The sequence below is a fragment of the Qipengyuania flava genome, from assembly GCF_011762005.1.
Lineage (GTDB): Bacteria > Pseudomonadota > Alphaproteobacteria > Sphingomonadales > Sphingomonadaceae > Qipengyuania > Qipengyuania flava.
In genome coordinates, this window is sequence record NZ_JAASQU010000004.1 from 1 (window position 1) to 55,820 (window position 55,820).

At 65.1% G+C, this 55,820-nt stretch carries 53 protein-coding genes (1 of these 53 running past the window's edge); 25 read left to right on the forward strand and 28 right to left on the reverse strand.

What is annotated here, in order from left to right; all coding sequences use genetic code 11:
• Nucleotides 1-160: 160 nt before the first annotated feature.
• The 9 genes from FHS69_RS12370 to FHS69_RS12410 form a co-directional block, all read right to left on the reverse strand.
• Nucleotides 161-1,594 carry an aldehyde dehydrogenase family protein gene (locus FHS69_RS12370; RefSeq protein ID WP_166777956.1) on the reverse strand — a complete coding sequence of 478 codons (1,434 nt, stop codon included), beginning with the start codon at nt 1,592-1,594 and terminating at the stop codon, nt 161-163.
• A gap of 24 nt (nt 1,595-1,618) precedes the next feature.
• Entirely contained in the window at nt 1,619-3,286 is a 1,668-nt protein-coding gene (locus FHS69_RS12375) for an acetolactate synthase large subunit (protein WP_166777957.1), read from the reverse strand.
• 105 nt (nt 3,287-3,391) lie between these two features.
• On the reverse strand, nt 3,392-4,330 hold the full coding sequence (locus FHS69_RS12380; RefSeq protein WP_166777958.1) for a D-2-hydroxyacid dehydrogenase: 939 nt from the start codon (nt 4,328-4,330) through the stop codon (nt 3,392-3,394).
• A 37-nt stretch (nt 4,331-4,367) separates the two neighbouring features.
• Nucleotides 4,368-4,673: a DUF559 domain-containing protein gene (locus tag FHS69_RS12385; RefSeq protein WP_067464093.1), complete on the reverse strand. Its 306-nt coding sequence runs from the start codon at nt 4,671-4,673 to the stop codon at nt 4,368-4,370.
• Nucleotides 4,674-4,675: 2 nt separating this feature from the next.
• A complete protein-coding gene (cysS, locus tag FHS69_RS12390) occupies nt 4,676-6,121 on the reverse strand; it encodes a cysteine--tRNA ligase (protein ID WP_166777959.1) in 1,446 nt (481 codons plus the stop codon).
• A gap of 104 nt (nt 6,122-6,225) precedes the next feature.
• Nucleotides 6,226-6,897 (reverse strand): nitroreductase, encoded by a 672-nt coding sequence (locus FHS69_RS12395; protein ID WP_166777960.1) that lies wholly within the window; start codon nt 6,895-6,897, stop codon nt 6,226-6,228.
• 83 nt (nt 6,898-6,980) lie between these two features.
• On the reverse strand, nt 6,981-8,807 hold the full coding sequence (gene cobT, locus FHS69_RS12400) for a cobaltochelatase subunit CobT (protein ID WP_067672357.1): 1,827 nt from the start codon (nt 8,805-8,807) through the stop codon (nt 6,981-6,983).
• A gap of 1 nt (nt 8,808) precedes the next feature.
• Nucleotides 8,809-9,471 carry a fructose-6-phosphate aldolase gene (fsa, locus tag FHS69_RS12405; protein ID WP_166777961.1) on the reverse strand — a complete coding sequence of 221 codons (663 nt, stop codon included), beginning with the start codon at nt 9,469-9,471 and terminating at the stop codon, nt 8,809-8,811.
• A gap of 62 nt (nt 9,472-9,533) precedes the next feature.
• Nucleotides 9,534-10,229 carry a DUF4197 domain-containing protein gene (locus tag FHS69_RS12410; RefSeq protein WP_166777962.1) on the reverse strand — a complete coding sequence of 232 codons (696 nt, stop codon included), beginning with the start codon at nt 10,227-10,229 and terminating at the stop codon, nt 9,534-9,536.
• 65 nt (nt 10,230-10,294) lie between these two features.
• Between FHS69_RS12410 and FHS69_RS12415 the strand changes: the two genes are divergently transcribed.
• From FHS69_RS12415 to FHS69_RS12425, 3 genes are all read left to right on the forward strand, one after another.
• Entirely contained in the window at nt 10,295-12,460 is a 2,166-nt protein-coding gene (locus tag FHS69_RS12415; protein WP_166777963.1) for a primosomal protein N', read from the forward strand.
• 73 nt (nt 12,461-12,533) lie between these two features.
• Nucleotides 12,534-14,144, forward strand: coding sequence for a hypothetical protein (locus FHS69_RS12420; RefSeq protein ID WP_166777964.1), 1,611 nt, complete (start codon nt 12,534-12,536; stop codon nt 14,142-14,144).
• 84 nt (nt 14,145-14,228) lie between these two features.
• Complete coding sequence (locus FHS69_RS12425) at nt 14,229-14,744, forward strand: CinA family protein (protein WP_166777965.1); 516 nt, start codon at nt 14,229-14,231, stop codon at nt 14,742-14,744.
• On the opposite strand, the gene FHS69_RS12430 is transcribed toward FHS69_RS12425, so the two are convergent.
• On the reverse strand, nt 14,741-15,166 hold the full coding sequence (locus tag FHS69_RS12430) for a winged helix-turn-helix transcriptional regulator (RefSeq protein ID WP_166777966.1): 426 nt from the start codon (nt 15,164-15,166) through the stop codon (nt 14,741-14,743). The genes FHS69_RS12425 and FHS69_RS12430 overlap by 4 nt on opposite strands.
• 41 nt (nt 15,167-15,207) lie before the next feature.
• Between FHS69_RS12430 and FHS69_RS12435 the strand changes: the two genes are divergently transcribed.
• From FHS69_RS12435 to FHS69_RS12445, 3 genes are all read left to right on the forward strand, one after another.
• Nucleotides 15,208-15,804 (forward strand): FMN-dependent NADH-azoreductase, encoded by a 597-nt coding sequence (locus tag FHS69_RS12435; protein ID WP_166777967.1) that lies wholly within the window; start codon nt 15,208-15,210, stop codon nt 15,802-15,804.
• A 33-nt stretch (nt 15,805-15,837) separates the two neighbouring features.
• Nucleotides 15,838-17,400 carry a cryptochrome/photolyase family protein gene (locus FHS69_RS12440; protein ID WP_166777968.1) on the forward strand — a complete coding sequence of 521 codons (1,563 nt, stop codon included), beginning with the start codon at nt 15,838-15,840 and terminating at the stop codon, nt 17,398-17,400.
• A gap of 235 nt (nt 17,401-17,635) precedes the next feature.
• Entirely contained in the window at nt 17,636-18,544 is a 909-nt protein-coding gene (locus FHS69_RS12445; protein ID WP_063510815.1) for an OmpA family protein, read from the forward strand.
• A gap of 57 nt (nt 18,545-18,601) precedes the next feature.
• Here the strand turns inward: FHS69_RS12445 and FHS69_RS12450 are convergent, their stop codons facing one another.
• From FHS69_RS12450 to FHS69_RS12460, 3 genes are read right to left on the reverse strand one after another with little or no spacing between them, the layout of a single operon-like run.
• Nucleotides 18,602-19,360 (reverse strand): siderophore-interacting protein, encoded by a 759-nt coding sequence (locus FHS69_RS12450; protein ID WP_166777969.1) that lies wholly within the window; start codon nt 19,358-19,360, stop codon nt 18,602-18,604.
• Nucleotides 19,361-19,409: 49 nt separating this feature from the next.
• On the reverse strand, nt 19,410-20,153 hold the full coding sequence (locus FHS69_RS12455; RefSeq protein ID WP_166777970.1) for an isocitrate lyase/PEP mutase family protein: 744 nt from the start codon (nt 20,151-20,153) through the stop codon (nt 19,410-19,412).
• 2 nt (nt 20,154-20,155) lie between these two features.
• On the reverse strand, nt 20,156-21,175 hold the full coding sequence (locus tag FHS69_RS12460; protein WP_166777971.1) for a bifunctional transcriptional activator/DNA repair enzyme AdaA: 1,020 nt from the start codon (nt 21,173-21,175) through the stop codon (nt 20,156-20,158).
• 104 nt (nt 21,176-21,279) lie between these two features.
• Between FHS69_RS12460 and FHS69_RS12465 the strand changes: the two genes are divergently transcribed.
• Entirely contained in the window at nt 21,280-22,830 is a 1,551-nt protein-coding gene (locus FHS69_RS12465; protein ID WP_166777972.1) for a S1 family peptidase, read from the forward strand.
• Here the strand turns inward: FHS69_RS12465 and FHS69_RS12470 are convergent.
• A complete protein-coding gene (locus tag FHS69_RS12470) occupies nt 22,827-23,657 on the reverse strand; it encodes a TauD/TfdA dioxygenase family protein (RefSeq protein WP_166777973.1) in 831 nt (276 codons plus the stop codon). The genes FHS69_RS12465 and FHS69_RS12470 overlap by 4 nt on opposite strands.
• A gap of 206 nt (nt 23,658-23,863) precedes the next feature.
• Here FHS69_RS12470 and FHS69_RS12475 point away from each other — a divergent pair, with 206 nt between their 5' ends.
• The 8 genes from FHS69_RS12475 to FHS69_RS12510 all read left to right on the forward strand — a co-directional run bounded on the left by FHS69_RS12475 (nt 23,864) and on the right by FHS69_RS12510 (nt 32,792).
• On the forward strand, nt 23,864-24,418 hold the full coding sequence (locus FHS69_RS12475) for a F0F1 ATP synthase subunit delta (protein WP_166777974.1): 555 nt from the start codon (nt 23,864-23,866) through the stop codon (nt 24,416-24,418).
• A gap of 12 nt (nt 24,419-24,430) precedes the next feature.
• Entirely contained in the window at nt 24,431-25,960 is a 1,530-nt protein-coding gene (gene atpA, locus FHS69_RS12480) for a F0F1 ATP synthase subunit alpha (RefSeq protein ID WP_166777975.1), read from the forward strand.
• A 30-nt stretch (nt 25,961-25,990) separates the two neighbouring features.
• Nucleotides 25,991-26,872, forward strand: coding sequence for a F0F1 ATP synthase subunit gamma (locus FHS69_RS12485; RefSeq protein WP_166777976.1), 882 nt, complete (start codon nt 25,991-25,993; stop codon nt 26,870-26,872).
• Between the two features lie 9 nt (nt 26,873-26,881).
• The gene (locus FHS69_RS12490) at nt 26,882-27,217 is read left to right on the forward strand and encodes a hypothetical protein (protein ID WP_067464038.1); all 336 of its coding nucleotides are present in this window, start codon (nt 26,882-26,884) and stop codon (nt 27,215-27,217) included.
• A gap of 32 nt (nt 27,218-27,249) precedes the next feature.
• The gene (gene atpD, locus FHS69_RS12495) at nt 27,250-28,707 is read left to right on the forward strand and encodes a F0F1 ATP synthase subunit beta (protein WP_067464035.1); all 1,458 of its coding nucleotides are present in this window, start codon (nt 27,250-27,252) and stop codon (nt 28,705-28,707) included.
• Nucleotides 28,708-28,711: 4 nt separating this feature from the next.
• Entirely contained in the window at nt 28,712-28,969 is a 258-nt protein-coding gene (locus FHS69_RS12500) for an ATP synthase F1 subunit epsilon (protein ID WP_166777977.1), read from the forward strand.
• 137 nt (nt 28,970-29,106) lie between these two features.
• Entirely contained in the window at nt 29,107-30,606 is a 1,500-nt protein-coding gene (locus FHS69_RS12505) for a glycosyltransferase family 39 protein (RefSeq protein ID WP_166777978.1), read from the forward strand.
• Nucleotides 30,607-30,674: 68 nt separating this feature from the next.
• Nucleotides 30,675-32,792 (forward strand): prolyl oligopeptidase family serine peptidase, encoded by a 2,118-nt coding sequence (locus tag FHS69_RS12510; RefSeq protein WP_341801791.1) that lies wholly within the window; start codon nt 30,675-30,677, stop codon nt 32,790-32,792.
• Here the strand turns inward: FHS69_RS12510 and FHS69_RS12515 are convergent, their stop codons facing one another.
• Genes FHS69_RS12515 through glmU form a run of 3 tightly spaced genes read right to left on the reverse strand, consistent with a single transcriptional unit; the run spans nt 32,793 to nt 35,022 of the window.
• Entirely contained in the window at nt 32,793-33,074 is a 282-nt protein-coding gene (locus FHS69_RS12515; RefSeq protein WP_082837570.1) for an HNH endonuclease, read from the reverse strand.
• The gene (locus FHS69_RS12520; RefSeq protein WP_166777979.1) at nt 33,059-33,661 is read right to left on the reverse strand and encodes a hypothetical protein; all 603 of its coding nucleotides are present in this window, start codon (nt 33,659-33,661) and stop codon (nt 33,059-33,061) included. Before FHS69_RS12520 ends, FHS69_RS12515 begins: the two co-directional genes overlap by 16 nt.
• On the reverse strand, nt 33,658-35,022 hold the full coding sequence (gene glmU / locus FHS69_RS12525) for a bifunctional UDP-N-acetylglucosamine diphosphorylase/glucosamine-1-phosphate N-acetyltransferase GlmU (RefSeq protein WP_166777980.1): 1,365 nt from the start codon (nt 35,020-35,022) through the stop codon (nt 33,658-33,660). Before glmU ends, FHS69_RS12520 begins: the two co-directional genes overlap by 4 nt.
• 61 nt (nt 35,023-35,083) lie before the next feature.
• Here glmU and FHS69_RS12530 point away from each other — a divergent pair, with 61 nt between their 5' ends.
• Nucleotides 35,084-35,755, forward strand: coding sequence for an HAD-IA family hydrolase (locus FHS69_RS12530; RefSeq protein ID WP_166777981.1), 672 nt, complete (start codon nt 35,084-35,086; stop codon nt 35,753-35,755).
• A gap of 117 nt (nt 35,756-35,872) precedes the next feature.
• Nucleotides 35,873-36,802, forward strand: coding sequence for an SDR family NAD(P)-dependent oxidoreductase (locus tag FHS69_RS12535; protein ID WP_067464017.1), 930 nt, complete (start codon nt 35,873-35,875; stop codon nt 36,800-36,802).
• Nucleotides 36,803-36,861: 59 nt separating this feature from the next.
• Here the strand turns inward: FHS69_RS12535 and FHS69_RS12540 are convergent, their stop codons facing one another.
• From FHS69_RS12540 to FHS69_RS12555, 4 genes are read right to left on the reverse strand one after another with little or no spacing between them, the layout of a single operon-like run.
• On the reverse strand, nt 36,862-37,212 hold the full coding sequence (locus FHS69_RS12540) for a DUF2794 domain-containing protein (RefSeq protein WP_166777982.1): 351 nt from the start codon (nt 37,210-37,212) through the stop codon (nt 36,862-36,864).
• Entirely contained in the window at nt 37,212-37,913 is a 702-nt protein-coding gene (gene epsC / locus FHS69_RS12545; RefSeq protein ID WP_067464011.1) for a serine O-acetyltransferase EpsC, read from the reverse strand. The genes FHS69_RS12540 and epsC overlap by 1 nt, the downstream gene beginning before the upstream one ends.
• A 26-nt stretch (nt 37,914-37,939) precedes the next feature.
• Nucleotides 37,940-38,554, reverse strand: a complete 615-nt coding sequence (locus tag FHS69_RS12550; protein ID WP_166777983.1) for an HdaA/DnaA family protein — start codon at nt 38,552-38,554, stop codon at nt 37,940-37,942.
• A gap of 10 nt (nt 38,555-38,564) precedes the next feature.
• Nucleotides 38,565-39,836 (reverse strand): heavy-metal-associated domain-containing protein, encoded by a 1,272-nt coding sequence (locus tag FHS69_RS12555; protein ID WP_166777984.1) that lies wholly within the window; start codon nt 39,834-39,836, stop codon nt 38,565-38,567.
• Between the two features lie 69 nt (nt 39,837-39,905).
• On the opposite strand from FHS69_RS12555, the gene purM reads away from it, so the two are divergent.
• From purM to FHS69_RS12570, 3 genes are read left to right on the forward strand one after another with little or no spacing between them, the layout of a single operon-like run.
• Complete coding sequence (gene purM / locus FHS69_RS12560) at nt 39,906-41,015, forward strand: phosphoribosylformylglycinamidine cyclo-ligase (RefSeq protein ID WP_166777985.1); 1,110 nt, start codon at nt 39,906-39,908, stop codon at nt 41,013-41,015.
• Nucleotides 41,008-41,997, forward strand: a complete 990-nt coding sequence (purN, locus tag FHS69_RS12565; RefSeq protein WP_166777954.1) for a phosphoribosylglycinamide formyltransferase — start codon at nt 41,008-41,010, stop codon at nt 41,995-41,997. Before purM ends, purN begins: the two co-directional genes overlap by 8 nt.
• A 5-nt stretch (nt 41,998-42,002) precedes the next feature.
• Nucleotides 42,003-43,202, forward strand: a complete 1,200-nt coding sequence (locus tag FHS69_RS12570; protein ID WP_166777986.1) for a sulfotransferase family protein — start codon at nt 42,003-42,005, stop codon at nt 43,200-43,202.
• A gap of 6 nt (nt 43,203-43,208) precedes the next feature.
• Here the strand turns inward: FHS69_RS12570 and FHS69_RS12575 are convergent, their stop codons facing one another.
• From FHS69_RS12575 to FHS69_RS12600, 6 genes are all read right to left on the reverse strand, one after another.
• Nucleotides 43,209-43,637 carry a nuclear transport factor 2 family protein gene (locus tag FHS69_RS12575; protein WP_279588323.1) on the reverse strand — a complete coding sequence of 143 codons (429 nt, stop codon included), beginning with the start codon at nt 43,635-43,637 and terminating at the stop codon, nt 43,209-43,211.
• An 81-nt stretch (nt 43,638-43,718) separates the two neighbouring features.
• Nucleotides 43,719-44,141 carry a nucleoside-diphosphate kinase gene (gene ndk, locus FHS69_RS12580; protein WP_067463994.1) on the reverse strand — a complete coding sequence of 141 codons (423 nt, stop codon included), beginning with the start codon at nt 44,139-44,141 and terminating at the stop codon, nt 43,719-43,721.
• Between the two features lie 82 nt (nt 44,142-44,223).
• Nucleotides 44,224-44,748: a hypothetical protein gene (locus FHS69_RS12585; RefSeq protein WP_130586954.1), complete on the reverse strand. Its 525-nt coding sequence runs from the start codon at nt 44,746-44,748 to the stop codon at nt 44,224-44,226.
• Nucleotides 44,749-44,782: 34 nt separating this feature from the next.
• Nucleotides 44,783-45,235 carry a DNA polymerase III subunit chi gene (locus tag FHS69_RS12590; RefSeq protein ID WP_067463987.1) on the reverse strand — a complete coding sequence of 151 codons (453 nt, stop codon included), beginning with the start codon at nt 45,233-45,235 and terminating at the stop codon, nt 44,783-44,785.
• Nucleotides 45,232-45,396: a DUF2256 domain-containing protein gene (locus FHS69_RS12595; RefSeq protein WP_166777988.1), complete on the reverse strand. Its 165-nt coding sequence runs from the start codon at nt 45,394-45,396 to the stop codon at nt 45,232-45,234. The genes FHS69_RS12590 and FHS69_RS12595 overlap by 4 nt, the downstream gene beginning before the upstream one ends.
• A 29-nt stretch (nt 45,397-45,425) precedes the next feature.
• Complete coding sequence (locus tag FHS69_RS12600; protein ID WP_166777989.1) at nt 45,426-46,886, reverse strand: leucyl aminopeptidase; 1,461 nt, start codon at nt 46,884-46,886, stop codon at nt 45,426-45,428.
• A 100-nt stretch (nt 46,887-46,986) separates the two neighbouring features.
• On the opposite strand from FHS69_RS12600, the gene FHS69_RS12605 reads away from it, so the two are divergent.
• The 4 genes from FHS69_RS12605 to rsmA all read left to right on the forward strand — a co-directional run bounded on the left by FHS69_RS12605 (nt 46,987) and on the right by rsmA (nt 52,709).
• Complete coding sequence (locus FHS69_RS12605) at nt 46,987-49,383, forward strand: LPS-assembly protein LptD (RefSeq protein ID WP_166777990.1); 2,397 nt, start codon at nt 46,987-46,989, stop codon at nt 49,381-49,383.
• A 164-nt stretch (nt 49,384-49,547) separates the two neighbouring features.
• Entirely contained in the window at nt 49,548-50,861 is a 1,314-nt protein-coding gene (locus FHS69_RS12610) for a peptidylprolyl isomerase (protein ID WP_166777991.1), read from the forward strand.
• 8 nt (nt 50,862-50,869) lie between these two features.
• The gene (gene pdxA / locus FHS69_RS12615) at nt 50,870-51,871 is read left to right on the forward strand and encodes a 4-hydroxythreonine-4-phosphate dehydrogenase PdxA (RefSeq protein ID WP_208380352.1); all 1,002 of its coding nucleotides are present in this window, start codon (nt 50,870-50,872) and stop codon (nt 51,869-51,871) included.
• Nucleotides 51,864-52,709: a 16S rRNA (adenine(1518)-N(6)/adenine(1519)-N(6))-dimethyltransferase RsmA gene (gene rsmA, locus FHS69_RS12620; protein ID WP_166777993.1), complete on the forward strand. Its 846-nt coding sequence runs from the start codon at nt 51,864-51,866 to the stop codon at nt 52,707-52,709. The genes pdxA and rsmA overlap by 8 nt, the downstream gene beginning before the upstream one ends.
• 61 nt (nt 52,710-52,770) lie before the next feature.
• Here rsmA and FHS69_RS12625 read toward each other — a convergent pair whose 3' ends face one another.
• Complete coding sequence (locus FHS69_RS12625; protein ID WP_166777994.1) at nt 52,771-54,867, reverse strand: malate synthase G; 2,097 nt, start codon at nt 54,865-54,867, stop codon at nt 52,771-52,773.
• A gap of 131 nt (nt 54,868-54,998) precedes the next feature.
• Between FHS69_RS12625 and FHS69_RS12630 the strand changes: the two genes are divergently transcribed.
• Nucleotides 54,999-55,820, forward strand: partial view of a hydrolase gene (locus FHS69_RS12630; RefSeq protein WP_166777995.1) — the 5' portion only. 387 nt of this gene lie beyond the right edge of the window; only the first 822 of its 1,209 coding nucleotides appear in the window; the start codon lies at nt 54,999-55,001; its stop codon lies off the right edge, out of view.

A 55,820-nucleotide genomic window follows, 5' to 3' on the forward strand; every position in this document is an offset into this window, starting at 1 on the left:
TCGGTTCCAAGCGAGTGATTGGAGCGCGGAGAGCTGCCAACCAATAAAATTGCAGCTGGTCCGCAGTGAGCGGAAGTAGATCGAACGTCTTAAATCGGGTCGTTTACAGACCGTCTGCTGCCCGGCGGACAAAGCGCGAACCGGCCCTTCCGCCGCCCGATCACCCGCGCCGGATCACCAGGTTGCGGATCTCGGTCATGTCCTCCATCGCGAACTTGATGCCTTCGCGGCCCAAACCGCTGTCCTTCACCCCGCCGTAGGGCATATTGTCGACGCGGTAGCTGGGGACGTCGTTGATCACCACGCCGCCGACTTCCAGCCGGTCCCAGGCATCGAACATCTTGAACAGGTCGCGGGTGAAGATGCCCGCCTGCAGGCCGAAGGTGGAGCGATTCACTTCGGCCAGTGCCTCGTCGAAATGCTCGAACTTCTGCAGGATGGCGAGCGGGCCGAAGGCTTCCTCGTTAAGCGCCTTGGCATCCTTGGGGACGTCTTCGAGCAGCGTGGCTTCGAGCATATTGCCCTTGCGCCCGCCGCCCGTGAGCAGCGTCGCGCCGCCATCCACCGCTTCGTCGATCCAGCCCTTGAGGCGCTTAGCCTCGCCTTCCGAGATCATCGGACCGATGAAAGTGTCGCGGTCCTTGGGATCGCCCGCCACGAGCGTCTTCGTCTTGGCGACCAGCATGTCCCTGAAACGGTCGTAGACATCTTCGTGGACGATGATGCGCTGTACGCCGATGCAGCTCTGCCCGCTCTGGTAGAAGGCGCCGAAGACGATCCGTTCGAGCGCATCGTCGAGATCGGCGTCGTGGTCGACCACCACCGCGGCATTGCCGCCCAGTTCGAGCACCACCTTCTTCTTGCCGCAGCGCGCCTTGAGATCCCAGCCCACGGCGGGCGAACCGGTAAAGCTGAGTAGCTTGAGCCGTTCGTCGACAGTGAACAGATCGGCCCCGTCGCGGCTGGCGGGCAGGATCGAGAAGGCGCCTTTGGGCAGGTCGGTTTCGGCCAGCACTTCGCCCATGATGATCGCGCCGAGCGGGGTCTTGCTGGCGGGCTTCATCACGAAGGGACACCCCACCGCGATCGCGGGCGCGATCTTGTGCGCGGCGAGATTGAGCGGGAAGTTGAACGGGGAGATGAAACTGCACGGGCCGATCGGATAGCGCTTCCAGATCGACTGGTAGCCCCTGGCGCGCGCGGAGATATCCAGCGGCATGACCTCGCCATACATGCGCACCGATTCTTCCGCTGCGATGCGGAAGGTGTCGATCAGCCTTGTGACCTCGCCCTCGCTGTCCTTGATCGGCTTGCCCGCTTCGACGCACAGCGCATAGGCGAGCTCGTCGAAACGTTCGGTAAACCGCTCGACACAGTGCTGCAGGACTGCCTGCCGCTCGTAGCTGGCGAGCTGTGCCATCGGTTCGGCCGCGCGGACCGCGCCCGCGATCGCCTCGTCGATGATCTCGGGGCTGGCGAGCGCAGTTCGGAAGGCCACTTCGCCGGTGAACTTGTCGGTTACCGCCAGATCCGTGTTGGGCTGCTGCGCCTTGTTGTTGAGATAGAGCGGGTAAGTGTCCTTGAGCGTGGGCATGTCGTCTCCTTCACCCGGTCAATCTCAGAGCTTCGCGCTCAGTTCCTTGATATCCTGATTGAGAATCCGATCATTCTCTGTGTAATCGACCGGGCAATCGATCAGGTGGACGCCCGGCGTGTCGCGGCAATGCGCGAGCAGCTCGCGCAAATGGTCGCTGCTTTCGACGCGGTGGCCCTGCGCGCCGTAGCTTTCGGCATATTTGACGAAATCGGGATTGCCATAGGTCAGGCCGAAATCCTCGAATCCCATGTTCGCCTGCTTCCAGCGGATCATGCCATAGGCATCGTCGCGCAGGATCAGCACGATCAGGTTCAGCCCCAGCCGCACCGCGGTTTCCATCTCCTGGCTGTTCATCATGAACCCGCCATCGCCGCAGATCGCCATGACCTTGCGGGTCGGATAGAGCATCGCGCTCATCATCGCGCTGGGCAGCCCCGCCCCCATCGTCGCAAGCGCATTGTCGAGCAGCACGGTGTTGGGTTGCGAGGCGCAATAGCCGCGCGAGAACCAGATCTTGTAGACGCCGTTGTCGAGACAGATGATCCCGTCATCGGGCATGCAATCGCGCACCTGCTGGACGAGATGCGGCGGGAAGATCGGGAAGCGCGTATCCCCAGCGAGGCTCTCGGTATGGTCGAGTTCGGCCTGGTGATAGCGCTTGAGCGCGGCGCTCTGCCAATGGTCCTGCCGGGTGATGTCTTCCTTGATCTGCCAGATCGCATTGGCGATGTCGCCGATCACCTCGATCTGCGGGAAATAGACCGGATCGACTTCGGCGCTGCGGTTGCTGACATGGATTACCGTGTGGCCGTCGTCGCGCATGAAGAAGGGCGGCTTCTCGATCACGTCGTGGCCGACATTGACGATCACGTCGGCTTCCTCGATCGCGCGATGGCAGAAATCGCCCGCCGACAGCGCCGCGCAGCCGAGGAACAACGGGTGCCGTTCGTCGAGCACGCCCTTGCCCATTTGCGTCGTGACGAAGGGAATGCCCGTCTTCTCGACGAATTCGGCCAGCATCTTCCCGGTCATCTTGCGATTGGCTCCCGCCCCGATGACGAGGATCGGCTTGCTGGCCTGTTCGAGCGCGGCAACCGCCTGGTCGACCGCCTTCGGCTCCGCGCTGGGCCGCCGCGCGACGCTGCGCGGAATCGGCGTGGCATCGGTCGGTTCCTCGGCGATGTCCTCGGGCAGTTCGAGATGCACCGCGCCGGGCTTTTCCTCTTCCGCCAGGCGATAGGCTTCGCGCACGCGGCTGGGAATGTTGTCCCCCGCATGCAGCTGGCGCGTGTATTTGGTAATCGGATCCATCATCGCGACCACGTCGAGGATCTGGAACTGGCCCTGTTTCGATTTCTTGATCGGTTTCTGGCCGGTGATCATCATCATCGGCATGCCGCCCAGTTGCGCATAGGCGGCGGCGGTGACGAAATTGGTCGCGCCGGGGCCGAGCGTGGCGATGCACACGCCGGTCTTGCCCGTGTGGCGGCCATAGGTCGCGGCCATGAAGCCGGCGCCCTGTTCGTGGCGCGTGAGCACCAGCTTGATCTGTCTGGAGCGACTGAGGCTGTCGAGGAAGTCGAGGTTCTCTTCGCCGGGCACACCGAAGATATATTCGCAGCCCTCGGCTTCGAGGCATTCGATGAACAGGTCCGATGCCTTGCGCGTGTCGGCGTGTGAGTCGGTCATTCGCGAGTTCCCCCTATCGCGGCCCGCACGATGCGGACATGGTCAGAATTCGCGACCCGAGTCCTCCCGGTGTGTGGGGTGGCCTAACAGAGCCGTCTCGTCCTGTCAGTAACCCAGCGCGAGATCGAGCTGTGGTTCGACGGCTTCGCCCCGGTGCCAGCGGTCGAGATTGGCGATGAAGCGATCCGCGCTGCGCTGGAACATCTTGGTCTGCGCGCGGCCCGACAGGTGCATGGTGACCTGCGCATTTTCGAGATCCCACAACGGGTGATCCTCGGGCAGCGGTTCGGGGTCGGTGACATCGAGCAGTGCCGCTTCGATGCTGTTCTTTTCCAGTGCTTCGACCAGCGCCGCCTGGTCCACCACCTCGCCGCGTGCGATATTCACCAGCACGCCATTGGGGCGCATTGCAGCGAGCTCCATTGCACCGATCATATGCCGCGTCTCCGGCGTCGACGGCACGGCGAGCACGACCCAGTCGAATTCGCCCAGTCGCCCGCGCCATTCGCCGGGCTTCAATGCCCCATCCGCGCCCGAACGGCGCACCGGCACCACCTTCATGTCGAACGCCTCGAGCCGCGTCTTGATGAGCGATCCGATCGCCCCCATCCCCAGCAGCAGCACGCGTTCACCCGCCAGTTCGCGCTTGCCCGGGCTGTCGAGCAGCCATTCGTTCCGGTCCTGCGCGCGCACCACCTCGCGATAGCCCTTGGCATGCGCGAGCATCAGCATGACGACATATTCGGCAATGGTGATTGCGTTTATGCCAACGCCATTGGTGACCACCACGCCGCGCTCGGCGAGCAGGTCGAGCGGCATGAAATCGAGCCCGGCGTAGATCGAGTTCATCCATTTGAGCCCGGTCGCGGCGCGCGCGATCTCGATCATCGGCTCTTTCTCGTTGAGGTCGAACCAGCCGATCTCCGCCTGCGGCGCGAATTCCAGCGCCTCTTCCTTGCTGGCAAACCACAGCGGCTCGACCCAATCGGGCAGGCGCGGTTCGACCAGCGGACGGATCATGGCGGACAGGACGGCTTTGGTCATCGAAATCTCCCTCGATGCCTCCATTGCCGGTCAGGCGTTATTTCGCAAACCGTTCCTTGCGGCGGCTGGCGATATCGAGGATCGCCTCGGCCACTTCGCTGGCATTGCGCAGCACGTGGGCAGGCGGGACCTGCATGATGTCGACGCGGTGACGTTCCTGCCAGCGTTCGCGCGCGCCATCCTCGCGATGCTTGAACGGGTCGTCATTGACCTCGATCGCGAGATGCGCCTCCGCGCAGTAGAATGGCAGGGTGAAGCCCTCGGCCTCGTGATCGCGCACGAACGAAAGCCCCTGCGGCGCCTGTTCGAGATGTTGCCAGAGAAGGGTGTGCGCGTCGGCCATCGTCAGAGCTTCCAATCCCAACCCAGCGGGTCGCCGTCCATCACCTCGACCCCTTTTTCCCCAAGGCTTTCGCGGATCGCGTCCGAAGTGGTGAAATCCTTCGCCACGCGGGCTTCCTTGCGGCGGATCAGTTCGGCCTCGATTTCCTCTTCGGTGATGGTCGCGTCCCGGGGCCTCAGCCGCAGATCGCCGCGCGAGAGGTCGACCAGGCCGAGCCCGAGCACCGCGTCCATTTCCTCGATCACCGCGCGCTTCACGCCCGCATCGACCTTCTTGACCGCAAGCGCCTCTTCCAATGCGACCAGCGCGATCGGCGTGTTGAGGTCATCGGCCATGGCGGCAGCGAACTTCTCGCGCAGCGGGGCGAATTTGGGATGGTCGGGAGCACCCGAGGCGGCATCCTTCAGCCGCTCGACCGCCATGACGATCCGCTTCAGGCGGGTCAGTGCAGCGCCGAGCCCTTCCCATGAGAACTCCAGCTCGCTGCGGTAATGCGCCTGCAGGCACATCATCCGGTAGGCGAGCGGATGGTAGCCCTTGTCGACCAGCAGTTGCAGCCGCAGGAACTCGCCCGACGACTTGCTCATCTTGCCGCTGCGCTCGACGAGGAAATTGTTGTGCATCCAGATCTTCGCACCCGAATGCGTCGCCTCGTCCAGACCGCCGCAGCCGCAGAAGGCCTGGTTCTGCGCGATTTCATTGGGGTGGTGGATCTCGCGGTGGTCGATCCCGCCGGTATGGATGTCGAAGGGGAAGCCGAGCAGCTTTTCGCCCATGACCGAGCATTCGAGATGCCAGCCGGGTGCACCCTTGCCCCAGGGTGAATCCCATTCCATCTGCCGCGTCTCGCCCGCCGGGGTCTTGCGCCAGATGGCGAAATCGGCGGCATTGCGCTTGCCTTCAACCGTGTCGATCCGACCTTCACCCTCTTCGGTGACCGCGCGCGCGAGGCGGCCGTAGTCCGCCACGGTCGAGACGTCGAAGTAGAGCCCGCTGTCGAGCTCGTAGCAGTGCTTGTCGGCAATGCCCTTCGCGAAATCGATCATCTCGTCGATGTAATCGGTTGCCACAGACCACTTCGCCGGCTCGCGGATGTTGAGCGCCTTCACATCGGCCCAATAGGCCTCGGTGTAGTGCTTCGCGATGTCCCAGATCGACTGCGCCTTCTGCGCCGCCATCTTTTCCATCTTGTCCTCACCCGCATCGCCATCGTCGGTCAGGTGCCCGACATCGGTGATGTTGATGATGTGGGTGAGATCGTAGCCCTTCCAGCTCAGCGTGCGCCCCAATATGTCGGCGAAGACATAAGCGCGCATATTGCCGATATGCGGATAGTTGTAGACCGTCGGCCCGCAGGAATAAACGCGCGCCTCGCCGGGATGGACAGGAATGAATTCCTCCAGCTCGCGGGTCAGCGAGTTGAACAGCTTGAGCGGCGTGTCGGTCATGGGCGGCCTGATACAGTCACGTCATCCCAGCGCAAGCTGGGATCGCGGTCGGGTTGGCACGAGGCCGCAACCGATCCCAGCTTCCGCTGGGATGACGCCAGACCTCACCACCCTTCCCAGCGTACGCTTTCGTCCAATACGGCGCGCTTCACCTCGAAATTGTTCACCGGCGCCTCCTCATCGCGGTAGCCGATGGCGACGCCGCAGAAGAAGATGTGATCCTCGGGGATATCGACCATTTCGCGGATCTGCGGGGCATAGACCGCCCAGGCTTCCTGGAAACAGGTGTCGAGCCCTTCCTCGCGGCACAGCAGGCCGATGGTCTGCAGCCACATGCCGATATCGCTCCACTGCGGCGGGCCCATGTACTTGGGCGTGTGGACCAGCATCAGCACCGGCGCCCCGAAGGCACGGAAATTGTTGGCGAACCACATCAGCCGCTTGCCCTTCTCCTCACGGGAGATCTGGAGCGCGCCATACATGTCCTCGCCCACCCCGCGGCGACGCTGCTCATAGACGCCGTCGAGTTCGGGCGGATAGACGTGATATTCGGGCGCAAACGCCTCGCGCCCCTTCGGCAGATCCTGCGCAATACGGTCGAACAGCGTCTGCATCGGCTCGCCCGTCAGCACGATGCCATGCCACGGCTGCGTATTGCCGCCCGAGGGGCTGCGCTGCGCTTTCTCGAGGATCCGCGTGAGCACTGCGCGTTCGACCTTCTGGTCGGTAAAGGCGCGCACCGAACGACGCGTCCGGACCGCTTCGGCTACATTCATGTTCTTTTGCCTCTCCTCCACGCCCGCGAGCAGGCGCCCCTCTATCGCTTCGTCCTTCAGCCCCCGCGCCCCACGCGAACTGGCTATTTCTCAATCTCGAACAGATCGGCCAACTGCTCGATGATCGTCCCGCCCAGTTGTTCGACATCCATGATCGTCACCGAGCGTTTATAGTACCGGGTGACATCATGGCCGATGCCGATCGCGGCGAGCTGCACCGGCGACTGCTTCTCGATCCAGTCGATCACCTTGCGCAGATGACTTTCGAGGAAACCTGCCTGGTTGACGCTGAGCGTGCTGTCGTCGACCGGCGCGCCGTCGGAGATGACCATCAGGATGCGGCGGTCTTCGGGGCGGCGCAACAGGCGGTCGTGCGCCCACAGCAGCGCCTCGCCATCGATGTTTTCCTTCAGCAGCCCCTCGCGCATCATCAGGCCGAGATTGCGGCGCGCGCGGCGCCAGGGTTCGTCGGCCTTCTTGTAGAGGATGTGGCGCAGATCGTTGAGGCGGCCCGGATTGGCCGGGCGCCCATCGGCAAGCCAAGCCTCGCGGCTCTGCCCGCCCTTCCACGCGCGGGTGGTGAAGCCGAGGATCTCGGTCTTCACACCGCAGCGCTCCAGCGTTCGCGCAAGGATATCGGCGCTGATAGCGGCGATGCTGATCGGGCGGCCGCGCATCGAGCCCGAATTGTCGATCAGCAACGTGACCACCGTGTCCTTGAACTCGGTATCGCGCTCGATCTTGTAGGACAGCGCATGCCCGGGACTGACCACCACGCGGGTCAGCCGCGCGGCATCAAGCATGCCTTCTTCCTGATCGAAATCCCAGCTGCGGTTCTGCTGTGCCATCAGTCGGCGCTGCAACCGGTTGGCCAGCCGCGTGACGACGCCCTGCAGGCCCGCCAACTGACTGTCGAGATAGGTACGCAACCGTTCGAGTTCGTCGAGATCGCACAGCTCGGCGGCCTCGATCTCTTCGTCGAACTTCTCGGTATAGGCCGTGTATTCGAACGTCTCGGGAAAGTCGGTCCACGGGCGGTTCGGGCGAACGGGCTGCATGCCCTCCTCGCCATCGTCCTCGGGCTCGCCGTCGGACATCTGCTGTTCGCCCTCGACCTCCTGGTCGGCATCGCCCTCGGCCTCGCCATCGGTGACGTCGCTGCGCGCATCGGAAGCCTGCGGTTCGGCCGCGCCCTCGTCTTCCTCGTCGGTGTCGTCCTGGTCCTCGGGGCTTTCGCCTTCCTCGTCCTCGCCATCTTCGGCATCGGTCGGTTCGGGCGTATCGGGGAGCGTCAGGTCGAGGTCGCGCAATATGTCGAGCGTCAGGTCCTGGAAGGCGCGCTGGTCGTCGAGCACGTCGACCAGCCCGTCCATATCGGTGCCGATCTTGGCGAGAATGTCCTCGCGCACCAGGTCGACCGCCTTGCGTGCGCGTTCGGGAACGGGTTCGCCGGTCAGCGCCTCGCGCAGCATCAACGACAGTGCGCTGGGGAGCGGCACATCCTTGGCCTCATCGGCGCGCACGATCGGATCGGTTGCGGTGCGCATCGCCACAGCCGAGTTCAGATTGTCGCGAATCCCCGCATAGCGCGTCGCGCCGATCGCCTCGTAGCGGACCTGTTCGATGGCATCGTAACAGGCGCGCGCGATCGGTTCGGGCGGTGCACCCTTGCCATGCAGCCCCTCGTCGTGATGGCGCAGCCGCAGCGCGAAACTGTCGGCGAAGCCCCGCGCTTCGATGGCCTGTTCGCGCGGCAGATTGCGCCCCGGCAGGGGAACGCGGAAGTTCTTGCCCGCCTGTGCCGGGCTGTCCGCACTCCACGCGACTTCGACCTCGGCTTCATGCGCCAGCGCACGGCTGGCGCCGGTCAGCGCCTGCTTGAAGCGATCGAGAGGGGTCTGTTCGGTCAAGTTACGCGGTCGGGATGCTCTGGCCGGTGGTGCCCCAGTCCTTGAGGAAGCCCTCGATGCCCTTCTCGGTCAGGACATGCTTGAACAGGCCCTTGATCACCGCGGGCGGCATGGTGGCAATATCAGCGCCGATCCGCGCGCTTTCGAGCACGTGGACGGGGTTGCGCACGCTGGCGACAAGGATCTCGGTCGTGAAACCGGGGTAATTGTCGTAGATCAGGCGGATGTCGCGGATCAGCGCCATGCCGTCGAAACCGTTGTCGTCATGGCGGCCGACGAAGGGCGAGACGAAGGTCGCCCCCGCCTTGGCTGCAAGCAGCGCCTGGTTGGCCGAAAAGCACAGCGTCACATTGACCATCGTGCCGTCCGAGGTGAGCTTCTTGCAGGTCTTGAGGCCATCGATCGTCAGCGGCACCTTGATGCAGACATTGTCCGCGATCTTGCGCAGCGTTTCGGCCTCTTTCATCATCGTTTCATGGTCCAGCGCGACCACTTCCGCGCTGACCGGTCCGTCGACGATGCCACAGATTTCCTTCGTCACTTCCATGAAGTCGCGACCCGACTTGGCGATCAGCGAAGGATTGGTGGTGACGCCGTCGAGCAGGCCGGTGTCGGCCAGTTCCTTGATGTCGGCGATGTCGGCGGTGTCGACGAAGAATTTCATGCAGCTAGGCTCCGGGGGGTGTCTGATTCCCGCAAAGCCTTAGCGCCCGATCCGGCCCGCGGCTAGTACTGCGCGCCCGTCCCGAAGACACCGATGATCAGCGGGTCGCGCGTCGCCTGCGGATTGCGGCGAATGGCCGCTTCCTCGATGCCGATCTCGCGCCAGATCGTGTCGTCGAGACTGGTCGCGAAACGCATCGACGCGCCCGCCAGATCGACCCCCGTCAGCCCCTGCAGCAATTCGCCGACGAGCGGGTCCTGCGCCACGCGCATCGCCTCGCCCAGTTCGGGCACCATGGCCTCGACCAGAGTGCGGCCCATCGAACCGCGCAGGAAAGTGGTCGCCGCGGTCGGACCGCCGCGCACCAAGTCGATCGCGTTCTGGATCCCGATCGTGCGGACCGCGTCGGTCACCAGCGGCGCGGCGCGTTCGGCACCCTCATAGGCGATATCGCCAAAGGCGGTCTCGAGGCGATCCTTGAACAATGCCGAGGTGAGGATGCGCGACAGCACGTCGCCACGCGTGCCGAGCAATTCGCCGAAACCGATCCTGGCCACCTGCTGGTCCCAGAAACCACCGTCATCGAGCATGCGCGCGAAGGCCCTCTCGCTCGAGAGGTACAGGATGCGCTGCACCGCATCGACCATGCCAAAGCCGGGGATGGTGGAACAGGCGGGCAGCGCAAGCAGGCCGCCGGTCGCAGCCAGCCCGCCGAGAAATCCGCGGCGTCCGGTAGCCTTGGCGAGAATATTGGTCATATCACTGGTCCTCATTGCATCCTGCCCTTGTTTCAAGCACCTGCCCCCGCCCATATGGCCGGGCCATGAACCGCGTGCGCTGCCTCGTTCTCAATGCCGCTCTCGGCCCGCTCGATTACAAGGTGCCCGAAGGCATGGTGGTCGAACCGGGTGCGGTTGTCGAATGCCCGCTGGGTCCGCGGACGGTAGTCGGAATTGTCTGGGAAGCCGAACGGCTCCCGGGGACCGAAGTTCCAGTGGAGAAGCTGCGCAATCTGCGCGGCCTGCTGCCCGTCCCGCCGCTGTCGGCACCGCTGCGCCGGCTGATCGAATGGACCGCCGACTATTATGTCGCCTCGCTCGCGAGCGTGGCGCGCATGGCGCTGTCTTCGGGGGGCGCGCTCAAGGGCCCCGCGACAATGACCGAATACCGTCTGACCGGGGGATTGCCCGAGCGCATGACCCCGCAGCGGCAGGCGGCCATCGACGCGCTCGAAGGCGAGCAGGCGAACATCCGCGAACTCGCGGGCATCGCGGGCGTCTCCGAAGGCGTGCTGCGCGGGCTGGTCAACCAGGGCGTGCTCGAACCGGTCGAGGTCGATTGCGACCGGCCCTACGATCCCGCGCACCCCGATTTCGCCGAAGTCGCGCTGAGCGCGCAACAGCGCGAGGCTTCGGGGATATTCAGCGACGCGGTGCGCGCGGCGAAGTTCGCTCCCTTCCTGCTCGACGGGGTCACCGGGTCGGGCAAGACCGAGACCTATTTCGAACCCGTTGCGCAAGCGCTGCGGATGGGGCGGCAGGTGCTCGTCCTGCTGCCTGAGATCGCGCTGACCGAAAACTTCCTGCACCGCTTCGAGGAGCGGTTCGGCGCGCCACCGGTGCTGTGGCATTCCTCGCTGAAATCGACCGAGCGGCGCCGGGCTTATCGCGCAGTGTCCGAAGGCAGCGCGCAGGTGGTGGTGGGCGCACGCTCGGCGCTGTTCCTGCCGTTTCGCCAGCTTGGCCTGATCGTGGTCGACGAAGCGCACGAGACCAGCTTCAAGCAGGAGGAAGGCGTACGCTACAATGCGCGCGATGTGGCGGTCATGCGCGGCCATTTCGAACAGGTCCCCGTGGTGCTCGCCAGCGCGACGCCCGCACTCGAAAGCCTGCAAATGGCCGAGAGCGGGGTCTATAAGAAGGTCGACCTCCCCAGCCGTTTCGGCGGCGCACAGCTTCCGGCCATCGACACGATCGACCTGACCGAAGAACAGCCGCCGCAGGGCATGTGGCTGGCGCAGCGGCTGGTCGACGGGATCGAGGAACGTCTGGGGCGCGGCGAACAATCGCTGCTGTTCCTGAACCGGCGCGGATATGCCCCGCTGACGCTGTGCCGCAATTGCGGCTTCCGCTACCAATGTCCCAATTGCAGCGCGTGGCTGGTCGAGCACCGCTTTACCAATCGCCTCGCCTGCCACCATTGCGGACACGAGGCACCCGCCCCGCAGGCCTGCACCGAATGCGGAGAGCCCGATTGCCTCGTCGCCTGCGGCCCCGGTGTCGAACGGATCGCCGACGAAGTGGCCGAACGCCTGCCGCAGGCGCGCGTGTTCGTCGCCACTTCGGACACGCTCAACTCGCCCGGCAGGGCTGCCGAGTTCATCGCTGCGGTGGAAGCGCGCGAGGTGGACGTGATCGTTGGCACGCAATTGGTAACCAAGGGGTTCCATTTCCCCGAACTGACGCTGGTCGGCGTGGTCGATGCCGATCTCGGGCTCGAGGGCGGCGATCTGCGCGCGGGCGAGCGCACTTACCAGCAGGTCGCGCAGGTCGCCGGGCGCGCGGGGCGCGGCTCGAAACCCGGTGAAGTGCTCATCCAGACGCGCCATCCCGAGGCGCCGGTGATCGCGGCGCTCGCGGCGGGTGATCGCGATGCCTTCTATTCGGCCGAGACCGAGATGCGCCGCGAAGCGGGCGCGCCGCCCTTCGGCCGCTGGGCGGCGATCATCATTTCGAGCGAGGACGATGCCGAAGCGCGCGAAGCTGCCAACCGCATCGGCGCTTTCCGCCCCGAGGTCGCCGAATGTCTGATCCTCGGCCCCGCGCCCGCACCCATGGCGCTGCTACGCGGCCGCTACCGCTATCGCTTCCTGATCAACGCGCGACGCAGCGTGCAATTGCAGGACGTGATCCGCCGTTGGCTGGGGGCGCTCGACCACCCTCCCGGCGTGCGTGTGGCAGTGGATATCGATCCCTACAGTTTCGTTTGATTGTCGCGTGTGGTGTGCCTAGGCTCGGCGCTGTCCGGGCCATCGCAGGGTCCGTCACAGGGGTCTATTTTCGATGATCAGGGTTCTTGCCGCACTGACGGCCTGTCTGGCTTTGTTCGCCTCGCCCGCGCACGCCGCCGACGATATCTGGAAACGGGCCGATACGCGGCATTTCACCATCTATTCGACGGGCGACGAAGAAGATCTGACCGCCTTTGCCCGCGATCTCGAGCGGTTCGATGGGCTGCTGCGGTTCTGGTACGACAAGCCCGATCGGCCGGGCAAGGACCCGATCACGATCTACCTGCTCGACGGGTCGCGCGGAGTCCAGAAGCTGCTCGGTTCGCGCGGCGTGGCGGGCTATTATTCACCCCACATCGAAGGGACCTACGCGGTCGCCCATCGCGGTGGCGGCGGGTGGCGCGGCCTGACCGGACAGCGCGTGCTGTTCCACGAATATGCCCATCACTTCATGTTCAACGAATTCGCCGTGCCCGCACCCGCATGGCTGATCGAAGGGTTCGCCGAATTCCTCGCCACGGTCGAATTCGGCGAGGACGGCAGTTGGACCTACGGCAAGCCAGCCACCCATCGCGGCGCCGAATTGCGGTATTTCGATGACGCGCAGATCGAGCGCCTGCTCTCTTGGCCCGATGGCGAGCGGAGGCTCATTGCCGGATTCTACGGCTGGTCCTGGGGGCTCACGCACATGCTCTACACCGCGCCCGATCGCGGCGCGCGCATCTCCGCCTATATAGAGCGGCTTTCCGCCGGTGAAAAACCCCTGCCCGCCGCGCGCGCCGTGTTCGGTGATTTGCGTCAGCTCGAACGCCAGCTGGAGCGTCACGTGCGCGGCGATATCGAATATGGCGTTTCGTCGGAGACGTTCCCGTGGTCGCAGGATGTCGCGCTGAGCACGCTTCCCGTCGCCGAGGGTCGGATGCTCGAACTCCACCTGCGGCGCATGGGGGGACACAAGCTCGAAGACACGCGCGACGATCTCGCCGCCTTCGCACAAGCGGGGTCGCTCAGCGCAGATGCCTATGCCGAAATGGCCATGGCCGAGATGTGGCTCGAGGAAAGGGAACGCGAAAAATACCAGGAAGAGCACGAGGATGACGACGCGGTCGAGGACAAGGAAATGGGCGGCCCCTATTTCGTGGCCGCCGAGGCAGCAGCCGACCGGGCGCTGGCGGTAGATGCGAGCCACCTGCGTGCCAATATCGTCAAGGGCCGCATTCTGAGCCATCGGCTGTACGAGGACGGCAACACCGACGGCGAAGCCTGGGCACAAGCGCGGCGACATTTCCAGATCGCGAACCGCACCGATCCGACCAATGCCGAAGCGCTCTATCGCTTCGCCCGCAGCTACGCACGTGAAGGGCGCGAAGGGGCGATGATGCACGATGCCTATGTCGCGGCCTTCAAGCGCGCGCCCCAGACCAGGGCTTTCCGCGTCGGTCTCGCCTATGATCTAGCGCGGCTGGGACGGCATGACGACGGTATCGCCCTGCTGCAGATGCTTGCCAACGACCCGCATTTCCCCAAACCGGGCCGCCGCGCGATCGAACGGATCGAGGCCATGCGTGAGAGCGGGACCAAATTTCCCGACCTCAGCGATATCGACGAAGATTTCGAGCCCGACGATGACGAGAATGACGATAAGGACGACGACAAGGAATAGGCCGCCGGGCGGTCAAGGCATCGCGGGCTATCCGGATCTTGTAGCGGGAACCCCGGGTTTCGCCGGCACGTTCACATCGACTGTATGGCCGAGGAACTTGAAGCCGCGCTGCCGGACGATGTCTGCGATCTTGCCGAGCGCATACTTGCTGCCGCGAAGCAGCGCGACTGGCAGATTGCGACGGCAGAAAGCTGCACCGGCGGACTGCTCGCCGCACTGTTTACCGATGTGCCGGGTTACAGCCACGTGTTCGATCGCGGGTTCGTCTCCTATTCGGACGGCGCGAAATGCGATCTGCTCGGCCTGGCCAGCGAGATGGTCGAGAATTGCGGCGCGGTCAGCCGCGAGGTCGCCGAAGCGATGGCCGAAGGAGCGCTCGAGCGATCGGCTGCGCAACTGGCGGTCTCGATCACCGGCTTCGCGGGCCCCGGCGGCGAAGATGACGAGGAAGGTCTCGTCCATTTCGCACTCGCCGCCAGCGGTGGCGAGAAATGGCATCGCGAAGAACACTTCGGACCGATCGGGCGCGATGGCGTGCGGATTGCAGCCTTGCGCGCGGCGCTCGACATGCTGCGCGAAACGCTCGACCTCGCGGCCTAGTCCTGACCGCCGTCGTAAACCGCGCGGGCAGCCTCGACCTTGGTGATATTGGCAATTGCCCAATTGCCCAGCCGGGCCACCGGATCGCACAGCGAGCGCCCGAGTTCGGTGAGCGCGTAGTCGACCCGCGGGGGGACGCTGGGGGTCACGGCACGGCTGACCAGCCCGTCGCGTTCGAGGCCACGCAGCGTGCGGGTGAGCATGCGCTGCGAAATGCCCGGGATATCGCGCCGCAATTCGTTGAATCGCCGCGACCCGTTGGCCAGCCCCATCACCACGCGGACCGACCATTTGTCGCCCACACGCGCGAGAATGTCGTTTACTGCGGTGCATTGCGGAGCATCGTGGACCTCAAGAGTCACATCGGTGTTCCTATCGGACAGCAAGGTGCCTTCTTGCGCGACTTGGGGTGCAGTTTCCATATGGCCTCCAGGTTATTGATAGTAACTATGGAGTCCTACGCATGCAAATCCTTCGTATCGACAGTTCGACCACCGGCGACCAGTCGATCAGCCGCAAGCTGACCGACGAGCTGCTAAGCCATTTTACCGCGAAACATCCCGATGCCGAAGTGGTAACGCGCGATCTTGTGGCCGACCCGCTGCCGCATATCGACCCGATCACCACCAGCGCGATCCGCACGCCGCCCGAAACGCATGAGGAAGCGGTTGCCGCCGCTTACCCCGAACAGCGCGCGGTGCTCGACGAATTCCTTGCCAGCGATGTGGTGATCGTCGGCGCGCCGATGTATAATTTCACCATTCCCAGCCAGCTCAAGGCATGGCTCGACCGGCTGGGCGTACCCGGCGTGACGTTCAAATATTCGGAGAATGGCCCCGAGGGGCTGGCCGGCGGACGCAAGGTCGTGATCGCCTCTGCACGCGGCGGCGAATATTCGACCGACCAGCTGGCCGAGAACCAGGAAAGCCTGCTCACCACCTTCTTCGGCTTCATCGGCGTGGATGACCTCCACTTCGTTCGCGTCGAAAAGGCCGGTTTCGGCCCCGAGGCGATCGAGCAAGGCATGAATGCGGCGAAGCAGGAAATCGCCCAGCTGTAAGGCACCATCGCGGTGGCCGGGCATTGTTCACCCATGCCCGGCCCCGTTCTCGTCCCCATCCTCGGCGACCAGCTGACCCGCGACCTTGCCAGCCTGCGCGGGCGCACCAAGGACGATAGCGTTATCCTCATGATGGAGGTCTGGGACGAGGCGACCTATGTCCGCCACCACAAGCAGAAGATCGCGCTGATTTTCTCCGCGATGCGCCATTTCGCCGAGGAATTGCGCGATGCGGGGTGGTCGGTTGATTACACGAAGCTCGACGATCCCGACAATGCGGGGAGCTTCACCGGCGAACTCGCACGTGCGATCGAACGGCACGACCCGCGCTTCGTCAGCGTGGTCGAGGCAGGCGAGTGGCGCGTGCGGCAGGACATGGGGCAATGGGCGGACAAGTTCGCTTGTGAAATCGAGATCCTGCGCGACGACCGCTTCATCTGTTCGCAGTCCGAATTCGACGCATGGGCGGAAGACCGCAAGGAATTGCGGATGGAGTTCTTCTACCGCGAGATGCGGCGCAAGACAGGGCTGCTGATGGCCGAGGACGGCAAGCCCGAAGGCGGGGAGTGGAATTACGACAGCGAGAACCGCAAGCCGCCCAAGGACGGGCTCGCCGCTCCCGAACGCCCCAGGTTCGAACCCGATGCCGTGACGCAGGAAGTTATCGAGCTGGTCGAAGACCGGTTCGGCGATCATTTCGGATCGCTCGATACATTCGGCTGGCCGGTGACGCGCGACGAGGCCGAAGAGGCCGCCGATGCCTTCTTCACCGAGCGGATCGAATGCTTCGGCCCCTATCAGGACGCGATGGTCGCGGGCGAGGACGACCTGTTCCATTCGATGCTTTCGACCAGCATCAACCTCGGCCTGCTCGACCCGCTTGAGCTGTGTCGCCGCGCAGAGGAAGCCTATCGCGAGGGCCGCGCGCCGCTCAACAGCGTCGAGGGCTTCATTCGCCAGATCATCGGCTGGCGCGAATATGTGCGCGGGTTCTACTGGCACCAGATGCCGCATCTGCAGAAGGCAAATGCGCTCAACGCGCAGCGCGGCCTGCCCGAGTTCTACTGGACCGGCGAAACCGACATGGCCTGCCTGGCCGACTGCATCCGCTCGACCCGCGACAATGCGCATGCGCACCATATCCAGCGGCTGATGGTGCTGGGCAATTTTGCACTGCTGGCGGGGATCGACCCGCGCGCGGTGCAGGACTGGTATCTGGTGGTCTATGCCGATGCCTATGAATGGGTCGAATTGCCCAATGTGGCGGCGATGATCCTTTATGCCGATGGCGGAAAGCTGGCGTCCAAGCCCTATGCGGCAAGCGGCAATTACATCAACAAGATGAGCAATTACTGCGCCGGCTGCACCTATTCGCCCAGCAAGAAGACGGGCGAAGGCGCCTGCCCCTTCAATCCGCTGTACTGGCATTTCATAGACCGGCACCGCGAACGTCTGGAGAAGAACCACCGGATCGGGCGGATCTATGCCACTTGGGACCGGATGGGCGAGGAACGCCAGCGCGACTATCTCGACAGCGCCGAGAGCTTCCTCGAAACGCTCGAACCCGCCGCCGCGGGATGGGCGCGGGCCGACTAGGCCATCATTTCGCCGCAATTCGACCACCGCCGGTCCCGGCGCACGGAGACATGTCGCGCCGTGTTCATTGGGCTGTCAGGTCGGTGCCGACACCTGCGCCGCCTGCGACGATCGCGTCGCTTAGAAGACCGATAATACCAAGGGGGCTGGATGGCCGCACGGGCATAACGGTGGGACGGCGTGGGAGGTTACTTCCGCGCAACGCCAGTGCCGGTCGCAGCGAAGGAGTATGAATATGATTGCCATGACCAAGAGTTCGAAGACGTTTGCAGCGCTGGCTGCGCTCGCCCTGCCCGTCACCGCCGGTGCGCAGTCGCAGGAACTCGAACCGCAGGCTGGCGTGCAGAGCGGCGGCGAAACGATGACGGTGGTTGGCACCATGCCCAGCGACCTGACCGGCATGCCCGAGGGCCCCGAATTCGAAGGCGTCATTTCGGCGCGCGATGGCGACAAGGTGCAGGTGACCAGTGCCGATGGGACGCGCACGGTGGTCGCGATCAGCCCCTCTACCGAGATCCGCAGCAGCGGCGGCTTCCTCGGCCTCGACAAGGACCAGCTCGCTGCGAGCGACCTGCTCAACGGCCTGCCGGTCGAAGTCGAGACCGTGGAATGGGCCAATCGCGGCCTGATCGCCACCAAGGTCGCGCTGAAGAGCAAGCATCTCGAAACCGCGCGGATGATCCACACCGGGACCGATCAGCGCTTCACCGCCAATGAAGCGGCAACCGAGGCGCTGCGCGGCCGTGTCGCCAACATCGACCAGTACAATGTGAAGGGCACCACCAACGTCTATTTCGACACCGCCAGGTACAATCTGTCGCAGCAGGCGCGAGCCGAGCTGTGCCAGGCGGCCGAACAGGCGAAGGCGACCGACAATGCGCTGCTCCTGGTCGTCGGCTACACCGACTCGACCGGCGATTACGAGTACAACCAGGAACTGAGCGAGAAGCGCGCCGCGCGGGTAACCAATTTCCTCCAGCAGGAATGCGACTGGGCACCCTATCGCATGATGACCCCGACCGGCATGGCAGAAGCCGATCCGGCAGCGGACAACACCACCGAACAGGGCAAGGCGCAGAATCGCCGCGTGGCGGTGAACATCCTCGTCAGCAAGAGCGTCGACGGGATGAGCGCGGGTCTCTGATCCGGTTGCAGCCGTAAGAAAAGGAAAGGGCGGGCCCGCGGGCCCGCCCTTTCTCGTTCAAACGCCCTGCGCTTCGGCGTCGGCGCGCTTGACCTGCTTGTGTTCGTCCTCGACCAGCCCGTGCTTCCAGTAGCTCGAGATATAGAGATCGGCGGCACCCAGCCCGAGATCACCGCGCAGGTAGTCGCGCAGCTTGCGCATCGAAGAAAACTCGCAAGCCGCCCAGCCTGCCAGTCGACCATCGGGGCGTCCGGCGGTGCGCAGCGCATCGACCAGCAGGTCGGGCCGCTGACCGGGTTTGGGATTGACCAGCCATTCGACCGTAACCCCCTCGGGCACGACGAGATCGGGCCGGTCCGCCGTGTCCTGTATTTCGATCGCTGCAAAACCGCATGCATCGGCGGGCAACGCGGCGAGGTTCACCGAGATCGCCGGAAGCGCGGTCATGTCACCCGCGATGAGATAGAAGTCGCGACCCTCCGGCAGCGGCTTGGGCAGGCCCGGGCCGCCGACCGCGATCGTATCGCCCGGCCTGGCGTTCAGCGCCCATCGTGTCGCCGGCCCCGCCGCTGCGCCGCCATGGAGCGCAAAATCGAGGTCGATCGCCTCTGCGTGTTGGTGGCGGATGGTATAGGTGCGGATGACCGCCTTGCCATGGGCGTTGGGCGGGGCCAGCATCAGCTTGACATAACCGCCGGCAAAGCCGGGCGGGAAGTCGCGCATCGCCTCGCCACCAAGAGTCACGCGGATCATCGAGGGGGACAGGCGCTGGCTGGAAAGGACAGTCAGGGTTCGGGGGGCGGGTCGTTTGCTCATGCCCACGAGTTAATGAGAACCGTTCGCAATTCAAGCCCGCCGCGCTGACTTAATTCATGGCCGCGCGCGCGGCTTCGGTCAGCTTGGTCATGGCTCGCTGCCATGGCGCGGGCCCGTAGCTGATCCGGGCCGCCCCCAAATGGGCGAGACGCGCGCCGTCCATTCCGTCGAGCCACATAACATTGACCGGCAAGGATACCGCCTCGCACAGTGCCGCAATCAAATCGGGATCGCGCAGACCGGGCACGAAGAAACATCCCGCACCCGCTTCGCGATAGACGGCTTCACGGTCAATCGCCTTCTCGACCAGCTCGTCGCGATCAGGGTTTGCACCTGCGAGCAACGGCCCCAGGAATATGTCGGTACGCGCGTTGACGAACAGTCCCTGCGCCGCAACCGCCGCGATGCGTCGCGCCTGAGCGTCCGGTTCGCGCAGCGCGGCGCTGTCGAGCAGCCGATCTTCGAGATTGCATCCGATCGCGCCGGCATCAAGCAGAGCCGCCGCGTTCCGGGCGAGCTCCTGCTCATCCTCGGCATAGCCGGTTTCGAAATCGACTGTCAGCGGCAGGTCGATCGTCGCGGCGATGCGCCGTACGCTTTCGAGCACAGCAGCGAAGGGCATGCCCTCGCCGTCGTCATAACCCTGTGCCCCCGCAAGCGAGAGGCTGCCCGTGGCGATGGCCTTGGCACCTGCCTCGGCGACCGCAGCCGCGCTGCCCGCGTCCCAGACGTTGAACAGCACCAGCGGGTCGTCGGCGCGATGCAGCGCCGCGAAGTGGTCGATCGTCTTCATGGCTACTTCTCCTCGCGGCGGAGCAGTTCGCGTTTGATGTCCTGGCCATAGGCGTAGCCGCCGAGGTCGCCGCCCTTGCGCACCACGCGGTGGCACGGGATCAGCACGGCCACATTGTTACGCGCATTGGCGCTGCCCGCAGCGCGCACCGCCTTGGGGTTGCCCGCGGCGGCGGCGATTTCGGCATAGGTGCGCGTTTCGCCCGGCGGGATCGCGCGCAGCGCTTCCCAGCAGGCTTCCTGGAAGGCCGTGCCCTTCACGTCGAGCGGGATATGTGCGCCGCTGCCAGGCGCTTCGACACTGGCGACAACCTCGCCGAGCAGCTTTTCGAAGGCCGCCCCTCCCTCGACCAGATCGGCGCGCGGGAAGCGAACGCGCAACTCGCTCTCGTCTTCCTCGAAGGACAGGCGGCACACGCCCTTGCCGGTAGCCGCGACCAGCATTTTGCCCAGCGTCGTTTCGACCACCGCCCAGCGGATCGTCACCCCCGCGCCCCCATTCGCCCATGCGCTTGCCGTCATGCCGAGTCTTCCTTTGGTATTTTCATAGAAGCGCGAAGCCGAGCCATAGCCCGCCTCGTAGATCGCCCCGGTCACGCTCTTGCTGTCCGACAATGCATCGCGGGCGCGCGTTTCGCGCAGCGCCCGGGCGTAGGCCGCGGGCGACAGACCGATCGCGCGCTTGAACACGCGCTGGAAATGTGCGGGCGAATAGCCGGTAAGCAGCGCCAGCGCGGCAAGCGAGCGCGTCCCTTCCGCGCTGCGGATCTCGTCGATCGCAGCAAGCACTGCCGCCTCGTCGCGCGTCACATCGTCGGGGAGGCAACGCTTGCAGGGACGCAGCCCGGCCGCGCGCGCCGCTGCCCCGTCGGCGAAGAAGCGGACATTGCCGCGCGCCGGGTGCCGCGCTGCGCAGGACGGGCGACAATATATGCCCGTGGTCAGCACGCCCGTGACGAAACGCCCGTCGAAGGCGCGATCGCGGCGCTGCACGGCATCCCAGGCGGTTTGGGTATCGATCATGTCAGCCACTCCATAGCCGCTTGCGCGACCGTATGCGCCACGCTTTCGACGCGTGCATCCCGAAGCTTGCGATCAAAGCCATTGGCCGCCACAAGCGCTTGCCAATGAGCCGCTTTCTCGCCCGCCTCGCCATCCTGCTCGCCCTGGTCGCACCTGCGCTGACGCCCATGCCGACGCAGGCCGAACCCGCCGATATCGATGCGGCGGCGCGCGGCGTGGTGCGCGTGGTCATCATCGGTGACAACAACGGCGAGTTGTTTCCGATCAGCCACGGCACCGGTTTCGCGGTGTCGGGCGACACGGTGGTCACGAATGCGCATGTGGTGCGCGATGCGCTGCGCGATGAAGCCATGCAGATCGGCATCGTCCCCAATGGCGGCGGCGAGGCGGTTTACGGCAGGATCGTCGCGGTTCTGGCGCGCAACGACCTTGCACTGATCCGCATCACCGGCAGCCTGCGTCTGCCCCCGCTCGCACTGGCAGGGGGTGCCCCACCCGACAGCGGCGAAGTCACCAGCGTCGGCTATCCGATGAACGTCGACCGTGCGCAGGGGCTCGACCTGAGCGATATTTTCCGCAGCCAGCCGCCGGTCAAGAGCCGCGGCTATGTCTCGGGCGCGCGGCCGAGCCGCCAGTTCGACACCATCCTGCACACCGCCCCGATCGCACGTGGCAATTCGGGCGGCCCGCTGCTCGACCCCTGCGGTCGCGTCGTCGGCGTCAACAGTTTCGGCGCGGACAATGACGGCGGCGATGCAGAGTTCTTCTTTGCAGTCTCGAACCGCGAACTGGTGCCCTTCCTGCGCGCCAACGATGTCGAGCCGCGCATCATTGCCGCCGAGTGCCGCTCGATGGCCGACCTCGATGAGGCCGAACGCGACCGGATGGAGCGCGAACAGTCGGCCGCACGCGCGGACCTTGCCGAACGCGCAGAAGCGCGCCGCATCAAGCGTGAGCGTGCATTGCTCGAAGCCGAACAGGGTGTGTTCGTCGAACGCGAGGACCGCGTGTTCCTCGCCGTCGTGCTGCTGTTGGTCGCTTTCGGACTGGGCCAATGGGCGCTGGCCTTGTGGCAGGCCGATCCGCGCGACGAAAAGCGTGCACGCATCGTCGGCGGTGCGAGTGCCGCCCTCGTGCTCGCCGCGATTGCCGCCTATCTGACCCGCCCGGGGCTGGATGAAATCGACCGGCGCGTCGCAGCCGCAATGCAGGATCCCGACGACGGCGAAGGCGAGGCCGAAGCGCCGGGTGGCGATCTGGCGCTGCTGTGCCGGCTGGTGCCCGAGCGCAGCCGCGTGACCAGCGCCAAGGTTGAAGATATCGAGTTCGACTGGACTGCCGACGGCTGCGTCAACGAACGGACGCAATACGGGCTGGCCGGGGGCAGCTGGAGCCGCGTCTTCGTACCCAATGGGGAAGACGCCGTGTCGGTCAGCAGTTTCGACCCCGATCGCCGCATCTTCCGCACCGAACGCTATCTGCTGCCGCGCGAGGCGATGAGCGAGGCGCGAACAGCGCGCAGCAAATATTCCGCGCCCGAGTGCGGCAGCGACAACGCCGCCGCCAGGCTCGGCGACCTGCAGGGCGAAGTCCTCGCCCAGTTGCCGCGTCAGGCAAACGAGCGACTGGTCTACGAGTGCAGCACGCGTAACTAGGCCGCCAGCGGTTCGCCGGTCAGCGTGATGCGGTGCATTTCGCGCGCGTAGCCTTGATAGTCGTTCATGGCGAGGTGCCAGGTCGTGCGGTTGTCCCAGATCGCCACGGAGCCCGGCTCCCACGCCACCCGGCAGATATTGTCCGCCGCAGTCGCCGCATCGTAAAGCCGCTGCAGCAGCGGCAGGCTCTCCGCACGCGTTCGCCCGACGAAATTGAGTGTGAAAGCGCTGTTCACGTACAGCAGCCGGCGCCCGGTATGCGGATGGCGGATTACGACCGGATGCGTGGCACCCGTGCGTAACGACTGGCCGCGCAGATCGGCCGCCATGTCGGTCTGCGCATACAGCCCGTCCTCCTCATAGATATGGTCGGCGCTGTGGTAGGCCTCCAGCCCCTCGATCTCCTGTTTGAGGTCATCGGACAGCGCATCATAGGCCGCGCCCATATGCGCCCATAGCGTATCGCCGCCACTGGGCGGCAAGGTGCGCGCGACCAGCACCGAGCCCATCGCGGGGACCTGGTCGTAGGAATGGTCGGTATGCCATCCCCCGCCGATATTGGTGACTTGGTCGGCGCGCTTGCGCACCACCGCGATCTCGGGATGGCCCTCGGTCAGCGGGAAGTAGTTGTTCAGATCGATCCCGCCCCAGCGCCGGGCAAAGGCAATATGCGCTTCGGGGGTGAAATCGTGCTGGTCGCGGAACAACGCGACGCCATTCTCGTAGACCGCCTGCCTTATCGCCTCGAGCGAATCCCCCTGCGCCTGCGTCAGCGCGACACCCCTTATCTCGACCCCGCAAGCAGGGGCCAGCGGCACCATCTCCATCGCATCTCTCCCATACGATTGGTTGTTTTATGCTACGCATCCTACGCCGATCCCGCAGCGTGTCCAGATTCAGCGCCCGGAGTCGGCTTGCCATCGACGGGGGGCTTTGCTAGGCGCGCGCCGACCTTGTCTGGGGCACTTGCAAGCGCCCGTGACCGACTTGGTCGCACAGACTTTTCTTCCGGACCCGAGAGGACCTCAAGCGCGTGGATAATTCCGCCGGTATTCAGGCTAGCCTGGCAGGGCGTTACGCATCGGCCCTGTTCGATCTCGCTAGCGAAAACGGAACCGTGACCGCGGTCGAATCGGACCTCGACAAGGTCGAGGTCGCACTTGCCGAATCGAGCGAGCTGGCAGCCGTCACCACCAACCCCAAGGTCTCGCGCGGCGAGGCGCAGAGGGCGCTGTGGGGCGTTTCGGCCCTGCTCGGCGTGTCCGAACTGACGCAGAACTTCCTTGGTGTGCTGGCACAGAACCGCCGCCTCGGCGAACTGCCCCAGGTCATTCGCGCCTTCCGCGCGATCGCGGCAGCGCAGCGCGGCGAAGTCACAGCCGAAGTCAGCAGTGCGCACGCGCTTACCGATAGCCAGCTGGCCGATCTGAAGGCCAAGCTGACCGCGCGCGAAGGCCGCACGGTAAAGCTTTCCACGAAGGTCGACCCCGACTTGCTCGGCGGCCTCGTCGTCACCATCGGCTCGAAGCGCCTCGACGCATCGATCCGCACCCGTCTCAATTCGCTTTCCCAGGCCATGAAGGCTTAAAGGACACACATCATGGATATCCGCGCCGCAGAAATCTCCAAGGTCATCAAAGACCAGATCGCCAATTTCGGCACCGAAGCCGAAGTGAGCGAAGTCGGTACCGTGCTGTCGGTGGGTGACGGTATTGCCCGCATCCACGGCCTCGACAACGTCCAGGCCGGTGAAATGATCGAATTCGCCAACGGCGTTCAGGGCATGGCACTGAACCTCGAAGCCGACAACGTCGGTGCGGTTATCTTCGGCTCGGACCAGGAAATCGGCGAAGGCGACAGCGTCAAGCGGACCAACACCATCGTCGACGTTCCCGTCGGCAAGGGCCTGCTCGGTCGCGTGGTCGATGCGCTCGGCAACCCGATCGACGGCAAGGGTCCGATCGAAGCCGCCGAACGCCGCCGCGTCGAAGTGAAGGCGCCGGGCATCATCCCGCGTGAATCGGTTTCGGAGCCGGTGCAGTCGGGCCTCAAGGCGATCGACGCACTCGTGCCGGTCGGCCGCGGCCAGCGCGAACTGATCATCGGCGACCGCCAGACCGGCAAGTCGGCCGTGGCGATCGACACCTTCATCAACCAGAAGGAAGTCAATGCGGGCGACGACGAAGGCAAGAAGCTCTACTGCGTCTATGTCGCCGTCGGCCAGAAGCGTTCGACGGTCGCGCAAATCGTCAAGCAGCTCGAAGAAAACGGCGCGATGGAATATTCGATTGTCGTCGCCGCGACCGCCTCGGAGCCCGCTCCGCTTCAGTATCTCGCACCCTACACCGGTTGCGCGATGGGCGAATTCTTCCGCGACAACGGCATGCATGCCGTGATCTGCTACGACGACCTTTCCAAGCAGGCCGTCGCCTATCGCCAGATGTCGCTGCTGCTGCGTCGTCCTCCGGGCCGTGAAGCCTATCCGGGTGACGTGTTCTATCTTCACAGCCGCCTGCTCGAGCGCGCGGCCAAGATGAACGGCGCCAATGGCGGCGGTTCGCTGACCGCGCTGCCGATCATCGAAACGCAGGCAGGCGACGTGTCGGCCTACATCCCGACCAACGTGATCTCGATCACCGACGGCCAGATCTTCCTCGAAACCGACCTGTTCTACCAGGGCATCCGTCCGGCCATCAACGTCGGCCTGTCGGTCAGCCGCGTCGGCGGTGCCGCGCAGACCAAGGCGATGAAGAAGGTCTCGGGCTCGATGAAGCTCGACCTCGCCCAGTATCGCGAAATGGCTGCCTTCGCGCAGTTCGGTTCGGACCTCGACGCCGCGACGCAGAAGCTGCTCAACCGCGGTGCACGCCTGACCGAGCTGCTCAAGCAGCCGCAGTTCTCGCCGATGCCGTTCGAAGAACAGACGGTGTCGATCTTTGCCGGCACCAATGGCTATATCGACGCCGTTCCGGTGGACCGCGTGACCGAGTACGAAGAGCAGATGCTCAGCTACATGCGGTCCGAACATGCTGCGGTGCTCGAGGAAATCCGCACCACCGGCAAGTTCGAGGACGACACCAAGAACAAGGTCGTCGAGGCGCTCAAGACCTTCGCCAAGCAGTTCGCCTGAGCCCCAGAGACACGAAGATAGGGAGCCGAAATGGCTAGCCTCAAGGAACTCAAGGGCCGGATCAACTCGGTCAAGTCGACCCAGAAGATCACCAAGGCCAAGCAGATGGTCGCCGCGGCCAAGCTGCGCCGTGCGCAGGCCGCTGCCGAAGCCGCACGCCCCTATGCCGAACGGCTGACGGGCGTGATGGCATCGCTGGCGAGCAAGGTCAGCGGCGACAGTGCGCCCAAGCTGCTCGCAGGGACCGGTGCCGACCAGCGCCACCTGCTGGTGGTTGTCAACACCGACAAGGGCCTGTGCGGTGGCCTCAACGCGAACATCGTCAAGGCCGCCAAGGCCAAGGCGCGCGCGCTGATCGCCGAAGGCAAGGACGTGCAGTTCTACCTCGTCGGCAAGAAGGGCCGCGCACCGATCAAGCGCGACTATGCCGAACGCATCGAAAAGCACTTCGACACCTCGGAAGTCCGCAACATCGGTTTCCCCGAAGCCGAAGCGATCGCCGACGATCTGATCGAGCGCTTCGAGAAGGGCGAATTCGACATTGCCCATCTCGTCTATCCGGTGTTCAAATCGGCGCTGGCGCAGGACCCGACCGTCGACCAGCTGATCCCCGTCCCCTCGCCCGAAACCGACGCGACGGCGGCCACGGGTGGCGACGCAGTGGTGTCCTACGAACCCGGCGAAGAGGAAATTCTCGAGGAATTGCTGCCGCGTTACGTCAAGACGCAGCTGTTCGGCGCATTGCTCGAGCGCGAAGCTTCCGAACAGGGCGCCTCGATGACGGCGATGGACAACGCCACGCGCAATGCCGGCGACCTCATCAACAAGCTGACCATCCAGTACAACCGCAGCCGCCAGGCCGCCATTACCACCGAGCTGATCGAAATCATCGCCGGTGCCGAAGCACTTTAAGGACATCACGTGAACAAGCTTGCCCTCCTCCTTCCGCTCGCACTGCTGACCGCCTGTGGTGAAGAGCCCGCGGCCCAGACCGCACCCGAACAGGTTGCGACGCCCGAGCCGATCGAAACGCTGCCCGCCCCCGACCAGGCGCTGTTTTCGGCCAAGTATGCCGAAGCGTGCCCCGACGAGGAAGCGGTCAACACCGCGGTCTGCAAGCGCGCCGGCCTGGGTTCGCCCGATGTCGTGTGCGACTTCGGCCTCGGCGACGACGAATATCTGCGCAACGAAGCGACCCTCACTGCAGGCGAAGGCGAATGGGCCTTTGCCGATCCGGAAAATGTTTGCGTCGGCTAAGGCGCGATAAACCCCAAGTCAGGACATAGATCATGGCCACCGCACCCGTATTGAACCAGAGCCCCAACGGCACCATCAGCCAGGTCATCGGCGCCGTCGTCGACGTGCAGTTCGAAGGCGACCTGCCCGCCATCCTGACCGCGCTCGAAACGAAGAACGGCGACAACACGCTGGTCCTCGAAGTCGCGCAGCACCTCGGCGAGAACACCGTCCGCACCATCGCGATGGACGGCACCGACGGTCTCGTCCGCGGCCAGGAAGTCGTCAACACCGGCGCACAGATCTCGGTCCCCGTCGGCCCGAAGACGCTCGGCCGCATCATGAACGTCGTCGGCGAGCCGATCGACGAACGCGGCCCGATCGGCGCGGAACAGACCAGCCCGATCCACGCCGAGGCCCCGCTGTTCATCGACCAGTCGACCGAAGCTGCGATCCTCGTCACGGGCATCAAGGTCATCGACCTTCTCGCCCCCTACGCAAAGGGCGGCAAGATCGGCCTGTTCGGCGGCGCCGGTGTGGGCAAGACCGTGCTGATCCAGGAGCTGATCAACAACATCGCGAAGGGCCACGGCGGCGTGTCCGTGTTCGCCGGTGTGGGTGAGCGTACCCGGGAAGGTAACGATCTCTACCACGAATTCCTCGACGCCGGGGTTATCGCCAAGGACGCCGACGGCAACGCCACTTCGGACGGATCGAAGGTGGCGCTGGTGTTCGGCCAGATGAACGAGCCGCCGGGCGCGCGTGCCCGCGTCGCGCTGTCGGGCCTGACCATGGCGGAATACTTCCGCGACGTCGAAGGCCAGGACGTGCTGTTCTTCGTCGACAACATCTTCCGCTTCACGCAGGCGGGTTCGGAAGTGTCGGCACTGCTCGGCCGTATTCCTTCGGCCGTGGGCTACCAGCCGACACTGTCGACCGACATGGGTAACCTGCAGGAACGCATCACTTCGACCACCAAGGGTTCGATCACCTCGGTCCAGGCCATCTACGTTCCCGCCGACGACCTTACCGACCCGGCACCGGCAACCTCGTTCGCCCACTTGGACGCAACGACCACGCTGAGCCGCGCGATCTCCGAACTGGGCATCTACCCGGCCGTCGACCCGCTCGACTCGACCTCGCGCGTTCTCGAACCGCGCGTCGTCGGCCAGGAGCATTACGAGACCGCTCGTAAGGTCCAGGAGACGCTGCAGAAGTACAAGAGCCTGCAGGACATCATCGCCATTCTCGGCATGGACGAACTGTCGGAAGAAGATAAGCTGACCGTGGCCCGCGCGCGCAAGATCCAGCGCTTCCTCTCGCAGCCGTTCCACGTCGCCGAGGTGTTCACCAACATCCCGGGCGTGTTCGTGCAGCTCGAAGACACGATCAAGTCGTTCAAGGCCGTCGTTGAAGGCGAATACGACCACCTGCCGGAAGCCGCCTTCTACATGGTCGGCGGTATCGACCAGGCGGTCGAGAAGGCCAAGAAGCTGGCCGAGGACGCATAAGCCCATGGCCCTCCACTTCGAACTCGTCGCGCCGGCCAAGCTGGTCCGCTCGGACGACGTCCACATGGTCGTCGTTCCCGGTACCGATGGCGAATTCGGCGTGCTCGAGGGCCATGCGCCCTTCATGTCGACGATCCGCGACGGTGCGGTGCAGGTCTTCAAGACCGAAGGCGGCACGCCCGAAACCATCGAGGTCCGCGGCGGCTTTGCCGAAGTCGGCGAAAACGGGCTGACGGTCCTCGCGGAACACGTCGAGGGCTGACGCCCGCTCGACCATATAGAACACGAAGGGCGGCCCGCGGGTCGCCCTTTTCGTTTGTGGGCCTCCCCCGCGGACACCGATAATTAACCATGCGATGCGAGGACCGCACCGTATCTTGCAGGGGATCAATCGGTTCGATGACGGCAGTCAGCCTCGACAGCGCGCCAGCGAAGGCGCAGGATCGCCAGTGGGCGCGCACGGACCTGTGGCTGATCCTGGGGCTGAGCCTGTTCGCCCTCGCCGTGCGCTTTCCGTTTCTCGGCGATCACAACGCCGATATCGACGAACAGCTCTATGCCTTGATCGGCAGCCAGTTGTGGCACGGGCAATTGCCCTTTGTCGATTTGTGGGACCGCAAACCGTTCGGCCTGTTCCTGCTGTTCGGTCTCGCCGATGCCAGCGGACTTCCCGCGCCCTGGTCGTACCAGTTGTTCGCCACCATCTTCATCGTGCTGGGCGCGCTGCTGCTGCGCCGGCTTGCGCTGCTGCTGGTCGATACGACCACCGCCGGCGTGCTCGCGCTGCTCTATATCGTGCTGATGACGATCTACGGGTCGCATTCGGCGCAGACCGAGATCTACCACGTCCCGGCCATGCTGGGCATGGCCCTGCTGGTGCGCGATACCAGCCATCCCGACGCCCTGAAACGGGCTTGCATGGCGATGGCGATCGGCGGGGTTGCATTGCAGGTCAAATACACGGTGGTACCGCAATGCCTGTTCTTCGGCCTGTGGGCGTTGTGGGGCCAGTATCGGGCTGGTCGCAACCTTCCGCAAATCGCCGGAATCGCAGCGGGCTTCGCGGTGCTCGGCCTGCTCCCGACGCTGCTGGTCGGGCTGTTCTACCTCGCGATGGGCGGATGGGACGAATTCTGGTTCGCCAATTTCGTCAGCTTCTTCCTGCGCGCGCCCGCGCCCATGGGACGCTTCGCCGACCAATACACCATCTTCGTGATGCCGCTGGTCGTGCTGACGGTGGCCGGGCTTTACGGCAGCCTGCGAATGAGCCGGCCCAAAAACAGCCGCAGCTATCTGTTCTTCTGCGGCATGCTGGCGGCAGCGCTCGCCACCGTCTTCCTGCCTTCGACCGTCTATGCCTATTACTTCGCCGCGCTGGCCCCTGGCGTACTGCTGGTCGCCCTGCCCTTTCTCGATCGCAAGGGCCCCGTCGGGATCGTGCCGCTTGGCGCAGTGACGATTGCTTGCATCGGCCTGCTTTATCTGCCCGATCGCTACGAGGCTTCGCAGGACCACCGCCGCGCGATGGATGGGCTGGTTGCCGCGATCCAACCGCATGTGGATGGCGAACAGTGCCTATGGGTCTTCGACGGTCCGACCGCGCTCTATACCGCAACCGGAAGCTGTCTGCCCACGCGATTGATCTATCCCGACCATCTCAACAACGCGCTGGAGCGGGACGCGCTCGAAGTCCGTCAGATTGACGAGGTGCGCCGGATCATGGGTGAACGCCCGCCGATCGTGGTAACCGCCGATCGCGCTTTCACACTGCAGAACCAGGATACGCTGGGCTATGTCACCGCCACGCTGCCGAAAGGTTATGCCGTGATTGCCGAGGAACGCATTCACGACCGCGGCATCGAGGTCTGGCTGCGCCGGGACCTGCTGCCAAGCAATTGATCGAGTAAGGGTTGTCGCGCGGCCCGTCGAGCGGCAGGGACCACTTCAGCAAATCTGGAGAGACGCCCTTGAAACTCGTATCCGCGCTGGCCATTGCCGCTGCCATGAGCTTTGCACAGAACACCCCTGCCGCCGCACAGGACGGCATCCCCGGCCCCGAACAGGACAGCTACATCTGGCTGGAGGAGGCACGCAGCGACAAGGCTCTCGACTGGGTGCGCGCCGAGAACGAGCGGACGATGGATCTGCTCGCGGGCGACCCGCGCTATGACGCGGTCAAGGCCGAAGCGCTGGCAATCTACGATAGCGAAGATCGCATTCCCTATGTGACGATCCGTCCCGACGGCCTCTACAATTTCTGGCAGGACAAGCAGAACCCGCGCGGGCTGGTTCGCCGCACGACGCTGGAAAGCTATCGCACCGACGATCCGCAGTGGGAAACCGTCCTCGACGTGGATGCGCTGGCTGAAGCCGAGGGGCGTGAATGGGTCTACAAGGGTTCGACCTGCCTGCCCCCCGAGCAGCGCCTGTGCATGATCGCGCTGAGCGACGGCGGTGAAGACGCCACCGTACTGCGCGAATTCGACATGGCGGCGAAGAGCTTCGTGGCGGACGGCTTCGTGCTCGACGAGAAAAGCCAGGGCGGGATCGAGTGGATCGATGCCGATACGCTGCTGGTGGGCCGCGATTTCGGCGAAGGCACGCTCACCGAGAGCCAGTATCCGCGCACCGCACGCATCTGGAAGCGCGGCACGCCGATCGAACAGGCGGAAGAGATCTGGCGCGGCGAAGAAGCCGATGTCTGGTCGGGTGCCTCGCTGCTGCGCGATCACACCGGCGAAGTCCACGGCACCTACGCCTTCCGTGCGGTCAGTTTCCACGAGACCGAATATTACTGGCAGCATGATGGCGAATGGCTCCGGCTGGAACTGCCGCTCAAGGCTTCGCCCTATGGCCTGATCGACGGCCAGTTGCTGTTCTCGACCGATGTCGACTGGGAAGTCGGCGATCAGACCTTCCCCGCCGATGCGCTGGTGTCGGTCGACCTCGAAGCATTCAAGGCCGATCCGAACGGCGCTGCCAAGACGCTGGTCTGGGCACCGCAGGACAAGCAGACCAAGCAATCCGCGGCCAACACCGCCGAAAGCCTCTACGTCAGCCTGCTCGACAACGTGCGCGGCCGTGTGCTCAAGTTCGATCATGTCGATGGCGAATGGGTGTCGAGCGAAGTCCAGTTGCCCGACAATTCCACGCTCGATGTCGTGGCCGCTTCGGACGGCTCTGACGAGATCATGTATTCGGTGACCGATTTCCTCACCCCGTCGCGGCTCTATTATTCGGACGGCAGCGGCGCACCCGAGGTGCTGAAGACATCGCCGAGCTATTTCGATGCGCAGGGCATGGAAGTCGAGCAGTACGAGGCGACCAGCGCCGACGGGACCAAGATCCCCTATTTCCTCGTCAAGCCCAAGGGCATGGTGATGGACGGGACCAATCCCACGCTGCTGACCGGCTATGGCGGTTTCCAGGTCCCGCGCCTGCCTTCCTATCTCGGTTCGATCGGCAAGATCTGGCTCGAACGCGGTGGGGCATACATTCTCGGCAACATGCGGGGCGGCGGCGAATTCGGCCCCGGCTGGCACCAGAGCGCAATTCGCGAAAACAAGCAGCGTACCTGGGACGATTTCCTCGCCATCGCCGAAGATGCGATCGCGCGCGGGATCACATCGCCCGAGCATCTCGGTATCCAGGGTGGATCGCAGGGCGGCCTGCTGGTCGGCACCGCCTTCACTCAGCGTCCCGATCTGTTCAACGCGGCGATCGTCCAGATCCCGCTGTTCGACATGCTTCGCTATCACCTGATCGGTCGCGGCGCTTCCTGGACCGGCGAATATGGCGATCCGCGCATCGACGAACAGCGTGCCTGGATCGAGCCCTATTCGCCCTATCAGAAGCTGCTCGAGGGCAAGGACTATCCCGCGCCGTTCTTCTGGGCCTCGACCGCCGACGACCGCACGCACCCGGCGCATGCGCGCAAGGGCGCGGCGCGCGTCAAGGAACTCGGCCAGGACTATTTCTACTTCGAGGACATGACCGGCGGCCATTCGGGCGGGGTGGACAATGAACAGCGCGCCAAGATCCAGGCGTTGCAGATGATCTACTTGCTGCAGCGGCTCGCCGACTGATCAGCGGGGCTTGCGCGTCGGGGCGTGGAAATCGGGCGGCTTGTCGGCCACCCATTCCACGAACCGCGCGAGCGCCTCCTCGGCCAGCAGCGCCCCGCGGTCCGCGCCGATCCGCGCCAGCTGCGCATTGGTGAAATTGGCGTGGATCGCGCGGTGGCAGATCGGATGGACGGGCACGGTCTCGCGGCCCTTCTTCGCCTTGGGCACGGGGTGGTGCTGCTGCACGCGCCGCCCCAGCGGACGCTCGCACAGCCAACAGGATGGCCTTACTCCCTCGACCAATCGGGATCCGCCCGCATGGTCTCGTCGGTGAACAGTTCATCCTCCTGCGCAAAGAGCCGCTCGGCGGCATCGTATTGCACCGGCATATCCGCCTGGCCGCCCGCACAAGGCCGCACTGCAACGAGTTCGTCATCGCGCATGATCAGCACGCCGTCGCTGATGGCCGGATAGTTCGGCTCGCCCGCCGCGAAATTGGTCCGCACCATCCGGCTGAACACGATGTAGCGCGTGTCACCAAAGGCAAAGGCGATCTGCGCTTCGCCCCCGCCAGAATACATCGCGCGGGCCCATTTCCCGCCACGCAGGACCAGTTCGGGCTCCTTCGTGCCAAAGCGATACTGGGCCGGGCCCGCGGATGGCGCGCAGACCGCGAGGCGCTTGCCACCGGGCATTGCGCAGGAGAAAACCGTCTCCTCGCTCGCGGTGCAGTCCACCTGCTTCGTTGCTGCCGGGGGCGGCACCGGGCTTGCCCCAGTCCGATTGGCCGGGGCTTCCGGGGCCTTGCTGCTTTCCTGCGAAACGGCATCACCCTGCTCTGCACCGGCACAACCGGCGAGCAGCAGCATCGAGGCCGCCAGCACCCTCACTTCTTGGCGGCGGCCTTCTTCTTTTTCATGGCGTCGTGAAACCGGTCGGCCCAGCCGGGTTTGACCACCTGTTCGCCGCGCACCATGCGCAGATCGCCGTCGCCGACATCGCGGCTAACCGCGCTGCCTGCGGCGACGATCGCATCCGCACCGATCCGCACCGGGGCGATCAGCGCGCTGTTCGAACCGATGAATGCACGTTCGCCGATCACCGTCTTGTGCTTGAAATAGCCATCGTAATTGCAGGTAATCGTGCCCGCGCCGATATTGGCACCCGCGCCGACCTCGGCATCGCCGAGATAGGTCAGGTGGCTCGCCTTGGCGCCCTCGCCCAGCGTCGCCTTCTTCATCTCGACGAAATTGCCGACGAAACTGTCTTTCTCCATCACTGCACCGGGCCGCAGGCGGGCGTAGGGGCCGACCTGCGCGCCCTCGCCGACTCTCGCGCCCTCGAGATGGCTGAAGCTCTTGATATGCGCGCCGGTGGCCACCGAGACACCGGGGCCGAACACCACGTTGGGATCGATCGTCACGTCGGGCGCAAGCTCGGTGTCGTAGCTGAAGAAAACGGTCTCGGGCGCGCGCAAGGTGACGCCTTCAGCCATCCAGTGTTCGCGCTGCTCGCGCTGCCATTGCGCCTCGGCCGCCGCCAGTTCTGCGCGGCTGTTGATCCCGGTGACTTCTTCGGGTGCTTCGGCAGAAATCACCGCACAGGTGTCGCCATCGGCATTCGCGATGTTGACGATGTCGACGAGATAATACTCGCCCTGCGCATTGTCGTTGCCGACACGGCGCAGCAGGTCGAACATGTCGGCGCCACGCGCGGCCATCACTCCCGAATTGCACAGCCGGCAGGCGCGTTCCTCGTCGCTTGCGTCCTTGAACTCGACCATCTTCTCGATCCGTCCATCGGCATCGGCGATGACCCGGCCGTAATGGCCCGGTTCGTCGGGTTCGAAACCCAGCACCACAACCTTGGGCGCGTCCTCGGCGTGGAGCCGATCGAGCATGGCTTGCATCGTCTCGCCCTTCACGAAGGGGACATCGCCGTAAAGGACGAGCACATCGCCCGTGTGCCCGGAGAGGCTTTCTTCCGCCTGCTGCACCGCGTGACCGGTGCCCAGTTGGGGTTCCTGCAGGCAGGTATCGGCACGCCCGCCGAGCGCCTGGTCCAGCTGGTCGCGCCCCGCGCCCACCACCACGACCTTCCGGGTCGGTTGCAAGGCGTCTACCGTGGCGAGCAGGTGGTCGAGCATGGGGCGTCCGGCGATCGGATGCAGCACCTTGTGCGTCCGGCTCTTCATGCGGGTGCCCTTGCCCGCGGCAAGGACGATGGCGGCGAATTCGCGTGAACTGGTCATGGCGCGATGCCTTGCCACCAATCGCTTGCAGTTTGAAGAACCTTCCGCCACCGCCTGCCGCATGCCTGACCTGCCTTTCGCCACCATCGGCTTCGACCTCGACGGAACCCTGCTCGAAACGCACCGCGATCTGGGGGCTGCGGTCAATCATGCGCTCGCGCTGGGCGGCTTCGAACCCGTGCCCGCCGATCACGCCAGCGATCTGATCGGTGGCGGTGCCAAGATCATGCTGCAACGCGCGGTGGACGAGCAGGGAGGCCTGCCCGAAGAGGAATTCCGCAAGCTCTACAAGGCCATGCTGGCCTATTATTCGGAGAACAACGCGGTCCACACCCGCCCCTATCCGCATGCGCGCGAAGTGCTCGATCAGTTGCGCGACAGCGGCATTGCGATGGTGGTTGTGACCAACAAGTTCGAGAGCTTCGCCCGGCAAATCCTCACCACGCTGGATCTGGCCGACCGGTTCGTGGCGATCATCGGCGGGGACACGATGGGCAAGGGCAAGGCCAAGCCCGCGCCGGACCCGGTCTTCGAAGCGGTCAAGCGCGGCGGCGGCGGGAGCCTCGCCTTTGTCGGTGACAGCTCCTATGACGTCATGGCGGCGCGTGCCGCCGGGGTTCCCGTGATCGGGGCGCGTTACGGCTATTGCGACAAGCCGCGCGGCGAACTGGGCGCCGATGCCGAGATCGATTCGCTCGCCGAGCTGATTCCGGCGCTTGCGCGCCTCGACTGAACGGTCCGCCGCTACGGAATGGCCCCGCGTCATACCGGCTGTTGCAAGTGCCCAGCGAACGTGCCACGCAGCCGCGCAAATTGACCTTTACGTAAACGACAAAGCAGGAGCAGCCCCATGAGCATCGACTTCAAGGACAAGGTAGCCATCGTCACCGGCGCAGGCGGCGGACTGGGTCGCGAATATGCACTCGAACTCGCCCGCCGCGGCGCCAAGGTCGTGGTCAACGATCTCGGTGGTTCGCGCGACGGCACCGGCCATTCGGACATGGCGCTGCAGGTCGTCGAGGAAATCGAGAAAGCCGGCGGCGAAGCGGTGTCGAACGGCGGCTCGGTTACTGAATACGAGCAGATGGAAAAGATGGTCGCCGACGCCAAGCAGAAGTGGGGCGGCGTGCATGTCGTCATCAACAATGCCGGCGTGCTGCGTGACAAGACCTTCGCCAAGATGACGATGGACGACTTCGAATTCGTCGTCGACGTGCACCTCAACGGTTCGGCGAACGTCACCAAGGCAGTGTGGGAAACCATGCGCGAACAGGCCTATGGCCGCGTGCTGATGACCGCTTCGTCGACCGGCCTGTTCGGCAATTTCGGCCAGGCGAACTACGGTGCCGCCAAGCTCGGCCTCGCCGGCCTGACCAAGACGCTGCAGCTGGAAGGCGCGAAGTACAACATCAAGATCAACACGATCTCGCCCGTTGCCGGCACGCGCATGACCGAAGACCTGTTCCCCGAGGAAGCCTTCAAGCTGTTCGATCCGGTGAACGTGGTTCCCGCCGCGCTTTTCCTCGTCAGCGAAGACGCGCCGACCAATGCGATCGTCGGCGCGGGCGCCGGGGGCTTCCACAGCGCCTGGACCGTCATGAACGACGCGGTCTGGCTCAAGGACGAGGAACGCACGGTCGAAGGCTTTGCCGCAAACTGGGACAAGATCAGCGAGTTCTCGAACCTCAAGGCCCCGCAGTCGGGCAGCGAGCAGTCGGGCGCGATCCTGACCGCAATGCAGAAGGTGACCGGAACCGGCCCCGACAGCGCCCGCGGCTGATCCTTCGGACATAAATCAGGAAGGGGGCTCGTGCTGCGGCGCGGGCCCTTTTTCTTTGCTCAGTCGTCGATCGCCTTGAGCAGCCGCCGTTCCACCGGCGCAATCACGCCAGGCAATTCGTGCCCCCGCTTGAGCACCTGCCCGTGTTCGCCGAACAGCGTCCACATGCCCTGCTTGTTGCGCAGCGCCGGGCGTTTCTCGATCCGCGCCTGCGGCCGTTCCGCAGCACGGCGGAAAGCAGCGAACACCGCGACATCCCTGGTGAAGTCCATCGCATAGTCGCGCCATTCGCCCGCCGCGACCATGCGTCCGTAAAGATCGAGGATGCGCGTCAATTCTTCGCGGCTGAACCCCACCTGTTGCGGCCGCCGCCCCGGAAAGGCGACCACCGTTTCCCCGAGAAAACTCATCAATCGTCGGTTCCGCTACGCGGCGCCGGCTCGCGCCCGGCACGCATCGCCTCGACTTCGGCGCGCAGCGCCTTGAGCTCGACCTCGAGCTTCTCGACGCAGTCGCGACTCACCTCGCGCACGCCCTCGCAAGGGTCGTCGCAGGGTGTGCCGTAGGGAATGAATTCCTTGAGCCATTGTTCGGCGGGCACCAGCGTGCTGCGCGCCTTCAGACCGATCATGGTTGCGCCTTCTGGCACCTCGTCGGTGACCACCGCGTTGGCACCGATCCGCGCGCGGCGGCCCACGGTGATCGGCCCAATGACTTGCGCACCCGACCCGATGATCACTTCATCGGAAATGGTCGGATGGCGCTTGCCCCCCTTGCCATTGGTCGGGTTGGTTCCGCCCAGCGTCACGCACTGGTAGATCGTCACATTGTCGCCGATTTCGGCGGTTTCGCCGATTACCGAGAATCCGTGATCGATGAACAGGTTCTTGCCGATCTTCGCACCGGGGTGGATGTCGATGGCAGTGACCATCCGGCTCCAGTGATTGACCAGCCGGGCGAGAAAAAACAGCTCGGCCTCGAACAGCCAGTGCGCAATACGGTGGTAGAACACCGCCCAGACGCCGGGATAGGTCAGGACCTCCCACCGGCTGCGGGGGGCCGGATCGCGTGCCTTCACGCTGTCGAGATAAGCGACAAGCCGTTCGAACATCGGCACATTCTCCCATCGGGAAACAATTAAATCAAGCGGGCCTGGTCCGGCCCCTGCACCGCTTCCAACGCGTCACGCCATACAGATAGGGTTGCCGGAACCTGCCGTTCAAGGCTGAGCCGGTCGATTTCGGTCACGATTTTCTCGATGGCCGCGTAGCTGCGCTCCATCCGCGGCACGAGATAGGCGGGGGCACCCTCGCCCATCGCCAGCCCGCGCTGGGCGGCATGCGACAGCATGAGGTCGCGCGCCAGATCGTCATCGGGAGCGCCGATCTCGAGCTGCAGGGCCGCCCCCATCCGGCTGCGCAGATCGGCCAGTTCGATATCCCAGCGCAGCCCGTCCGCCACCAGCAGCAGCGGGAAGCCATCTTCCTGCGCGCGGTTCCAGCGGTGGAAAATCTCGGTCTCGTCGAGCCCTTCGACGCCGTCGATCACCCCGCCGGCCTGCTGATTGGCAAACCAGCGCGCGAACAAGGATTTTCCCGAGCGTGGCGGGCCATGCAGGATCGCGGTTCGGAACGGCCAACTTTCGGGTGCGCGCAGCGCATCGGCAACCGCGCGGTTGCCTACGCCAAGGATGATCGAGGCGGGTTCGCCGCTTCCGGCGGGAATCAGCGGGAGCGCGATCTGCGAACTCATCGCGAGCGCGTCAGCGGCTGATGGCGAGCGCGTTGCTGCCCTGGCGAACGGTAAAGCCACGGGCGCGCAGGGCATCGGCGAGCTGCGCAATGGAACCGGCGTAGCTCACCGTCATCACCGAGGTCCCGCCGATCGCGGTGCTGCGGACGCCCGTACTGCGGACACCGGGGGTCCCGCGCACCGCGGAAATCGAACCGTCGAAGGCCGCCGCGTCCGGCGTTGCGACCTGAACCGTGTAAAGCGCGACCGAGCCCTCAGGCGGAGGTGTCTGGATCGGCGCGGCGGTGATCGCATCGCCGCTCTCGGCGGTAGGCTGCGAGGCGCTGGCGGCAGCGCGCTCCTGCGCCCGCAACGCGCGGCCAAGATCGAGCAGGCGCTGCAATGCAGGGTCGAGTTCGGGCGTGCCGATGTTGAGCGTCGGATCGGGGCGCAGCTTGCCGTCCGCCAGCGCCAGCGTGAAAATGCGGTCGAAGCGCACAACGGCGCGTTCGAGCATGGCAGGCAATTCGGCGGGCGAAGCCGCAGTCATGTCGAAACCGTCGAGATACTCATTGTCCGGCCCGAACCGCGCGGTGAATGTGCCCTCGATCGGTCCGCCCGGATAGGTGTAGCGCAGCTGCGCAATGGGCACGAGCACATCGGCAGCACCGAACTGATCGAGCGCATTGCGCCACCAGGTGCGGCTGCGACGTCCGGTCTGGCCGTAGGTCAGCAGCAGCGAATCGCCACCGGCCCCTGCAGGGCGGACATAATCGATGCGGCTCTGCCCGGCCTGGAACTCGGCCCAGGCACGCTGCCAGGGATTGCGCTGCTCATAGACCATCTGCGTTCCGGCAGAGACCGTGACCGGGAGCAGCAGCATCGGCGCCGAACGCGTCGCCTCGCCCGCCGCGCCGAGATAGCGTGAGGCGCGCTGGCGGTCGAACACCACGCCCAGCGTCGCGATATAGCGCTTCGGGCCCAGCCGTTCGCGTTCGATGACGATCGCCGACACGAGTCCGGCGATCTGCGAATCGCTCAGGCTCGGACCGTCGAGCCGCGCCCACGCCTTGCGCTGCGCCTCTTCCCATGCCTGTTCGCGTGCAGCCGAGCCGCTTTCGGCGCGCACGTCGACCTCGATGCCCATGACCTCGATATCGCTGCTCGAGGCGATCGGGGCGATACCGCGCTCGCCACCGACCTGTGCCCAAACGACCACGCCGAGCGCGCACAGGCCGGCCAGTACGGCAGCCAGAACAGCGGAGCGACGAAGCGCGGGGGTGAGGGAAAGGGTCTGGATCATGGGGAAAACAGGGCGCCTTTTGCCGAAAGGCTGCTGGAAATCCAAGCGCGAATGCGTAAGGCGGAACACATGAGTGACGAACCGCGCCAGAACGACCCCTCCTACACCTATGAACAGGCGGGGGTCTCGATCGAAGCGGGCAATGCTCTGGTCAAGGCAATCGGCCCGCTGGTCAAGGCGACGATGCGCCCCGGTGCGGACGGCGAAATCGGTGGTTTCGGCGGCTTTTTCGATCCGAAAGCGGCAGGGTACAAGGACCCGCTGCTGGTGGCGGGCAATGACGGTGTCGGCACCAAGCTGAAGCTGGCGATCGACAGTGGCCGGCACGACACGGTGGGCGTCGATCTCGTCGCCATGTGCGTCAACGACCTGATCGTCCAGGGCGCCGAGCCGCTGTTCTTCCTCGATTACTTCGCCACCGGCAAGCTGGAGAACGGCGTGGCCGAGCGCGTCATTGCGGGCATTGCGGATGGTTGCAAACAGGCCGGCTGCGCGCTGATCGGCGGGGAAACGGCCGAGATGCCCGGCATGTATGCTGCGGGCGACTACGATCTGGCGGGTTTCTGCGTCGGCGCGGTGGAACGCGGCGAGCAATTGACCGGCGAACGCGTTGCGCCGGGCCATATCCTGCTCGGTGTCGCGAGTTCGGGCGTGCATTCGAACGGCTATTCGCTCGTCCGTCGTCTGGCCGAAGACAAGGGCTGGAAGCTCGATCGGCCCGCGCTGTTCGATCGCGATCGCCTGCTGATCGACGCGCTGATCGAACCCACGCGCATCTATGTAAAGAGCCTGCTGCCGATCGTGCGCGACGGATTGGTCGATGCGATGGCGCATATCACCGGCGGCGGCTTGCTGGAGAACATTCCGCGCGTTCTGCCGGCGGACGCGCACGCCGAAGTCGATGCAGACGGCTGGGACCAGCCCGGACTGATGGCTTTCCTGCAGGCGCAGGGCAATATCGAACCGGCGGAAATGGCGCGCACTTTCAATTGCGGCGTCGGCATGGTGCTGGCGGTCGATCCGGCCAATGCCGAAATCGTTCGCTCGCGGCTCGAAGATGCGGGCGAAACCGTGCTTGCGGTCGGCCGTATCGCGGCCGGCGAGAAAGGCTGCACCGTGCGCGGATCGGCGGGCACCTGGGCCGCGCGCGAGGACTGGTCGGCGACCCACCTTGGCTGACACGAACGCCGAGACATCGCCCGCCAAGGCCAAGGTCGCGGTCTTCGTCTCGGGCACCGGAACCAATATGGCGGCGCTGCTCTACGCCAGCCGTCTGCCGGGTGCCGTCTATGAAATCGTGTTGGTCGCTGCGAACGATGCCGACGCAGGCGGACTGCAGATCGCCGCCACCGAAGGAGTGGCCACCTTCGCCCTGTCGCACAAAGGCATGAGCCGCGCCGATCACGATGCCGCGATGGAGAAAGCCGCGCTCGAAGCGGGTGCGCAATATATCGCGCTGGCGGGCTACATGCGGATCCTCAGCCCCGGCTTCGTCCAACGCTGGGAAGGCCGGATGCTCAACATCCATCCTTCGCTGCTCCCCAAATACACCGGGCTCGATACGCACGCCCGCGCGATCGAGGCGGAGGATGCGCATGGCGGCGTCAGCGTCCATCTGGTGACCGAAGAGCTCGATGCGGGTGAAATCCTCGGCCAGATCGCCGTCGCTATAACGCCCGGGGATACGCCCGACACGCTGGCCGCGCGCGTTCGCCTTGCCGAACACCAGCTCTACCCCCGCGTGCTCGGCGATTACGTATCGCGCGGTAGCGATCCGCAGCACCTGCTCGAGCGGCTACGCGCTTTGGCGCTGGCCCTGCCACAAACGCATGAGCGCGAGAGCCACGGGGCTCCCGGCTTCCGCGTCGGAAGCGAGAAATCGGGCAAGTATTTCGCCCATTTTTCCGATCGACATCACGGCACGCCGCACATCTCGCTGCTGGTCAAATGCAGCGGGATGGACGAACTGGAGCACTTGGTCGAAACCCAGCCCGAGGCCTATCACAAGCCGGCCTATTACGGCGCGAGCGGCTGGATCGGGATCATCCTCAACCGCCCCGGTCTCGAGTGGGAAGCGGTCGACGAATGGCTGCAGCGCAGTTGGCGGCAGGTCGCCCCCAAGAGCGTGACCCGCTTGCTCGACGCGGCGGACGAATTCTAGGCCGCATGGGCTCGCTGCCGCCCCGCCCGCACCCGCTTGCCCGCGCGAAAGCGGCCAACTGGTCGATCCGGGCGCTGCAGGCGCTATGGGATCGCGGCATCACGCCCAAACCCGATCTCGAGCCCGCCTATCTGTGGGAGATCGGCAGTCGCGGTTTCGAAACCGCTGACGAAGCGGCCGGTCGCGGCCACGCCGAGGTCGCGGATTTCCGCGAACGGCTTGAAATCCTCTGCGCCAGCCTGCGAACCGAAGCGGACCTCAACGCGCTGGGTCACACCATGGCCTATGGCCAGCTGACGTCGGCGATCCGCAAACGGCATGCCTTGGGCCGCATCTGGCGCACCGAACCGGAACTCGCACAAACCCCGATCGCCGCGCCCATCGTGGTGGTGGGCCAGATGCGCGCAGGCACGACGCGAATGCATCGCTTGCTTGCAGCCGATCCGCGCCATGCGGGCACGCGCTTCTGCAACAGTCACAATCCAGTCCCCGTCACGCCCGACTGGCGTCCTTTCAAAGCCGGAGCAGCGCTGGCGATCGCGCGACGGGTCAATCCCTGGCTCGAAGCGCTGCATCCATTCGGGTCGACCCGCACCGACGAGGAAATCGGCTGGCTCGCCGGCGCTCTGTCTCCCGCGACATTCGAGGCGCAGTGGCACATACCGGGTTTCGTCGCGTGGAGCGAAGCGAGCGACCCCACGCCGGTCTATGCGGAGTTTGCGCGCATCCTGCGGATGGATGCGGCCACGATGGGCGATGCGACGCGCCCCCGGGTGCTCAAATGCCCGCAGTTCTCGGAAGACCTGCCCGCGTTGCTCGCGCAGTTTCCCGACGCGCGGCTGGTGGTGGCGCGCCGCGATGCAGCGGAAGTGCTCGAAAGTTCGGTATCGCTGGTCGCTAGCCAGAGCGGCATGCAGAGCGACAGCGCCGATCTCGGCAGGCTGACGGCGGAATGGCAACGCAAGCTGGCGCTGCGCCAGCAGCGTATCGAATGCGCGCTCGGGACCTTCGAGGGACACGTCGCCCATGTGGATTTCGCGCGCCTCAACGCCGATTGGGAGCGCGAGATCGCGCAGGTCTATGCCGCGCTGGACATTCCGCTGTCGCAGGAAGCGCTTGGCGCAATGCGGGCGGAGCACGATCGTGCAGCCGGGGGCCAGCACACCGCGCATCGCAAGCAGATCGAAGAATTCGCGGCGGGTTGAGGCTGACTAGCAGATTGCCGCGCGTGCTTCGGCTTGCGCTGCGAAAAGCGGCGCCGACATCGAATCGCCCGGGCGAATGATCTCGATCCGGGAAATCCGCGCGCCGTCGAAACCGACCCGCCAGAGTACCTTGCCATCGATCTCCGGCATCGGGCTGTCCATGTGCCCGCGCACGAGGACATCACCTCGCGAATGATCGAGCGTGCCGACGGTCATTTGCGGACTGTCGGCCTGTTCGCGGAAGGCACGATCGCTGGCTAGTATGCGGTCTCGTCCCGCAATGCGCCGCCCTATGACGTCGACCATGACCGCATCGGGAGAGAGCAACTCTGACACCGTGCGATAATCAAGCGCGTTGAGAGCGCCGACGAGCGCGAAGACGGCCCGGCCCCGGGCCCTGCGCGTCAAACGCCGGTTTATCAGTCCCCCCAACATAACGGGGACGATCCTATTCCGGATCGTCCCCGCGAAATACTGGCGTCACTACTTAGCCGGCCACGCGGCCGGAACGGCGCTTCAGCCGACCAGTTCGTCTTCGTTGAAGAAGAAGTCGATCTCGATCTTGGCGTTTTCGTCGCTATCCGAACCGTGGACCGAATTGGCTTCGATCGATTCGGCATAGGTCTTGCGGATCGTGCCTTCATCGGCATCGGCGGGGTTGGTCGCGCCCATCACGTCGCGGTTGCGCTTGACGGCGTCTTCGCCTTCGAGAACTTGCACGACGACCGGACCCGAGATCATGAATTCCACGAGCTCGCCGAAGAAGGGGCGTTCCTTGTGAACCGCGTAGAAGCCTTCGGCCTGTTCACGAGTCATCTGGATGCGCTTCGATGCGACGACGCGCAGGCCGGCATCTTCCAGCATCTTGGTGACCGCACCGGTCAGGTTGCGGCGCGTCGCGTCGGGCTTGATGATCGAAAATGTGCGGGTAACCGCCATGGTGATTTCCTTGCGTGGATTTTATTCGGGGGAGAGAATTCTCGCGCGCGCCCCTAGCGCCGCCCGCGCGCGCGGGCAAGATTCATTCGAGACCGCGTGCGACCGACAATTGCGCCTGCGTGACGTCTTCCTCGCGCGTGGCGGTGAAGGAGAAGCTGGTCCCGTCCGCATCCTCGCCGCCGATCATCATGGTCGCATCCGAACTGAGAGAGGTGGCAACATCGATCTGCGCGGCTTCGGCCTCGGCGCGGTAGTGCGCCACCATCTGTTCGGGCGTATCCTCGCTCTCGAGCGTGACCAGCACCAATTGCCCCGCCCCTTGCTCGACACGAGTATTGTTGGTCACGCGCGCCTCGGGATAGATCGTGAAGCCTGCCGGCAGGGCAACCGGTACTTTCTCGCCCGAGCGCAGCGTGGTGGTGGTCCCGTCGTCTCCGGTATATTGCGCGCGGGTTTCGCCCGTGGCGGGATCGATGTCGTAGGATCCCCTCGCTTCGGCGCCATCCTCCGCGTCCTCGCTGCCGCCGTCCGCGCTGCAAGCACCGAGCGCGAGCGCGGCGGCACTGAATGCGGCGATACGGGCGGCGGTGGGTGTACGGCGGTTCATATCCTATCGACCCACGAGCCCCCCATGGGTTCCGTCAGCGGCCCTCGCGCCAGGTGCCGTTTTCGTCCTGCTTGTTGATCCGGTTGTCGACGGTTTCGTCCTGCGCGAAGCGGCGCCACAAGTCCGCGGCCGCATCTCGCTGCGCGCCGTCGAACAGCAGCAACACGCGATCGAAACGGAGCGCCTCCTCGCGCCATTGCCCGTCTGCGATCAGCGCCATACGGGCTCCGTTCGGCGCGTCGCATGCATCCGCCAGCAGGATCGGCTGGCGTGCGGCATGCGGCGCCTCGGCCATGCCGTGCGCAAGGAAAGCGGCCCCGCCCTGCTCCCAGAGGATCTTCGAAAGATGCTCGCGTTGCGCCGCTTCCGCGCTGACCACGACCAGCCGCTCGCCCGCCTGAAGCACCTTGCGCGCCAGCTTGGCGACGGTGACGTCGACCGGATCGCGGCTGAGCTGGTAGAAATCGACGCGGGTCGTCCCGGTCATGCGTCCCCTCCCCCCGTGTCAGCCGTACCCGGCCTGTTGCGCCGGCATCGTTCGGAACAGTATTTGACCTGATCCCAGTCGCGCGCCCATTTCTTGCGCCACGCAAATTCCAAGCCACAGGCAAGGCAGGTCTTGGTTGCAAGGTCGCCCTTGCGTCGCATCCTGCCTGTGCCCCCGGCCATGGTCGGCGTCAGCCTTCGATCGTATCGCGCACGAAGCGGTCGAGCAGGCGCACGCCGTAACCGGTCGCCCCCTTGCCCCAGGTCCGGCCGGGCTTGTCCGACCAGACCATGCCCGCGACATCGACATGCGCCCACGGCGTACCGTCGGCGATGAAGCGCTGGAGGAACTGCGCCGCAGTGATCGAACCGGCCGCACGCCCGCCGATGTTCTTCATGTCGGCGATCGGCGAGTTGATCAGCTTGTCATAGGCGGGGCCGATCGGCAGCCGCCAGTTGCGGTCGCCCGTCGCCTCGCCCGCCTCGTGCAGCTGGCGCGCCAGCTCGTCATCGTTGGAGAACACGCCCGCAAATTCGTGACCCAGCGCAATGATCATCGCCCCGGTGAGCGTGGCGAAATCGAGCACGCGCGCGGGCTTGAACTCTTCCTGCGTCCAGTGGAGCGCATCGGCCAGAACCAGCCGCCCCTCGGCATCGGTGTTGAGCACTTCGATGGTCTGTCCGCTCATGCTGGTGACCACGTCGCCCGGACGCTGCGCCTTGCCGTCGGGCATGTTTTCGACCAGCCCCATGACACCGACGATATTGGCCTTCGCCTTGCGTCCCGCGAGCGCGAGCATGGCACCGGCGACCGCGCCGGCACCGCCCATGTCCCATTTCATGTCTTCCATGCCCGGTCCCGGCTTGATCGAGATCCCGCCGGTGTCGAAGGTCACGCCCTTGCCCACGAAGGCGGTCGGAGCGGCACCCGCTTCGCCGCCGTCCCAGCGGATCGCGAGAATGCGCGATTCGCGGTCCGAGCCGAGCCCGACGCCAAGCAGGGAGCCCATACCGAGCTTCTCCATCTCGGCCTCGTCGAGCACGATGATCTCCGCCCCCGTGCCGGCGAAGCGCTCGCGGCAGCGTTCGACGAAGCTCTCGGGATAAAGGATGTTGGCGGGCTCGGTGATGAGTTCGCGGGTGAATTCGACGCCTGCTGCCAGATGGGTCAGCTCGTCCCACGCAGCTTCGGTCCCCTCGGGCGCGCCGACCACGGTGACCGTTGCCAGCGTGACCTTCTGTTCGTCCTTCATCGTGGTGCGATAGATGTCATAGCGCCAGTTGCGCAGGCGCAGGCCGAGCAGGACGCTGGCGGCTTCTTCGGCGCTCAGGCTGCTGCCCGCGAGGTCGAGCACCAGTTCGGCATCGCCGATCGACTGGTATTTGGCAGCCAGCGCGGCGCCCGCCTTCTCGCAATTGGCCAGCCGCGCCTCGTCATTGCGGTCGCCCGCGCCTGCCAGCGCCAGCCGGAGGACCTGCCCGTCGCGCTCGACGAAGCCTTCGAAAAGCTGTCCCGCCTTGCCCTTGAAACGCGCGCTCTCGGCGCCTTCCGCCAGTGCCTTTTCGAGCCCTTCGGGAAGCTTGCCCTTGTCAGTGACTTGCGCAACAAGGCGCGCACTCTGCGGTCGGGACTGGCTGAACTGAATGTGCATGAAATCTCCGGAATCGTCTGCAATCGGGGGCGGCGCGCGTCGCGACCAACCCACAAGGATGACGATTGCGATTAGGCGTGGCCGGTGCGATAGGCAAGGGATGCTCCCCCCTGTCGAGACCACCCCGCGCATCAGCCGGGAGGCCACCCGTCCCACCACCCTCACCGCGCTGGCGCTGACCCTGTTCGCCGCGCAGCCCGCGTTGGCGCAGGATGCGGCGGACGCAGTCGGCAGCGTGGTCGATCCGCAAGGCACGCCGGGCGACCCGCAACCCGATCAGCCAACCGTGGATACGGCGCGCGATAGCGACGAGCTGCTGACAGTGCCCGATCCCAATGCCGGGCTTGACGCGCCGCCCGCTCCCACGGGCGACGACGGGGTGGACGCAGCGGGCAACAGGGCGATCGATTTCGAGGCCGACATTCTCGAATACAGCGCCAATAGCGACACGGTGACCGCCAGCGGAAATGTCGTGCTGCGCAGCGGCGATCGTTCGCTGCGTGCCGATTCGGTCAGCTGGAACGAGAGCACGGGCGAAATACTCGCCACCGGCCGCGTCCGTTTCGTCGACGAGAACGGGAACCAGCTGTTCTCCGAACGGGTCGAACTCACCGACGAATTCGAAGCCGGGGCGATGGACAATCTGCTGCTCGCCCTGCGACAGGGCGGACGCCTCGCCGCGACGCGCGGGCTGCGCGAAAGCGACGGCACGGTCGCATTGGAACAGGCCGCCTACAGCGGGTGCGAAGTGGTCGATCCGCAAGGCTGTCCGCGCGACCCCAGCTGGCGGATAACTGCCGAGCGCGTGGTCTACGATCCGGCGAGCGAGCGGATCAGTTTCAACGGTGCATTCCTCGAGCTGTTCGGGGCCCGCATCCTGCCCCTGCCCGGCCTGACCATCCGTACCGACGGTGGCGCGGTATCGGGCTTCCTCGTGCCCGACCTGCGGTTTTCGGAAAGCAACGGCGTCGAGGTTTCAGGCAGCTACTATATCCGCTTCGCGGACGACAAAGACCTGACGCTGACCACCCACGTCTATACCGATGCGGCGCCGATGGTGGCCGCGCAATGGCGGCACCTCACCGAAAGCGGCGCCTACCAGATCACCGGCTATGCCACGCATTCGCAGCGCATCTCGACGCTGACGGGCGTGGCCGACAGTGCGGAGGAGTTCCGCGGCTACCTGTTCGCGAACGGCAAGTTCCAGCTGACCCCCGACTGGAGCCTGACCGGATCGATCCGCCGCTCGACCGATCGCACCTTCCTGCGGCGCTACGACATCAGCCGCGACGACCGGCTGCGCTCGACCATCGAGCTCGAACGGATCGCCGGAAATACCTATTTCTCGTTGGCGGGCTGGGCCACGCAGACGCTGCGGCTCGACCAGCCGCAGGGCGAGGTGCCCGTTGCGCTCCCCGTACTCGACGTGCGCTGGCGACCCGACGCGCAGATACTTGGCGGGCAACTCGAACTGCAGGGCAATACGCTCGCGATCGCGCGCGACATCGGGCAGGATACCCAGCGCGCCTTCGCCCGCGCACAATGGGACCTGCGCCGCGTCACCGCCCTGGGCCAGGTGGTCACGCTTACCGGCATGCTGCGCGGCGACGTGTACCACTCGGACGAGAACTACCTCACCGACACGGTCAGCTATCGCGGCAATCCGGGGTGGGAGTATCGCGGCGTGGCATTGGGTGCGCTCGACGTGCAATGGCCCTTCGTCGGAGAAGCCTTCGGCGGCACGCAGGTGTTCACCCCGCGCGTGCAGTTCGTCGCCACGCCGCCAATCAAGAACCTTGCGATCCCCAACGAGGACGCGCGCGCGATCGATCTGGAGGATTCGAATCTCTTCGCGCTCAACCGCTTTCCCGGTTACGACCGGGTCGAGGACGGCGCGCGTGTTACCTATGGCTTCGACTGGTCGCTGCGCGTGCCCGAATGGGAGCTCAAGACCAATGTCGGCCAATCCTACCGGCTCGACAGCGACCGCGACATCTTCCCGGTGGGCACCGGCCTGTCCGAACGCTTCTCCGATTTCGTCGGACGGACCGAAGTGCGCTACAAAGACTTCCTGCGCTTCACGCACCGGTTCCGGCTGGACAAGGACAATCTCGCGATCCGCCGCAACGAGATCGACGCCACCGTCGGATCGAGCAAGACCTATGCCGAGCTCGGCTATGTCCGGCTCGATCGCGACATTACCGATGTCGAGGATTTGCAGGATCGCGAGGAACTGCGCGGCGCCGTGCGCATCTCTTTCGCGAATTACTGGTCGCTGTTCGGTTCGGGCGTGTTCAACCTGACCAATCGTGAGGAAGACCCCACGCTCGAATCCGACGGCTTCGACCCGATCCGCACGCGGCTGGGGGTGGCCTACCAGGATGACTGCCTCGAACTGGGTGTCACCTGGCGCCGTGATTACATCACGTCGGGCGATGCCGAGCGCGGCGACACCTTCCAGTTCTATTTCAGCCTGAGAAATCTGGGTTTCCGATAGGTCGCGCTTGTTGGCACCTCGTCGTAAACACGCTATCCGCCCCGCAATTATCAGCTTTGGTTAAGCCGCGCCCCGGCATTGCGCGTGGCATATTCGGGCATCAGGGCGATGCCGCAAGACAGGTTCGACACGTGACTGCAAAACCGATTTCCCGACTGCTTTCGATGGCCGCCGCTGCCGGCCTCGCTGCCGCACCGATCGCGGGCCAGGCGCAACAGACGATGGCCCAGGGTGACCTGCTCGGCCTGCCGAGCGATCTCACCATGCTGCAGAACAGCGATCCCAACCGCCGTGTTGCGACATCGGTCGTGAACGGCTTTGTCATCACCGAAACCGATGTCGACCAGCGCGTGGCGCTGCTGCTGGCAGCCAATCAGCGGCCGGTCAGCGACGAGGAAATGACTCGCGTGCGCATGCAAGTGCTGCGCAATTTGATCGACGAAACGCTGCAGATCCAGGCCGCCATCGCGCAGGAACTGGATATCTCGCAGGCCGAAGTCGACCAGACCTATGCCCGTGTCGCGGCGCAGAACTTCGGTCAGGAACCCGGCCGGATGGACGAATATCTCACCTCGATCGGTTCCTCACCCGAAGCGCTCAAGCGTCAGATCACGGGTGAACTGGCATGGAACGCGCTGCTGCGCCGCAATATCGCGCCCTTCGTCAATGTCTCCAGCGACGAGGTCAACGAGCTGATCGAACGGCTCGAGGCCTCGCGCGGGACCGAGGAATACCGACTGGGCGAAATCTACCTTTCGGCCACGCCCGAAAGCGAAGCGGCGGTGGAAGCCAACGCCAACAAGATCGTCGAGCAGCTCCGCCAGGGCGGTAGCTTCGTCGCTTACGCACGCCAGTTCTCCGAAGCCTCGACCGCCGCGGTCGGCGGCGATCTCGGCTGGATCCAGCTGGCCCAGCTCAAGAACGCCCAGCTCGAAGCCGTTGCCGCCGAAATGGCGCCCGGCCAGCTGGTCGGACCGGTGCGCATCCCGGGCGGCTTCTCGATCCTGTACCTGATCGACAAGCGCCAGGTGCTGACCGCCGATCCGCGCGATGCGCTGCTCAGCCTCAAGCAGATCCAGATCAGCTTCGAACCGGGCATGTCGCAGGCCGCAGCACAGCAGAAGGTCGCCGCATTCACCGAAGGCGTGCAGTCGATCCGCGGTTGCGGCGATGCCGAGAACGCCGCCGCGCGGCTGGGTGCCTCGGTCGTCACCAACGATCAGATTCGCGTCCGTTCGCTGCCCGATGCGCTGCAGAACATCATCCTGCAGTTGCAGGTCGGCCAGGCGACCCCGCCTTTCGGTTCCTTCGAGGAAGGAGTGCGCGTGCTGATGCTGTGCGGTCGTGACGATCCGCAGGTCGCGGCCGGCCCCGACTTCAACCAGATCATGGGCCAGCTCGAGGACGAGCGCATCGAGAAGCGCGCGCAGCGTTACCTGCGCGACCTGCGCAACGACGCCTTCATCGAGTACAATTGACGCTGAGCATGGCGCCCCTCGCCGTATCGATTGGCGATCCGGCGGGGATCGGGCCTGAAATCATCGTCGAAAGCTGGGCGCGGCGCTCCGAAGAAGGCCTCGCGCCCTTCTTCGTCGTCGGGGGCGCGAACGTGCTTGCGGCCGCGGCGACCGGTCGTGGCCTGGCGTTGGCGGTCGAACCTATCGAAGACCCTGCGCAGGCGCGCGACGTGTTCGGCCGGGCATTGCCCGTTCTGGGCCAGGAGGATGTCACCGCAACGATGGGCCGCCCGGACGAACAGGGTGCGGCGCTGGCGCTGCATTCGCTGGCCGAAGCGACGCGCTGCGTGCTGCTGAAGACCGCGTCAGCGATCGTCACCGCGCCGATTGCCAAGGCGCAATTGTCGGCGGTCGGCTTCGAGCACCCGGGACAAACCGAATTTCTCGCCGAAGTTTGCGGCAAGGACACCGAACAGGCGGTGATGATGCTCGCCGGCCCCAGCCTGCGCGCAGTGCCGCTGACCGTGCATTGCGCGCTGTCCGAAGTGTCCGGTCGGCTGTCGCAGCCGCAGATCGAGCGACGCGCGCGGATCGTGGCTGCAGCGTTGCAAACGGATTTCGGCATCGCCACGCCCCGCATCGCCGTTTGCGGCCTTAACCCGCATGCCGGAGAAGGCGGGCGGTTTGGCACCGAGGAAGCGCGGATCATTGCCCCGGCGATCGAAACGCTGCGCGGCGAAGGCCTTGACGTGACCGGCCCGCACCCGGCCGATGCACTGTTCACCCCGCGCGCACGGCAGACCTACGATGCGGCGCTGGCGATGTATCACGACCAGGCGCTGGTCCCGCTCAAGGCGCTCGATTTCGACGAGGGGGTCAATGTCACGCTTGGCCTGCCGATCGTGCGCACGAGCCCCGATCACGGCACCGCGTTCGATATTGCGGGCAAGAACCTCGCCGATCCCGGGGCGATGATTGCCGCCATACGCATGGCGTCCGAGATCGCTGCCAACCGGGCCGCGCATGGCTGAACTCCCTCCGCTTCGCGAAGTCATCGCCCGGCACGGGCTCAGCGCATCGAAGGCGCTGGGGCAGAATTTCCTGTTCGACGAGCATCTGCTCGACCGGATCGCGGCGGTTCCCGGTGAACTTTCGGGCAGGCAGGTGCTCGAGGTGGGCCCCGGTCCGGGCGGGCTTACACGCGCGCTGCTGCGTGCCGGTGCCCGCGTGACCGCAATCGAGATGGACCGCCGCTGCCTGCCCGCGCTGGCCGAACTGGAAGACGCCTTCCCGGGCCAGTTGCGCGTAATCGAGGGCGACGCGCTCAAGCTCGATCATGCAGAACTGATGGGCGGAGAACCCTTCGCCGTATTGTCGAACCTGCCCTACAATGTGGGCACCGCGCTGTTCGTGCGCTGGTTGGCCGGGGCCACGGGCAGCGAGAATGCATGGCCGCCGCTGTGGACGAGCCTGACGCTGATGTTCCAGCAGGAGGTCGCGCAGCGCATTGTCGCGCAGCCGGGCGGCCCGGCCTATGGGCGGCTCGCAGTCTTGGCACAGTGGCGCAGCCGCGCGAAGCTGGCGATGAAGGTCCACCGCAGCGCCTTCACCCCGCCTCCCAAGGTGATGAGCGCGATCGTCCATGTCGAACCCGCGGACATGCCCGAGGGGGTCGACGCCCGGCTGCTCGAACGGCTGACCGAAGCCGCCTTCGGCCAGCGCCGCAAGATGCTGCGACAGAGCCTCAAGGGTGTTCCCGGCGCAGTCGATGCGCTCGAGGTTATCGGCGTCGATCCGCAACGCCGCGCCGAAACCGTCACGGTCGACGAATTCGTGACGCTCGCGCGCGTGCTCAGCGCAGAACGCTGAAGTCCCAAGAAAAAGCCCCGCTGGTCGGCGGGGCTTCTCCTTCGATCGCGATTGCCGGTGGTCAGCCCTGCGCTTTCTTCTTGCGCCGCCAGGCGTGCAGCAGCGGTTCGGTATAGCCGCTGGGCTGTTCGACGCCCTTGAAGATCAGGTCCTTCGCCGCGCTGAAAGCGGCGCCGTCCTCGTTCTGGAGCAACGGCTGATAGAACGGATCACCCGCATTCTGCTCGTCGACCTTCGCCGCCATGCGGCGCAGGCTGTCCATCACCTGGTCTTCGGAGATGACCCCGTGCAGCAACCAGTTGGCGATATGCTGGCTGGAAATGCGCAGCGTGGCGCGGTCTTCCATCAGGCCGACATCGTTAATGTCGGGCACTTTCGAACAGCCGACCCCGGCGTCGATCCAGCGAACGACATAGCCGAGCAGGCCCTGGCAATTGTTGTCGAGCTCCTCGCGGATTTCGTCCTCCGACCAGTTGGTGCCGTCGGCCAACGGGATGGCGAGCAGCTCGTCGAGCTTTGCCGCATCGGGCAGACCCTTCTGGATTTCGAACACGTCCTCGCGGTGGTAATGGATCGCGTGCAGCGTCGCCGCGGTCGGGCTCGGCACCCAGGCGGTGTTCGCCCCGGCGCGCAGATGGCCGATTTTCTCGATCATCATCTGCCCCATCAGGTCAGGCGCGGCCCACATGCCCTTGCCGATCTGCGCACGGCCCGACAGGCCATGCGCCAATCCGATTCCAACGTTGCGCGCTTCATAGGCCTTGAGCCAGGCCGAGTTCTTCATCTCGCCCTTGCGCATCATCGGGCCCGCACGCATCGAGGTGTGGATTTCGTCGCCTGTACGGTCGAGGAAGCCGGTGTTGATGAAGACGATGCGGTCCTTCACCGCATGGATGCACGCGGCGAGATTGGCCGAAGTGCGGCGTTCCTCGTCCATCACGCCGACCTTGATCGTGTGCCGCGGCAGACCGAGCAGGTCTTCGACAGCATCGAACAGCTCGTTGGTGAAGGCGCATTCCTCGGGCCCGTGCATTTTGGGCTTCACAATATAGATGCTGCCGCAGCGCGAATTGCCGTACTTCCCCAGCCCGGCGACATCCTGCGCGCCGATGGCCGAGGTGACCACCGCGTCGAGGATACCCTCGGGGATTTCCTTGCCGTCCCAGCGCATCGCCGGGTTGGTCATCAGATGGCCGACATTGCGCACGAACATCAGGCTGCGCCCGGACAGGCTGTGTTCGCTGCCGTCCTTGCCGGTATAGGTCTTGTCCCCCACCAGCTTGCGGGTGAGCGTCTTGCCGCCCTTCTCGAAGGTCTCCTCCAGATCGCCGCGGATCACGCCGAGCCAGTTGCGATAGGCGTTAAGCTTGTCCTCGGCATCGACCGCCGCGACCGAATCCTCGCAATCGGCGATGGTGGTCAGCGCGGCTTCGAAATTGACATCGGCGATACCCAGCCGGTCGGTCTTGCCGACCTGACTGTCCGGGTCGACCACGATCTCGATATGAAGGCCGTTATGCCGGAACAGCGGGCCCTTGTCGGTCCGCCCCACCTGTTGCGACGGATCGGCCAACTCCAGATCGTCGAGCGATTCGAGATCGCTCCAGCTTCCCGAAGCGAGCGGGAGGATCTCGTCGAGCAGCTTGCGCGCCTCGACGATAACCGCGGCGCCGCGTTCCTCGTCATAGCCACCCGGACGAGCTGCCGGCGCATCGAGCGCGTCGGTCCCGTAAAGCGCGTCGTAGAGGCTGCCCCAGCGCGCGTTCGCCGCATTAAGGAGGAAGCGCGCGTTGAGGATCGGCACCACCAGTTGCGGCCCCGCCATTGTCGCGATCTCGGGATCGACATTCTCGGTCCCGATGGTGAAATCACCCGGTTCGGGCACGAGGTAGCCGATTTCCTCGAGGAAGGCGCGATAGGCATCCGCGTCGTGCGGCTGTCCCGCCCGCTCCGAATGCCAAGCGTCGATCTTCGCCTGCAATTCCTCGCGTTTGGCCAGCAGCGCGGCGTTGCGAGGGGCAAACGAGCCCAGCAGGTTCGCGAAACCCGTCCAGAAATCATCGGCGTCGCGACCCAGCGGGCCGAGCACTTCGGTTTCGATGAAGGCGGCAAGCTGCGGATCGGCTTCGATTCCGGCGCGCGTGACAAATTCGGTCATGGAACTCCTCGAGCAATAGTAGAACGGCGATGTCGTACCCGGGGAGGAGTGGCACGGTCTATGCCGCCCGCCGTTGATCTTTGCAAGGCGCGGGCTGGACTCGCGCAAAGGCAGGATTAAGGACGTTGCACATGAAACCGGATACCGCACCCCAGGCGCTGCTTGCGACGATCGACGCCGATACGATGCTGCGCGAAGTTCAGGACTGGGCGGCAATCAACACCGGTACCGGCAACATCGCCGGGCTGGACCGGATGGCCCGGATCCTCGCCGATGCCTTCAGCACGCTGCCCGGCGATGTCGAACTGGTCGAACCCGCCACGGTCACCGCGATTTCCCCCGAAGGTCGCGAATACGAGAAACCGCATGGCAAGCACATGGTGCTGCGCGTGCGCCCCGAAGCGGACCGCCGCTTCGTGCTGACCGGACATATGGATACCGTGTTTCCCGAAGATCACCCGTTCCAACAGGTTAGCTGGCTCGACGACGACACGATCAACGGCCCCGGCACCGCCGACATGAAGGGCGGGCTGAATGTCATCCTCCACGCGCTGAAGACGTTCGAAACGATGGAAGGCGCCTCGCGGGTGGGTTACGACGTGATGATCAATTCGGACGAGGAAACCGGCAGCCTCGCCAGCCGCACGCTGATCGAGGAACTGGCGCGCGGAAAATATGCTGCGCTGACCTACGAACCCAGCGCGCTGCCCGATGGTACGCTGGCGCATGCGCGCGGCGGCACAGGCAATTACGCGATCACGATCACGGGCAAGTCCGCACATGCCGGACGCAATCCGCACGATGGGCGCAACGCAATCGTCGCGGCCAGCGACCTGGTGCTGCGCATCAAGGCGCTCGAAGCCGAGGACATCACCGTGAACCCGGCCAAAATCGAGGGCGGCAGCGCCAACAACGTGGTGCCCGACCTGGCGATCCTGCGCTTCAACATCCGG

Excerpts from the sequence above, each read along its gene's own strand:
- FHS69_RS12385 (WP_067464093.1), bottom strand. The coding sequence starts at position 4,673 with ATGGCCGACGCGCACACCCTTCTCTGGCAACATCTCGAACAGGCGCCG.
- cysS (WP_166777959.1), bottom strand. The coding sequence starts at position 6,121 with ATGACCGACACGCCGCTCAAGCTGTTCAACTCGCTGACCCGCGAGCTG.
- atpA (WP_166777975.1), top strand. The coding sequence starts at position 24,431 with ATGGATATCCGCGCCGCAGAAATCTCCAAGGTCATCAAAGACCAGATC.
- FHS69_RS12500 (WP_166777977.1), top strand. The coding sequence starts at position 28,712 with ATGGCCCTCCACTTCGAACTCGTCGCGCCGGCCAAGCTGGTCCGCTCG.
- FHS69_RS12590 (WP_067463987.1), bottom strand. The coding sequence starts at position 45,235 with ATGACCGGGACGACCCGCGTCGATTTCTACCAGCTCAGCCGCGATCCG.
- FHS69_RS12445 (WP_063510815.1), top strand. The coding sequence starts at position 17,636 with ATGATTGCCATGACCAAGAGTTCGAAGACGTTTGCAGCGCTGGCTGCG.
- ndk (WP_067463994.1), bottom strand. The coding sequence starts at position 44,141 with ATGGCGGTTACCCGCACATTTTCGATCATCAAGCCCGACGCGACGCGC.
- FHS69_RS12380 (WP_166777958.1), bottom strand. The coding sequence starts at position 4,330 with ATGACCAAAGCCGTCCTGTCCGCCATGATCCGTCCGCTGGTCGAACCG.
- FHS69_RS12430 (WP_166777966.1), bottom strand. The coding sequence starts at position 15,166 with ATGGAAACTGCACCCCAAGTCGCGCAAGAAGGCACCTTGCTGTCCGAT.
- FHS69_RS12485 (WP_166777976.1), top strand. The coding sequence starts at position 25,991 with ATGGCTAGCCTCAAGGAACTCAAGGGCCGGATCAACTCGGTCAAGTCG.
- FHS69_RS12555 (WP_166777984.1), bottom strand. The coding sequence starts at position 39,836 with ATGATCCAGACCCTTTCCCTCACCCCCGCGCTTCGTCGCTCCGCTGTT.
- FHS69_RS12605 (WP_166777990.1), top strand. The coding sequence starts at position 46,987 with ATGCTCCCCCCTGTCGAGACCACCCCGCGCATCAGCCGGGAGGCCACC.
- FHS69_RS12395 (WP_166777960.1), bottom strand. The coding sequence starts at position 6,897 with ATGAATGTAGCCGAAGCGGTCCGGACGCGTCGTTCGGTGCGCGCCTTT.
- rsmA (WP_166777993.1), top strand. The coding sequence starts at position 51,864 with ATGGCTGAACTCCCTCCGCTTCGCGAAGTCATCGCCCGGCACGGGCTC.
- FHS69_RS12470 (WP_166777973.1), bottom strand. The coding sequence starts at position 23,657 with ATGGAGATGGTGCCGCTGGCCCCTGCTTGCGGGGTCGAGATAAGGGGT.
- pdxA (WP_208380352.1), top strand. The coding sequence starts at position 50,870 with ATGGCGCCCCTCGCCGTATCGATTGGCGATCCGGCGGGGATCGGGCCT.
- FHS69_RS12595 (WP_166777988.1), bottom strand. The coding sequence starts at position 45,396 with ATGCGACGCAAGGGCGACCTTGCAACCAAGACCTGCCTTGCCTGTGGC.
- FHS69_RS12410 (WP_166777962.1), bottom strand. The coding sequence starts at position 10,229 with ATGACCAATATTCTCGCCAAGGCTACCGGACGCCGCGGATTTCTCGGC.
- FHS69_RS12450 (WP_166777969.1), bottom strand. The coding sequence starts at position 19,360 with ATGAGCAAACGACCCGCCCCCCGAACCCTGACTGTCCTTTCCAGCCAG.
- FHS69_RS12460 (WP_166777971.1), bottom strand. The coding sequence starts at position 21,175 with ATGATCGATACCCAAACCGCCTGGGATGCCGTGCAGCGCCGCGATCGC.
- FHS69_RS12550 (WP_166777983.1), bottom strand. The coding sequence starts at position 38,554 with ATGAGTTCGCAGATCGCGCTCCCGCTGATTCCCGCCGGAAGCGGCGAA.
- FHS69_RS12535 (WP_067464017.1), top strand. The coding sequence starts at position 35,873 with ATGAGCATCGACTTCAAGGACAAGGTAGCCATCGTCACCGGCGCAGGC.
- FHS69_RS12600 (WP_166777989.1), bottom strand. The coding sequence starts at position 46,886 with ATGCACATTCAGTTCAGCCAGTCCCGACCGCAGAGTGCGCGCCTTGTT.
- purM (WP_166777985.1), top strand. The coding sequence starts at position 39,906 with ATGAGTGACGAACCGCGCCAGAACGACCCCTCCTACACCTATGAACAG.
- FHS69_RS12465 (WP_166777972.1), top strand. The coding sequence starts at position 21,280 with ATGAGCCGCTTTCTCGCCCGCCTCGCCATCCTGCTCGCCCTGGTCGCA.
- FHS69_RS12610 (WP_166777991.1), top strand. The coding sequence starts at position 49,548 with ATGGCCGCCGCTGCCGGCCTCGCTGCCGCACCGATCGCGGGCCAGGCG.
- atpD (WP_067464035.1), top strand. The coding sequence starts at position 27,250 with ATGGCCACCGCACCCGTATTGAACCAGAGCCCCAACGGCACCATCAGC.
- FHS69_RS12420 (WP_166777964.1), top strand. The coding sequence starts at position 12,534 with ATGATCAGGGTTCTTGCCGCACTGACGGCCTGTCTGGCTTTGTTCGCC.
- FHS69_RS12625 (WP_166777994.1), bottom strand. The coding sequence starts at position 54,867 with ATGACCGAATTTGTCACGCGCGCCGGAATCGAAGCCGATCCGCAGCTT.
- FHS69_RS12505 (WP_166777978.1), top strand. The coding sequence starts at position 29,107 with ATGACGGCAGTCAGCCTCGACAGCGCGCCAGCGAAGGCGCAGGATCGC.
- fsa (WP_166777961.1), bottom strand. The coding sequence starts at position 9,471 with ATGAAATTCTTCGTCGACACCGCCGACATCGCCGACATCAAGGAACTG.
- FHS69_RS12440 (WP_166777968.1), top strand. The coding sequence starts at position 15,838 with ATGCCCGGCCCCGTTCTCGTCCCCATCCTCGGCGACCAGCTGACCCGC.
- glmU (WP_166777980.1), bottom strand. The coding sequence starts at position 35,022 with ATGACCAGTTCACGCGAATTCGCCGCCATCGTCCTTGCCGCGGGCAAG.
- FHS69_RS12435 (WP_166777967.1), top strand. The coding sequence starts at position 15,208 with ATGCAAATCCTTCGTATCGACAGTTCGACCACCGGCGACCAGTCGATC.
- FHS69_RS12585 (WP_130586954.1), bottom strand. The coding sequence starts at position 44,748 with ATGAACCGCCGTACACCCACCGCCGCCCGTATCGCCGCATTCAGTGCC.
- FHS69_RS12415 (WP_166777963.1), top strand. The coding sequence starts at position 10,295 with ATGAACCGCGTGCGCTGCCTCGTTCTCAATGCCGCTCTCGGCCCGCTC.
- FHS69_RS12575 (WP_279588323.1), bottom strand. The coding sequence starts at position 43,637 with ATGTTGGGGGGACTGATAAACCGGCGTTTGACGCGCAGGGCCCGGGGC.
- FHS69_RS12375 (WP_166777957.1), bottom strand. The coding sequence starts at position 3,286 with ATGACCGACTCACACGCCGACACGCGCAAGGCATCGGACCTGTTCATC.
- FHS69_RS12530 (WP_166777981.1), top strand. The coding sequence starts at position 35,084 with ATGCCTGACCTGCCTTTCGCCACCATCGGCTTCGACCTCGACGGAACC.
- FHS69_RS12540 (WP_166777982.1), bottom strand. The coding sequence starts at position 37,212 with ATGAGTTTTCTCGGGGAAACGGTGGTCGCCTTTCCGGGGCGGCGGCCG.
- FHS69_RS12570 (WP_166777986.1), top strand. The coding sequence starts at position 42,003 with ATGGGCTCGCTGCCGCCCCGCCCGCACCCGCTTGCCCGCGCGAAAGCG.
- FHS69_RS12455 (WP_166777970.1), bottom strand. The coding sequence starts at position 20,153 with ATGAAGACGATCGACCACTTCGCGGCGCTGCATCGCGCCGACGACCCG.
- FHS69_RS12370 (WP_166777956.1), bottom strand. The coding sequence starts at position 1,594 with ATGCCCACGCTCAAGGACACTTACCCGCTCTATCTCAACAACAAGGCG.
- epsC (WP_067464011.1), bottom strand. The coding sequence starts at position 37,913 with ATGTTCGAACGGCTTGTCGCTTATCTCGACAGCGTGAAGGCACGCGAT.
- FHS69_RS12425 (WP_166777965.1), top strand. The coding sequence starts at position 14,229 with ATGGCCGAGGAACTTGAAGCCGCGCTGCCGGACGATGTCTGCGATCTT.